Source organism: Cryobacterium sp. Y62, assembly GCF_002929785.1.
In the GTDB taxonomy this organism is placed as follows: Bacteria; Actinomycetota; Actinomycetes; order Actinomycetales; family Microbacteriaceae; genus Cryobacterium.
The window spans coordinates 57672-111959 of the sequence record NZ_PJJK01000113.1 but is presented as its reverse complement, the minus strand read 5'-3'; the positions used below and the strand labels follow the sequence as shown (position 1 = coordinate 111959).

45 protein-coding genes and 3 tRNA genes (1 of these 48 cut by a window edge) are annotated in these 54288 nt (G+C 63.6%); 28 read left to right on the top strand and 20 right to left on the bottom strand.

Going from position 1 to position 54288, the window contains the following annotated elements:
* Positions 1–149: 149 nt before the first annotated feature.
* From CXY71_RS13545 to paaI, 3 genes are read right to left on the bottom strand one after another with little or no spacing between them, the layout of a single operon-like run.
* Positions 150–749, bottom strand: a complete 600-nt coding sequence (locus tag CXY71_RS13545; protein ID WP_104136255.1) for a TetR/AcrR family transcriptional regulator — start codon at positions 747–749, stop codon at positions 150–152.
* A gap of 40 nt (positions 750–789) precedes the next feature.
* Positions 790–2109 carry a phenylacetate--CoA ligase PaaK gene (paaK, locus tag CXY71_RS13540; RefSeq protein WP_104136253.1) on the bottom strand — a complete coding sequence of 440 codons (1320 nt, stop codon included), beginning with the start codon at positions 2107–2109 and terminating at the stop codon, positions 790–792.
* 17 nt (positions 2110–2126) lie between these two features.
* On the bottom strand, positions 2127–2555 hold the full coding sequence (paaI, locus tag CXY71_RS13535) for a hydroxyphenylacetyl-CoA thioesterase PaaI (RefSeq protein ID WP_104136250.1): 429 nt from the start codon (positions 2553–2555) through the stop codon (positions 2127–2129).
* A gap of 192 nt (positions 2556–2747) precedes the next feature.
* Here paaI and paaA point away from each other — a divergent pair, with 192 nt between their 5' ends.
* From paaA to pip, 17 genes are all read left to right on the top strand, one after another.
* Positions 2748–3737, top strand: coding sequence for a 1,2-phenylacetyl-CoA epoxidase subunit PaaA (gene paaA / locus CXY71_RS13530; protein WP_104136248.1), 990 nt, complete (start codon positions 2748–2750; stop codon positions 3735–3737).
* Positions 3734–4039, top strand: a complete 306-nt coding sequence (paaB, locus tag CXY71_RS13525; RefSeq protein WP_092106867.1) for a 1,2-phenylacetyl-CoA epoxidase subunit PaaB — start codon at positions 3734–3736, stop codon at positions 4037–4039. Before paaA ends, paaB begins: the two co-directional genes overlap by 4 nt.
* Positions 4036–4884 (top strand): 1,2-phenylacetyl-CoA epoxidase subunit PaaC, encoded by an 849-nt coding sequence (gene paaC / locus CXY71_RS13520; RefSeq protein ID WP_233204636.1) that lies wholly within the window; start codon positions 4036–4038, stop codon positions 4882–4884. The genes paaB and paaC overlap by 4 nt, the downstream gene beginning before the upstream one ends.
* 2 nt (positions 4885–4886) lie before the next feature.
* Entirely contained in the window at positions 4887–5423 is a 537-nt protein-coding gene (gene paaD / locus CXY71_RS13515) for a 1,2-phenylacetyl-CoA epoxidase subunit PaaD (RefSeq protein WP_233198310.1), read from the top strand.
* A complete protein-coding gene (gene paaE, locus CXY71_RS13510; RefSeq protein ID WP_104136243.1) occupies positions 5423–6568 on the top strand; it encodes a 1,2-phenylacetyl-CoA epoxidase subunit PaaE in 1146 nt (381 codons plus the stop codon). Before paaD ends, paaE begins: the two co-directional genes overlap by 1 nt.
* 27 nt (positions 6569–6595) lie before the next feature.
* A complete protein-coding gene (locus tag CXY71_RS13505; RefSeq protein ID WP_104136242.1) occupies positions 6596–7369 on the top strand; it encodes an enoyl-CoA hydratase/isomerase family protein in 774 nt (257 codons plus the stop codon).
* A 445-nt stretch (positions 7370–7814) separates the two neighbouring features.
* Positions 7815–8012: an Ig-like domain-containing protein gene (locus tag CXY71_RS21145; protein WP_104136239.1), complete on the top strand. Its 198-nt coding sequence runs from the start codon at positions 7815–7817 to the stop codon at positions 8010–8012.
* A gap of 96 nt (positions 8013–8108) precedes the next feature.
* Positions 8109–8735, top strand: a complete 627-nt coding sequence (locus CXY71_RS13495; protein ID WP_104136237.1) for a hypothetical protein — start codon at positions 8109–8111, stop codon at positions 8733–8735.
* A 100-nt stretch (positions 8736–8835) separates the two neighbouring features.
* Complete coding sequence (locus tag CXY71_RS13490) at positions 8836–9564, top strand: YcnI family protein (protein WP_104136234.1); 729 nt, start codon at positions 8836–8838, stop codon at positions 9562–9564.
* Positions 9565–9568: 4 nt separating this feature from the next.
* Positions 9569–10249 (top strand): copper resistance CopC family protein, encoded by a 681-nt coding sequence (locus CXY71_RS13485; protein ID WP_104136232.1) that lies wholly within the window; start codon positions 9569–9571, stop codon positions 10247–10249.
* Between the two features lie 395 nt (positions 10250–10644).
* The gene (gene recQ / locus CXY71_RS13480) at positions 10645–12486 is read left to right on the top strand and encodes a DNA helicase RecQ (RefSeq protein WP_233198311.1); all 1842 of its coding nucleotides are present in this window, start codon (positions 10645–10647) and stop codon (positions 12484–12486) included.
* A 172-nt stretch (positions 12487–12658) separates the two neighbouring features.
* On the top strand, positions 12659–14770 hold the full coding sequence (locus tag CXY71_RS13475; RefSeq protein ID WP_233204635.1) for an acyl-CoA dehydrogenase: 2112 nt from the start codon (positions 12659–12661) through the stop codon (positions 14768–14770).
* 149 nt (positions 14771–14919) lie between these two features.
* Positions 14920–15858 carry an ABC transporter ATP-binding protein gene (locus CXY71_RS13470; protein WP_104136230.1) on the top strand — a complete coding sequence of 313 codons (939 nt, stop codon included), beginning with the start codon at positions 14920–14922 and terminating at the stop codon, positions 15856–15858.
* Positions 15855–16706: an ABC transporter permease gene (locus tag CXY71_RS13465; protein WP_104136227.1), complete on the top strand. Its 852-nt coding sequence runs from the start codon at positions 15855–15857 to the stop codon at positions 16704–16706. Before CXY71_RS13470 ends, CXY71_RS13465 begins: the two co-directional genes overlap by 4 nt.
* Before the next feature lie 26 nt (positions 16707–16732).
* Entirely contained in the window at positions 16733–17974 is a 1242-nt protein-coding gene (locus CXY71_RS13460) for a sensor histidine kinase (RefSeq protein WP_104136225.1), read from the top strand.
* Positions 17971–18651 carry a response regulator transcription factor gene (locus CXY71_RS13455; RefSeq protein ID WP_104136222.1) on the top strand — a complete coding sequence of 227 codons (681 nt, stop codon included), beginning with the start codon at positions 17971–17973 and terminating at the stop codon, positions 18649–18651. The genes CXY71_RS13460 and CXY71_RS13455 overlap by 4 nt, the downstream gene beginning before the upstream one ends.
* Before the next feature lie 37 nt (positions 18652–18688).
* Entirely contained in the window at positions 18689–19645 is a 957-nt protein-coding gene (pip, locus tag CXY71_RS13450) for a prolyl aminopeptidase (RefSeq protein ID WP_104136219.1), read from the top strand.
* Between the two features lie 632 nt (positions 19646–20277).
* Here pip and CXY71_RS13445 read toward each other — a convergent pair.
* A complete protein-coding gene (locus tag CXY71_RS13445; RefSeq protein WP_158253095.1) occupies positions 20278–21555 on the bottom strand; it encodes an oligosaccharide flippase family protein in 1278 nt (425 codons plus the stop codon).
* A 316-nt stretch (positions 21556–21871) separates the two neighbouring features.
* On the opposite strand from CXY71_RS13445, the gene CXY71_RS13440 reads away from it, so the two are divergent.
* Positions 21872–23260 carry a hypothetical protein gene (locus CXY71_RS13440; protein ID WP_146072827.1) on the top strand — a complete coding sequence of 463 codons (1389 nt, stop codon included), beginning with the start codon at positions 21872–21874 and terminating at the stop codon, positions 23258–23260.
* The gene (locus tag CXY71_RS13435) at positions 23253–24317 is read left to right on the top strand and encodes an acyltransferase family protein (protein WP_158253094.1); all 1065 of its coding nucleotides are present in this window, start codon (positions 23253–23255) and stop codon (positions 24315–24317) included. Before CXY71_RS13440 ends, CXY71_RS13435 begins: the two co-directional genes overlap by 8 nt.
* A gap of 99 nt (positions 24318–24416) precedes the next feature.
* Here the strand turns inward: CXY71_RS13435 and CXY71_RS13430 are convergent, their stop codons facing one another.
* Positions 24417–24875, bottom strand: coding sequence for an adenylyltransferase/cytidyltransferase family protein (locus tag CXY71_RS13430; protein ID WP_104136273.1), 459 nt, complete (start codon positions 24873–24875; stop codon positions 24417–24419).
* A 436-nt stretch (positions 24876–25311) separates the two neighbouring features.
* Here CXY71_RS13430 and CXY71_RS13425 point away from each other — a divergent pair, with 436 nt between their 5' ends.
* Positions 25312–27039, top strand: coding sequence for a hypothetical protein (locus tag CXY71_RS13425; RefSeq protein ID WP_146072826.1), 1728 nt, complete (start codon positions 25312–25314; stop codon positions 27037–27039).
* Positions 27040–27067: 28 nt separating this feature from the next.
* Here CXY71_RS13425 and CXY71_RS13420 read toward each other — a convergent pair whose 3' ends face one another.
* Entirely contained in the window at positions 27068–28195 is a 1128-nt protein-coding gene (locus CXY71_RS13420; protein WP_104136205.1) for a glycosyltransferase family 4 protein, read from the bottom strand.
* Between the two features lie 173 nt (positions 28196–28368).
* Between CXY71_RS13420 and CXY71_RS13415 the strand changes: the two genes are divergently transcribed.
* The 5 genes from CXY71_RS13415 (at position 28369) to CXY71_RS13395 (ending at position 39102) form a co-directional block, all read left to right on the top strand.
* Positions 28369–29094: a hypothetical protein gene (locus CXY71_RS13415; protein ID WP_104136202.1), complete on the top strand. Its 726-nt coding sequence runs from the start codon at positions 28369–28371 to the stop codon at positions 29092–29094.
* A 122-nt stretch (positions 29095–29216) separates the two neighbouring features.
* Positions 29217–32513 (top strand): LamG-like jellyroll fold domain-containing protein, encoded by a 3297-nt coding sequence (locus CXY71_RS13410; protein ID WP_233204634.1) that lies wholly within the window; start codon positions 29217–29219, stop codon positions 32511–32513.
* A 99-nt stretch (positions 32514–32612) separates the two neighbouring features.
* Entirely contained in the window at positions 32613–33560 is a 948-nt protein-coding gene (locus tag CXY71_RS13405; RefSeq protein WP_233198299.1) for a glycosyltransferase family 2 protein, read from the top strand.
* Positions 33561–33676: 116 nt separating this feature from the next.
* A complete protein-coding gene (locus tag CXY71_RS13400) occupies positions 33677–37957 on the top strand; it encodes a LamG-like jellyroll fold domain-containing protein (RefSeq protein WP_233204633.1) in 4281 nt (1426 codons plus the stop codon).
* A gap of 59 nt (positions 37958–38016) precedes the next feature.
* On the top strand, positions 38017–39102 hold the full coding sequence (locus tag CXY71_RS13395) for a glycosyltransferase (RefSeq protein ID WP_104136196.1): 1086 nt from the start codon (positions 38017–38019) through the stop codon (positions 39100–39102).
* A gap of 25 nt (positions 39103–39127) precedes the next feature.
* Here CXY71_RS13395 and CXY71_RS13390 read toward each other — a convergent pair whose 3' ends face one another.
* The 5 genes from CXY71_RS13390 to CXY71_RS13370 form a co-directional block, all read right to left on the bottom strand.
* Positions 39128–40132, bottom strand: a complete 1005-nt coding sequence (locus CXY71_RS13390; protein ID WP_104136193.1) for a hypothetical protein — start codon at positions 40130–40132, stop codon at positions 39128–39130.
* Positions 40132–41589 carry a polysaccharide biosynthesis tyrosine autokinase gene (locus CXY71_RS13385; protein ID WP_104136190.1) on the bottom strand — a complete coding sequence of 486 codons (1458 nt, stop codon included), beginning with the start codon at positions 41587–41589 and terminating at the stop codon, positions 40132–40134. The genes CXY71_RS13390 and CXY71_RS13385 overlap by 1 nt, the downstream gene beginning before the upstream one ends.
* A 150-nt stretch (positions 41590–41739) precedes the next feature.
* Positions 41740–42513 carry a CDP-alcohol phosphatidyltransferase family protein gene (locus tag CXY71_RS13380; RefSeq protein WP_104136188.1) on the bottom strand — a complete coding sequence of 258 codons (774 nt, stop codon included), beginning with the start codon at positions 42511–42513 and terminating at the stop codon, positions 41740–41742.
* Positions 42510–43763: a DUF1972 domain-containing protein gene (locus tag CXY71_RS13375; protein ID WP_233204632.1), complete on the bottom strand. Its 1254-nt coding sequence runs from the start codon at positions 43761–43763 to the stop codon at positions 42510–42512. Before CXY71_RS13375 ends, CXY71_RS13380 begins: the two co-directional genes overlap by 4 nt.
* Position 43764: 1 nt before the next feature.
* A complete protein-coding gene (locus CXY71_RS13370) occupies positions 43765–45312 on the bottom strand; it encodes a sugar transferase (protein WP_104136186.1) in 1548 nt (515 codons plus the stop codon).
* A gap of 464 nt (positions 45313–45776) precedes the next feature.
* Here CXY71_RS13370 and CXY71_RS13365 point away from each other — a divergent pair, with 464 nt between their 5' ends.
* Together CXY71_RS13365 and CXY71_RS22115 are read left to right on the top strand one after the other, a co-directional pair.
* Positions 45777–46826: a dipeptidase gene (locus tag CXY71_RS13365; protein ID WP_104136184.1), complete on the top strand. Its 1050-nt coding sequence runs from the start codon at positions 45777–45779 to the stop codon at positions 46824–46826.
* Between the two features lie 140 nt (positions 46827–46966).
* Positions 46967–47191 (top strand): hypothetical protein, encoded by a 225-nt coding sequence (locus tag CXY71_RS22115; protein WP_104136181.1) that lies wholly within the window; start codon positions 46967–46969, stop codon positions 47189–47191.
* Here the strand turns inward: CXY71_RS22115 and CXY71_RS13355 are convergent.
* The 9 genes from CXY71_RS13355 to CXY71_RS13315 form a co-directional block, all read right to left on the bottom strand.
* Positions 47153–49051, bottom strand: coding sequence for a Na+/H+ antiporter (locus tag CXY71_RS13355; RefSeq protein WP_104136178.1), 1899 nt, complete (start codon positions 49049–49051; stop codon positions 47153–47155). The two genes, CXY71_RS22115 and CXY71_RS13355, sit on opposite strands and share 39 nt — an antisense overlap.
* A 30-nt stretch (positions 49052–49081) precedes the next feature.
* Positions 49082–50011, bottom strand: a complete 930-nt coding sequence (locus CXY71_RS13350) for an aldo/keto reductase family oxidoreductase (protein ID WP_104136176.1) — start codon at positions 50009–50011, stop codon at positions 49082–49084.
* Between the two features lie 57 nt (positions 50012–50068).
* A complete protein-coding gene (locus CXY71_RS13345) occupies positions 50069–50740 on the bottom strand; it encodes a haloacid dehalogenase type II (RefSeq protein WP_104136173.1) in 672 nt (223 codons plus the stop codon).
* Positions 50737–51246 (bottom strand): HAD domain-containing protein, encoded by a 510-nt coding sequence (locus tag CXY71_RS13340; RefSeq protein WP_104136169.1) that lies wholly within the window; start codon positions 51244–51246, stop codon positions 50737–50739. Before CXY71_RS13340 ends, CXY71_RS13345 begins: the two co-directional genes overlap by 4 nt.
* A 391-nt stretch (positions 51247–51637) precedes the next feature.
* Positions 51638–52258, bottom strand: coding sequence for a peroxiredoxin (locus tag CXY71_RS13335; protein WP_199184306.1), 621 nt, complete (start codon positions 52256–52258; stop codon positions 51638–51640).
* A gap of 46 nt (positions 52259–52304) precedes the next feature.
* Positions 52305–52919 (bottom strand): GNAT family N-acetyltransferase, encoded by a 615-nt coding sequence (locus CXY71_RS13330; protein WP_233204631.1) that lies wholly within the window; start codon positions 52917–52919, stop codon positions 52305–52307.
* A gap of 334 nt (positions 52920–53253) precedes the next feature.
* Positions 53254–53329: transfer RNA gene (locus CXY71_RS13325), tRNA-Phe, on the bottom strand.
* Positions 53330–53400: 71 nt separating this feature from the next.
* Positions 53401–53474: transfer RNA gene (locus CXY71_RS13320), tRNA-Asp, on the bottom strand.
* 95 nt (positions 53475–53569) lie between these two features.
* Positions 53570–53642 (bottom strand) — tRNA-Glu (locus CXY71_RS13315).
* Positions 53643–53897: 255 nt separating this feature from the next.
* Between CXY71_RS13315 and CXY71_RS13310 the strand changes: the two genes are divergently transcribed.
* On the top strand, positions 53898–54288 hold the 5' end (the start) of the coding sequence (locus CXY71_RS13310; protein WP_104136160.1) for a M23 family metallopeptidase. The gene runs 971 nt beyond the window's last position; 391 of the gene's 1362 nt are visible here — the first part of the coding sequence; it begins with the start codon at positions 53898–53900; its stop codon lies off the right edge, out of view.

Genomic DNA, 54288 nt, shown 5'->3' with positions numbered 1-54288 from the left:
CACCGCCGGACTTAACTTAGAAACACCAGAAAGGCCACCCTCGGGTGGCCTTTCTGCGTTAACACACCACCCACGGGTGGCTTTTTCTGTTAACCAGATAGAGCGCGAGAGGCCATGCACAATGTGCATGGCCTCTCGTCGTCAGAGAGCTAGCGGCGGCGCAGGCCGTCCAAGGCTACGGCTAGCACGTCGTCCGCGAGGTGGCCGGCGTCTTCGGGGCCTTCGGGGCGGTACCACTCGGCGATCGAATTGACCATGCCGAAGAGTAGGCGCGTGACGACGCGCGGGTCGATGTCGCTGCGCAATGAGCCCTCATCACGCGCTTCGATGACCAGCGCAGAGACCGCTCGGTCGAAGGCACGGCGACGGGTGAGCGCCAGGCGCTCGACCTCCGTATTGCCACGCACACGCAGCAGCAGGGTTACATACGGCAGCCGAGACGTTAAAATGTGCACGGCACCGCGTAGCACATGGGCCAGGCGGTCGATCGCGCTGCCGGTCAGTGCACCGGACTCCAGCAGAACGCCCTCGAGGCCGTTGAGCGCCTCGTCGAGGGCAAGTTGCAGCACTTCATCCTTCGAGGAGAAATGGTGGTAAATGGCTGCTTTCGATAGGGCCAGGCGTGTCGCGAGCACCCCCATCGAGGTGGCGTCGTAGCCAAATTCATTGAATGCGGTAACGGCGATCTCGAGGATGGCGCGCTGGTCGTAGCCGGGGCGCCCGCGCTTGGGGGTGTGTAGGTCAGACATAGGTCTTGAGTCTCTCACGCAGGGGGCCGGCTACGACAAACTAGCGCAGGTCGTATACGCGCTTGTGCTTTCCGGTGCTGCGCTCGAGGGTTCCGGGTTCAACGATGAGCACATTGACGCTCGACCCGATCCGGTCCTTGATTAGGGCAATAAGCAGGACGCGGGCGACCGCGGAGGCGGCATCGTCGGCGTGTTCGTGCCGTTCGATGCGCACGGTGAGCTCGTCCATGCGGGACGGTCGGGTCAGTTCCAGCACGAAGTGCGGCGAGAGGTGTTCGATGCCGAGCACGATCTCCTCGATCTGGGTAGGAAACAGGTTGACCCCGCGCAGAATGATCATGTCGTCGTTTCGACCGGTGATCTTCTCCATGCGGCGCATACCTGGCCGAGCGCTACCGGGAAGCAATCGGGTCAGGTCCTTGGTGCGATAACGGATGACCGGAAACGCCTCCTTGGTCAGCGACGTGAATACGAGTTCGCCCGTTTCGCCGTCTGGCAGGCTGTGTCCGCTGTCACCATTGATGATCTCCGGCAGAAAGTGATCTTCCCAGAGATGCGGGCCGTCTTTGGACTCGATGCACTCATTACCGACCCCGGGGCCCATAACCTCGCTGAGGCCGTAGATGTCGAGTGCATCGAAGTCGAGTCGGTCTTCCAGCTCGAGTCGCATCTGGTTGGTCCACGGTTCGGCACCGAGCACGCCGGCCTTGAGACTGGAACGGCGCGGATCGAGACCGGCGGCCACCATGGCGTCGGTGATCGTGAGCAGGTAGCTCGGTGTTGACATGATGACGTCCGGTTCGAAGTCCGTGATCATCTGCACCTGCTTATTGGTCTGTCCGCCCGAGATGGGAATGGCGCAGGCACCGAGTGCTTCGATGCCGGCGTGGGCGCCCAGTCCCCCGGTGAACAGGCCGTAGCCGTAAGCGTTGTGCACTTTCATTCCGGGGCGAACACCCGAGGCGCGCAGGCTGCGGGCGACCAGCCCCGCCCACATCGTGAGGTCATTCTTGGTGTAACCGACTACGGTCGGCAGGCCGGTCGTGCCCGACGACGTGTGAATGCGTGCGACCTGGTCCATCGGTACTGCGAACATGCCGAACGGGTGAGAGACGCGCAGATCTTCCTTGGTTGTGAAGGGCAGCAGCGTCACGTCTTCGAGGGTGCGGATATCGTCGGGGTGTACGCCGACAGCATCAAATTTGCGTGTATATAGAGGTACGTTCTCGTATGCATGCCGCACGGTGTGCTTGAGGCGAATCAGTTGCAGCGCGCGGATCTCGTCGCGGGACATCCGTTCTGCCGCGTCGAGCTCCGCTAGTGCCGGTGCGTGCAGACGGGTCTTGGTCAGCGTTGACATGGTGCCTTCCGGAAGGGTTAGAGGTGGTTGCGAGCGGGAACGGGCAAGTTGGTGGTGCGGCTTCGGCCGCGAAATTCGGCGACCGTGACGTCGTCGTCGATGGTCACCCGCACGTCGTAGATGCCGCTTCGGCCGCTCTTGACCCGCAACAGCGCGGTTGCGGTCAGGTTCTGGCCGCTCGTGGTCGGCTTTAGAAAGGTGATGTCGGCGCCGGCCGCGAGCGTCACGTGATGCGAGTCATTGCAGGCAATGGCGAAGGCCGTGTCGGCGAGAGCGAAGATGAAACCGCCGTGGGTGACATCGAAACCATTGAGCATGTCGTCGCGCACCATCATCGAGACCACCGCGTGGCCCGGCTCGTTACGGCGCACGATCATTCCGAGAGAAGCGGATGCCCGGTCGCGCTGCATCATGGCCTGGCTGCCGGCGGGCGGTGCTTCCGTCATTCGGATCTCCTCGTTGAGTTGCCGTTCAAGCGGGGGTTGCCCGCCCAATAATGAGACTATATACTAACTGAACGATCGGTTGGTAATAGAAGGCCGTTCAGTGCGCGAAATTCTCGACGTGCATTACCTTAGCGTCGCCAGCTTGCACACGACAAAGATCCGACCACCGCAGTCAACGCAGACCAGGAGCCGATGATGACAAGCACCATCACGCCCGATACGAGCGCATCCGTTGCAATCAGTGTCGAAGAACAGCAGTTCAACGACTTGATTGAAGCCGATTCGCGCATTGAGCCGCGCGACTGGATGCCCGAGGGGTACCGCAAGGCGCTCGTGCGCCAGATCTCGCAGCACGCGCACTCCGAGATCATCGGTATGCAGCCCGAGTCGAACTGGATCACTCGCGCCCCGAGCCTCAAGCGCAAAGCCATCCTGATGGCCAAGGTGCAGGACGAGGCGGGTCACGGCCTCTATCTTTATTCCGCCGCGCAGACCCTCGGCGCTACCCGCGATGACATGACGGATGCCCTCATCGCCGGCAAGGCGCGCTACTCCTCGATCTTCAACTACCCAACCCCGAGCTGGGCTGACATGGGCTCGATCGGCTGGCTCGTCGATGGCGCTGCCATCTGCAATCAAGTACCGCTATGCCGGGCCAGTTATGGCCCGTACGGCCGTGCCATGGTGCGTATTTGTAAGGAAGAATCTTTCCACCAGCGTCAGGGCTTCGAAATACTGCTCGAGCTCATGCAGGGCACCGATGAGCAGCGCCAAATGGCGCAAGATTCGGTCGATCGTTGGTACTGGCCCGCGCTGATGATGTTCGGCCCACCCGACGATGACTCACCCAACTCAGCGCAGTCGATGGCCTGGAAGATCAAGCGTCACTCCAATGATGAGCTGCGTCAGCGGTTCGTGAACATGCTTGTTCCGCAGGCGGCCGTGCTCGGCATTACATTGCCGGACCCCGACCTGCACTTCAACGAGGAAACCCAGCAGTGGGATCTCGGCGTGATCGACTGGACCGAGTTCCACGAGGTGCTCGCCGGCCGCGGCCCGAACAACGCCCAGCGCCTGCAGCGTCGTCGCGACGCCCACGACGAGGGCAAGTGGGTGCGCGAAGCAGCCGCGGCTTATGCACGTAAACAGTCCGCACGAACTGAAGAAATGGCAGCCTCATGACCACTCCTGGCGACTCAGCAGCAGAAATCTGGCCCCTCTGGGAGGTTTTCGTGCGCTCCAACCGTGGGCTCAGTCACGTGCACGTCGGCTCGTTGCACGCCCCCGACGAGACCCTCGCCGTGCGCAATGCCCGCGACCTGTACACCCGCCGCAGTGAGGGCGTCTCGGTCTGGGTCGTTCCCGCCGCCGCCATCACCACGAGTGACCCAGACGCCAAGGGCGCGTTCTTCGAATCGCCCGCCGGTAAGAACTACCGCCACGCGAGCTACTACTCCAAGAGCGAGGGCGTGAAGCACCTATGACGAGCCAACCTATGAGTGGTGACGACAGTAAAGCGGATGTTCACGGCCACGTCGCCGTCGACGTTACCACCCTCGACGCCGAGTTGATCGAGGGCCCGTCCGTCGCTACCCCCGACGTCGCGGAATATGCCCTGTGGCTTGGCGATGACTCGCTTATCCTGTCCCAGCAACTCGGCGCCTGGATATCCCGCGCTCCCGAGCTTGAAGAAGACGTTGCCCTCGGCAATGTCGCCCTGGACCTGATCGGGCACGCCCGGTCGCTGCTTCACTACGCCGGCACCGCCACGAACCGCACCGAAGACGACCTCGCTTACTGGCGCACCGAGCCGGATTTTCGCTCCCTGCACATCGTCGAGCAGCCCAACGGCGACTTCGCTCACACGATCGCGCGCCAATTCGTCGTGTCCCACTACCTATTCGAGCTGTACAGTCGGCTGCGGGCATCCGCTGACGCGACCCTCGCCGCAATCGCCGCCAAAGCGGTGAAGGAGGTCGATTATCACCGCGACCACTCCACCCAGTGGGTACTGCGCCTCGCGCAGGGCACCGACGAATCCCGCCGCCGCATGATCACCGCCCTGAGCGATCTTTGGCCATACGTCGAAGAGATCTTTCGCGACGACCCACTCATCGACAGCCTCGAAGGAATCGCGGTTCGCCCGTCGACCCTGCGCCCCGCGTTCGACTCCGCCATCGCGCCGGTGCTCGCCGAAGCCGAACTTGAAATTCCGCGCGGATTTGTCGCCTCCGGCGGTGGCCGCATCGGCCGGCACTCCGAACACCTGGCCTTTCTGCTGGCCGAAATGCAGGTACTCACCCGCGCCCACCCCGGAGCGTCCTGGTGACCATCGACGCGCACGAATCCCTGGCGCGCCCGCGTCCCTTCGATGCGGCCTCGCTGGCTGCCTGGGCGATTGCCGCCCAGGTCGTCGACCCCGAGATTCCGGTGCTCACCATCGAGGATCTTGGCGTGCTGCGCTCGGTCAACGTCACCAGCGACGCGGTTGCCGTCACCCTGACCCCGACCTACAGCGGATGCCCCGCGATGGACGCCATGCGCGACGACGTTCTCACGGCGCTCACGAGCGCCGGGTACGAGAACGTCTCGGTTCGCTTGGTGCTCAGCCCGGCATGGACCACCGACTGGATGAGCGAGGTCGGCCAGAACAAGCTCCGTGAGTATGGCATCGCGGCTCCGACCGGGCATGCGACCGTACGCGGCTCAGGTCCGACCGGCCCGATCCGCCTGAAAATGGCTGTGAAATGCCCGCGCTGTTCCTCGCTGAACACTCGCGAGCTCGCTCACTTTGGCTCCACCTCCTGCAAGTCCCTCTACGAATGCCGAGATTGCCTCGAGCCGTTCGACTACTTCAAGGTGCTCTAATGGCTGCAACACGTCTCGAATCCACGAACCAGAGCGCCACTACCCGGGCGCCGGTCAAGCACCGCGCGCGCTTCCACACCCTGACCGTGGCCGAAGTGCGACCGCTCACCGCGGACAGCGTCGAGGTCACTTTCACCGTTCCGCCCAAATTCCAAGGAGCTTTTGGCTACCTGCCCGGCCAGCATCTCGCCTTGCGCGCAATGATCGACGGCCAGGAACTGCGCCGCAGCTATTCGATCTGCCGGCCGGAAACAGCAGGTGAAATCAGCGTTGCGATCAAACGTGACCTCGGTGGTCTTTTCTCGACCTGGGCCAACAGCGAACTGCACGCCGGCGACGAAATCGACGTAATGAGCCCGCAGGGTAGCTTCACTACAACGCTGAAAGACCTCGATTACAAGCACGTCGTCGGCGTGGCCGCTGGCTCGGGAATCACCCCGCTCATGGCGCTCGCTCACACAGTGCTCGCCGCCTCCGCGACGTCGATGTTCACCCTCGTATACACCAACCGCACCGCGCTTGACGTGATGTTTCTCGACGAACTGGCCGAGCTGAAGGACCGCTACCCGGCCCGCCTCGCGCTCTATCACGTGCTCTCCCGCGAGCAGCGCTCTTCAACACTGTTGTCTGGCCGCATCGACGAGAAGAAGTTTCGACGTATGCTCGACACCATTCTGCGTCCGGCCACGGTCGATGAATGGTTTCTGTGCGGCCCCTTCGAACTCGTGCAGCTCTGCCGCGACACCCTCGAAAGCACCGGCGTCGATCGCTCGCATGTGCGCTTCGAACTGTTCACCACCGGCGAGCCCTCGGCGGCCCGTGGTGATCGAGGCCGGCCGGTCATCATCGGCGCGGGTGACAAGACGTTCCAGATCGAGTTCACGCTCGACGGCCAGAGCAACACGGTCACCACCCCGGTCAACGCGAACGAGAGCATCCTGAACGCTGCCCTTCGCGTGCGTCCCGACGTGCCGTTCGCCTGCGCCGGCGGAGTCTGTGGTACCTGCCGCGCCAAACTGGTCGGCGGAGACGTCACCATGACCGAGAACTACGCGCTCGAGCCCGAAGAACTCGCTCGCGGCTACGTCCTGACCTGCCAGTCGCACCCGACCACAGACACCGTCGTGGTCGACTATGACGTCTAACGCGCTAACACCAAGAAAGCGGATGCCGTGATTGACCTCTCGATAGACAACGACGTCGCCCACGTGGTGCTGAACGCACCCGACAAGCTCAACGCCCTCGATGAAGCCGCGATCGTTGAACTCGACGCGGCCTACCAGACCGCCGAGCGGGCCGGCGTGCGGGCACTCGTGCTGCGCGGTGAGGGGCGGGCGTTCTGCGCCGGGCGGGATATTGCAGGCGTCGATCCGCGCACCGACGACGTGCTCGGCTACCTTGGCGATCTCGTCACCCCGCTGTTGCAGCGCATGAGCCAGTTTCCGGCACCGACCTACGCGGCCGCCCACGGTGCCTGCCTTGGAGTCGGACTCGGCCTGCTCATCGCCACCGACGTCGTCTACGTTGCCGACACCGCCAAGATCGGCTCACCGTTCGCGAATCTCGGCGCCACCCTCGACTCCGGCGGGCACGCCCTGTTTCTGGAACGCCTCGGCGCACACCGCACCCTCGACCTGATCTATAGCGGACGCCTCATGTCTGGGGCTGAAGCCGTCGCCGGCGGCCTGTTCAGCCAGGTCTTTCCAGCTGCGGAGCTGACCGAGGCGACCGTGCAGGCGGCGACGCGCACGGCAGCTGGTGCTACCCAGGCATTTCTGGCAAGCAAGGCGCTCGTGCAGTCGCTGCGCGACGAGCGCCTCGGACTCTGGCAGAGCCTGAGCGACGAGACAGCGGCCCAGGCCGCGCTGTGCGCCACCAGCGACTATCGCGAGGGCTTTGCTGCCTTTCAGGAGAAGCGCAAACCCGCCTTCACGGGCCGTGCCTGACCCTCATTGATCGCGCAAGCGGGTGCTGCGTCATCCGCTTGCGAAAAGGTGCTTGCCCTGGGCCACGTGCCGTGTTGCCCCTATATTCACTGTGGCCGTAGCAGAGTCATTCTCAACAAGGAGCGCGATCTTGACCCGAGCACAACGTACCTCGATCGATTAGTCCACCCCGCAATCTCCCCAGCGACCACACGACGTCGTCATCGAGCCGTCGCAAGTTTCACCCTGCTGTTCTTCGGATTTTTACTGATCTTCACGACGGCGATGCCGCCAACGGTGAAGCGGATGTCGTCATCCTGTTCCTGCACGAGGGCGCCGCCACAGGAAAGGTCGAATCCGCCACGAACGAGATCATGTTCGATGTGAGCGGTTTGGGAACGCAGTTCTCGATCCCGATCCTTATCAGCGGTGGGCCGGTCGTCCTGGGCATCACAACGACGGCACCGTGCCGACCGGAACCATCCAGGTGCACGACCGGGGTGAGCTCGTCAAGACCAGGCTGTTCACATCGCAGCATGACGGAGTCGTGACGACGGGCATCACCGGGCTGAGCCGCGGCGTGCACAAATTGACCGCGCATTATGGCGATAGCGACGCCCTGGGCGCATCGATATCGCGCCCGATCGGGGTGCTCGTCTACTAGCCCGCGCACTTCGGCCCCCACCCCAAGGGTGGCGCCCGAGCCAGTATTTTTGCAGGGTCGGTCGGCTACTCTGGAAACAAGCGGAGAGGGGTCGAGATGCACACACGCTGGGCCCGCTTTGCGCGCGGCTGGATCGTCGCCGTGTTTTCTACCTTTGTCGCCGCGCTGTCGCACACCCTCGGTGGTGGTCTCGCGCCCGGACTACTCGCCGTCGTCGTGTCACTCGCCTTCACCGGCATGGTCTGCGTCGCGCTGGCCGGCCGCACGCTGTCTTTCTGGCGGGGTGCTGCATCTGTTTTGATCAGCCAGGTCGTTTTTCACGGACTGTTTTCGCTCGGAGCACCGAATGGTGCTCTCGGGGCTGATGCCCTTGCCGCATCGGGCACCCATCAGCATGCGGCGTTACCCGGTCTGATCGACCCCACGATTTTGGGCGCGAGCGCGCACGACTTACACGATGGCGGGGCCATGGGGTTCGCTCACGTCGGTGCGGCGATCGTCACGATTCTCGCGCTGCGATTCGCCGAGCGAGCGTTCTGGGGTCTGGTCGAAAACGTTCGCCTGGGCATCCGTACCCTGTTCGCGCCGGCTCAACTGGCCGTGCCGGTCGTTGCCCCGCAGCGCATCGGGAACGTGGCCCCGGTGGTCGCACCGCGATATCTGCTTCTGGTGTTGTCGGCCATGCGGCATCGTGGCCCGCCGGCCTTCGCGCTCGCCGCCTGACGAACACACCAGACCATTTTTCCCACCGCACCGAACGATTAGCAGAGGCTTCGTCGGCCCCGTTCGGTTTGCTCCGGGCACCCCACGTTGAAGGATAATCATGAAGCACACGACCCCCATTCTCACCGTCACCGCTTTGACTGCTGGAGCCCTGCTTGCGCTCGCGTCCCCGCTCGCGGCGAGTGCCCACGTCAGTGCGACGCCGACCAGCACGGCCGCCGGTTCGTCGATCGTGCTCACGTTCTCGACCGCGCACGGTTGCGAGGGCTCGTCGACCACACAGATGACGATCGATATCCCCGAGAGCATCCTCAGCGTGTCACCGACCATTAATCCGGGCTGGACGGTCGAGAAAATCAATGTCGACCTGGCCACCCCGATCGATGACGGTCACGGCAACGAAATCACGACGCGCGTCGGCCAGGTCAGCTACACGGCCACGACGCCGCTGCCGGACGGTTTTCGCGACACCTTCGCGCTGAGCCTGCAACTGCCCGCCGAGGCCGAAGGTGAAACCCTCGAATTCCCCGTGCTGCAGACGTGCGAGGTGGGCGAAACCAACTGGAGTGAGTCCACCATCGACGGCGGAGACGAACCCGCCCTGCCGGCGCCGTTCATCACCTTGACCGCGGCGACCGGTGACGAGCACGGGCACAGCAACACCGACGCTGAAACAGTCGCCACGCACGACGACACGACGGCGATCGCGACCGACACAACGACCGCATCCGATGATGTGCTCGCCCGTGTGCTGGGGGCTGGCGGACTCGTCGTCGGAGCGATCAGCATCGTGCTAGCCATCACGGCCCGCCGCAAGCAGACGGTCTAGCAGCGTGCGCGGCAACACAACGCCCAGCGGCGCGACAACCGCGAATGTTCGCACCTGGGACGGTCGGGCGAGTCGGTCGCTGCTTCGCGGCGCGACGCGTGCAGCATTCGCGGGCGTCGTCGTTGTCGTAGCGCTCGGCGGGGCTGCGGCCCCGGCCTCCGCGCACAACTACGTCGTCGGATCCTCGCCGGCAGCCGACGCGGTCGTGACCGAGCAGCCCGGCGTGTTCTCGGTCACCACGAACGATCTGCTCCTCGATCTCGGCGGATCCGGCGCAGGCAGCGCCTTGGTCATCACCGGCCCGGCCGACGCGCCACTCTTCTATGGCGACGGGTGCGGAACAGTCTCCGGCGCCACCGTCGAGACTTCGGCGCAGCTCGGCGCCGCCGGAGAGTACACGGTCATCTGGCAGACAGTCTCGACCGACGGCCACGCGATCTCCGACGAGTTCACCTTCGACTGGCAGCCAGCGGCCGATCAGGCGCTCGCCGAGGGCGTCGCCACCGCACCGACCTGCGGCACCGAAACGGATGCTGCCAAATCGGATGTCGGCACCTCACTGCCCTCAGATCCCGGCACCGACGGCTCCCCGTCGACGGTCGCCTGGATCGGCGGCACCCTCGGCGCCGTGCTCCTCGCGGTCACCGCGACCCTACTCGTCCTGCGCCGCAAGCCCCGCACCTAAACTTCCGTCCTCAGGCTTCTCGCGAGAGCGAGAAAATCGTTGCTTCAGCACCCCGAAGCAACACATTTCCCGCTCTCGCGGAGAGGGGGTGCTGCGGAGGGAACGTGTCAGAGGGGCCGGGTACAGTTAGGCAGGTGAGTTGGAACGCTGAGCTGCCCTGGAATCCTGACGACGCTGAATCACCCCGCGACGTTGATGCACCGAGTGATTTCGACGGCCCCAGCGACTTCGACGGCCCCAGCGACTTCGACGCCCCTGACGACTACGACGCGCCGCCGCCCGAGGCCGACCGGCAGTTCGGCGACCAGCAGTTCCAGCGGCAGCCGGCCAACTCAGGCGCAGCATCCGCTTCGAACCAAGCCAGTGGCCACGCGGCCACCCGTCCCGCAGCACCCGTGCGCGCCGCGACTCGCAAGTTCAAGACCGCGGCCGAAGCCCTGCACACCGTGTTCGGCTACGACTCCTTCCGCGGCGACCAGGCCGAGATTATCGCACAGGTCATCGACGGCAAGGACGCCGTCGTGCTCATGCCCACCGGCGGTGGCAAGAGTTTGTGCTACCAAATTCCTGCGCTCGTGCGCTCCGGCACCGGCATCGTCGTCTCGCCGCTCATCGCCCTGATGCAGGACCAGGTCGACGCGCTCACCGCCGTCGGTGTGCGCGCCGAATTCCTCAACTCCAGCCAGGATTCCGTTACTCGAGGCCAGGTCGAGCGAGACTACCTCAACGGCGACCTGGACCTGCTTTACGTCGCCCCCGAGCGCCTCTCGAACGAGGCCACCAAACGGCTGCTCGACCGCGGTACCATCTCCCTGTTCGCCATCGATGAGGCCCACTGCGTGTCGCAGTGGGGACACGATTTTCGGCCGGACTACCTCGCGCTCAGCGAACTTGCCGACCGCTGGCCCGACGTGCCGCGCATCGCCCTCACTGCCACCGCGACGGACGCCACGCACCAGGAGATCACCACCCGTCTGCAGATGGGTGACGCGAAGCACTTCGTGGCGAGCTTCGACCGGCCCAACATTCAGTACCGCATCGTCGGCAAGTCCGAGGTGCGCAAGCAACTGCTGTCCTTCCTGAAGACCGAGCACCCTGGTGATGCGGGCATCGTCTACGCGCTCAGCCGCAAGACCGTCGACCAGACCGCCGAGTTTCTGCGTCAGAACGGCGTGAACGCCTTGCCTTACCACGCCGGACTCGACGCGGGTTTGCGCGCCCGCACCCAGTCCCGGTTCCTCCGTGAGGAGGGCGTTGTCATCGTCGCGACGATCGCGTTCGGCATGGGAATCGACAAGCCCGACGTGCGCTTCGTCGCCCACATCGACCTGCCCAAATCGGTCGAGGGCTACTACCAGGAGACCGGTCGTGCGGGCCGCGATGGGGCTCCGGCCACGGCTTGGCTCGCCTACGGCCTGCAAGACGTGGTGCAGCAGCGCCGCATGATTGACGAGTCGCCCGGCGACCTTAGCCATCGGCGCAAACTGTCCGCCCACCTCGACGCCATGCTCGCCCTGTGCGAAACAGTGCACTGCCGCCGCGTCAACCTGCTGCGCTACTTCGGGCAGACCAGTGAACCCTGCGGTAACTGCGACACCTGCCTTGAGCCCCCCGAAGCTTGGGACGGCACCATCCCCGCCCAAAAGCTGCTCTCCACTATCGTGCGGCTGCACCGCGAACGCAACCAAAAGTTCGGCGCCGGCCACCTCATCGATATTCTCCGCGGCAAGGAAACGCCTCGGGCAACGCAGTACCGGCACACGGAACTGAGCACCTGGGGCGTCGGCGCCGACCTCAGCGACCAGGCCTGGCGCGGTGTCGTTCGCCAGATGCTGGCGCAGGGCCTGCTCGCCACCTCCGGCGAATACGGCACCCTAATTCTTACGGATGCCGCCGCGGAGGTTCTGGGTGGGCATCGCGACGTGCAGTTGCGGCGCGAACCCGACCGCCCCGTGCGCTCCAGCGCGGCCCGCCGCCCGAGCGCAGGCAAGGTCGCTGCCGCCGACCTCAGTACCGCGCAGGAGACCTTGTTCGAAGCGCTGCGCGTCTGGCGCTCGGCCGAGTCGAAGGAGCAGGGCGTGCCCGCCTATATCGTCTTCGGTGACGCCACGCTGATTGCCGTCGCCGCAGCCGGCCCGACCACCCTTGCCGGGCTCGACGGCATCACCGGAATCGGAGCCAAGAAGCTCGAAGCCTACGGCGAGGCCCTGCTCGAGGTCATCGCCGCCCGCGCCTGACCACCTTATTTGTGGGGGAGCGCAGGTTGGAGGCGTCTGAAGTTGTACTGATCCTACAAAACCAATGCCGTGGACGGCATATATCGTTGTGGCCTCCGCACCGCGCATTTCGCGGCCACACGATGTGGTTCTAACGTGGCAATCACCACTTTCACGCGAACAGTTAGGACCAATGATGGTTGACACGGCCCAGCGCTCCAACGTCCGATCGACGACGATCGAGCCCCGCCTTTCCGGCACCACTGACACCGGCCCCATCAAGACCATCGGTGACGAGACCGCGCTCAAGGTCAATGTCGAGCAGCTCGGACGCCAGCTGCTCGGCACCTGGGCTGACGTGCGCCTTGTCGCCCGAGAAGTGACTGCACGTCCCGAAATGCAGCGCATCGAAGGCCTCTCCATGGCCGACCACCGCTTGCGCGTACTTGAGCAGCTCAAGGTGCTTGCTGCCAACGGCCACGTGCTGCGCGCCTTCCCCAAACACCTTGGCGGACAGGACGACCACGGCGGAAACATAGCCGGTTTCGAAGAACTCGTCATTGCCGACCCGAGTCTGCAGATCAAGGGCGGCGTTCAGTGGGGCCTGTTCGGCGCCGCCGTGCTGCACCTTGGCACCAAACCACACCACGATAAGTACCTTCCCGGCATCATGGACCTCTCCGTTCCCGGTGCGTTCGCCATGACCGAGATCGGCCACGGTTCCGATGTCGCGAGCATCGGCACCACCGCAACCTTCGATGCCGCGAACGGCGAGTTCGTCATCAACACTCCGTTCCGCGCCGCCTGGAAGGACTACCTCGGCAACGCCGCGAAAGATGGCATCGCCGCAGTGCTGTTCGCGCAGCTCATCACCCGGGGAACCAACCACGGTGTGCACGCCTTCTACCTGCCCATCCGGGGCGCCGATGGCGAATTCCTCCCCGGTATCGGAGGCGAGGATGACGGCCTGAAAGGTGGCCTCAACGGCATTGACAATGGCCGATTGCACTTCATCAACGTGCGCATCCCGCGCGAAAACCTGCTTAACCGGTACGGCGACGTCGCCGAGGACGGCACGTACTCCAGCCCGATATCAAGCCCGGGTCGGCGCTTCTTCACGATGCTCGGTACGCTCGTGCAGGGTCGCGTGTCGCTCGACGGTGCCGCCACCGCGGCATCCGCTTTGGCGCTGACCATCGCGATCACCTATGGGAGCCAGCGTCGTCAATTCACCGCGGGCAGCGACACCGATGAAGAGGTCATCCTCGACTACCAGCGGCACCAGCGCCGCCTGTTTCCGCGCCTCGCCACGACCTACGCCCAGACGTTCGCGCACGATGAGCTCCTGGTGAAGTTCGACGAAGTGTTCAGCGGCAAGGCCGACACCGACGACGACCGGCAAGACCTCGAAACCCTCGCCGCCGCGCTCAAGCCGCTTTCCACCTGGCATGCACTCGACACCCTGCAGGAAGCTCGCGAGGCCTGCGGCGGCGCCGGCTTCATGGCCGAGAACCGCCTCGTGGGGCTGCGCGCCGACCTCGACGTCTTCGCGACCTTCGAGGGCGATAACAACGTGCTGCTGCAGCTCGTCGCCAAGCGTCTGCTCACCGATTACAGCCGTAAATTCGCCACAGCGGATGCCGGCGCCCTCGCCCGCTACGTAGTGCAGCACGCCGCTGGCCGCGCCTACCACGGCACAGGCCTCCGTACCCTGGGCCAGTCCGTTGCCGACCGCGGATCAACGGCCCGCTCGGTCGGTGCCCTCCGCGAGGCTGATGTTCAGCGCGAGCTGCTCACCGATCGGGTCGAGAGCATGATCGGTGAGATTGCCGGCAAGCTGCGGGGCGCCACCAAACTGCCAAAGAAGCAGGCCGCCGACCTGTTCAACGCACACCAGAACGAGCTCATCGAAGCGACCCGTGCCCACGGCGAACTGCTGCAGTGGGAGTCGTTCACCCGGGCGCTGGACGCTCCGATGGATGCCGGCACCAGGCAGGTACTGACGTGGCTGCGCGACCTGTTCGGCCTCGGCTTGGTGGAGAAAAACCTCGCCTGGTACCTCATCCACGGTCGGCTCTCGGCCCAGCGGGCCCAGGCCGTCACGGCCTACATCGACCGGCTGATCGCGCGCATCCGTCCGCATGCTCTCGATCTCGTCGATGCGTTCGGCTACTCGCAGGACCACCTCCGAGCCACGATCGCGAGCGGCATCGAGCGTGAGCGCCAGACCGAGGCCCGGGATTACTATGCCGACCAGCGTGCGTCCGGAACTGCACCCCGGGAAGAGAAAACCGTCCGCAAGTAGGCGGCATCCCTGTCGTACTCAGGTACGACACGGATTCCGCATAACCATCCGCAAGATTGATGCGCCACAGGGCAACTAACCATACCGTTTGGTATGGGGGCTTCAGCGCAGTGGATCGGGGCCTCACCCACCAACGAATTGAGGCAGTCGTGATCCAGGCACAGTCCCTGACCAAGCACTACGGAAGGAAGACCGCGGTCGACGCGGTCGACTTCACGGTGCAGCCCGGCAAGGTCACCGGTTTTCTCGGGCCGAACGGCGCGGGCAAGTCCACCACAATGCGCATGATCGTGGGTTTGGACCGGCCCAGCGCCGGATCGGTCATCGTCAACGGTAAGCCGTACCACGAGCACAAGGCGCCGCTGCGTGAGGTCGGAGTGTTGCTCGATGCCAAGGCCGTGCACACCGGCCGCAGCGCGTACAACCACCTGCGCGCCATGGCGGCAACCCACAGCATCCCCACCAGCCGGGTGCACGAGGTCATCAACCTCACCGGACTCGAGTCCGTAGCCCGTAAGCGGGTCGGCGGATTCTCCCTCGGTATGGGCCAGCGCCTCGGCATCGCCGCCGCGCTGCTCGGCGACCCGGCCACCCTCATTCTCGACGAGCCGGTCAACGGTCTCGACCCCGAGGGCGTGCAATGGGTACGCAAGCTCACCAAGCAGCTCGCCGCCGAGGGCCGCACAGTGCTGCTCTCCTCGCACCTCATGAGTGAGATGGCCCTCACGGCCGACCACATCATCGTGCTCGGTCGCGGCCGAGTGATAGCGGATGCCTCGGTTGCCGACATTATCGCCTCGGCCGCGCAGAACACGGTTCGGGTGCGCACCCCGCACACCGCGGCCCTCGCTACCCTGCTGGCCCAGCCGGATGTGACCATTATCAACATCGAGCAGGGCGTGATCGAGATCAGCGGACTGACCGTGAATGAGATCGGCGACCGCGCCGCCGCTGCCCAGATCTCCCTGCACGAACTCACTGCAGTGAGTGCCTCGCTCGAGGACGCGTATATGAAACTCACGCAGAACGAAGTGGAGTATCGCACCGGCGATGCGTCCTCCCACACCGAAGCGGAGGTCACGCGATGAGCACCGTAACCCCCAGCCAGCCGTCCGCGGCCCGCACCTCCTTCGTGCCAACCGGATCCGGGCTCAGCATCACCGGCTTGCTCCGCTCCGAAACGATCAAGCTGTGGAGCCTGCGCTCCACCTACTGGACGCTCTCCCTCGTTGTCGTGGTCTCGCTCGGCATAGCCGTGCTGATGTCGTTCGCCATGTCGGCGTCAACGGCCGGGTTCGATCCGACCACCGGCGCCCCCATAGCGTTGGAGAGTGCGCAAATGTTCGTGCTCGTCTCCACGACCGGTCTCGGACTTGGCCAGTTGATTGTCGCCGTCCTCGGCGTGCTCTCGATCAGCGGTGAGTACTCAAGCGGCATGATCAAGTCGACGCTGACCGCAGTGCCCAATCGTCTGCCCGCACTCTGGGCCAAGGTTGTCGTGCTGTTCGGTTTCACCTTCCTGGTCGGCCTGATCAGCGTGGTCGGATCGTTCCTCGCGGTCCTCCCCATCCTGGGCGCCAAGGACCTGACCGCGAGCCTGTTCGACACCGAGGTGATTTTGCCGCTGCTCGGTAACGCGCTGTTCCTTGCGATCATCGCCGTGTTTGCCCTCGGCATCGGCACAATTCTGCGCAGCAGCGCCGGCGGTATTGCGACGGTGCTCGGAATCACCCTGCTGCTGCCGACGGTGTTGGCCGTGCTGTCGATCTTCATTGAGTGGATCGCCGACATCATGCCTTACCTCTTCACCGTGGCCGGTACGACGATGATCACACCGAACACCATGGAGTCCTGGCAGGGCTTCCTGATCGTGCTCGTCTGGGTGGTCGTGAGCCTCGGCGTTGCCGCGCTGCTGCTCAAGCGCCGGGACGCCTGACCCACCACGACCCGTAGAGTCGATAGATGAGCACCAACAGTTCTCCCCCCGGGCGCGCTCTGGCGCCGGGGGGAGAACTGCTCCTGCCCACCCCGCCCGGAGTAGTGCGGCGGTTTTGGACCAGACATCCCTACCTGGCCGACGGCCTCGTCGCGGCGATTTACGTCGTGCCGATGGTGCTCACCCTAGTGCTCAACTTGCTCGACGATGCCCCCGCTCCGGTCCCGGATGTGTTGCTCAATGCCGGCATCATGCTGCTGCTGGCCGTCGCCCTGTTCTTTCGCCGACGGATGCCGCGGCTCGTCCTGGTTCTGACCTGGATCGGCCTGCTCACCTTCGCCGACTACGGCGAAGTGCACCTCATCGCCCAGCTCCTGGCGCTCTACGCGGTCGCGGTCTATTCGGACGTGCGCAGCGCCTGGAGCGGTTTCAGCGCATCCGTTCTGCTGGCCGGACTGGCCGCCTGGCTCACCGACAATCCCGACGAAGTTCCATGGATTCCGGTCGCCGTCCAGGTGGCGATCATGCTGCTCGCCGCGACCCTGGTCGGCGTCAATATGGGCAACAGCAAGCGCTACGTCTCGTCGCTGCTGGACCTGGCCGCGCAGCTCACCCGCGAACGCGACCAGCAGGCGCAGCTCTCCCGCGTCTCCGAGCGTGCCCGAATCGCCGGCGAAATGCACGATGTCGTCGCCCATAGCCTCTCGGTCATGGTGGCGCTCGCCGACGGTGCCCACGCCATCGCCCCCAAAGACGTGGAGCGATCCCGCGCGGCGATGCTCGACGTCGCAGCCACTGGGCGCCGGTCCATGTCCGAGATGCGCCGGCTGCTCGGAGTGCTCGAGGTGGACACGGACCCGGCCCCGCGTGCTCCGCAGCCAGGCATTGACCAGCTCGCCGACCTCGTGGAATCGTTTCGGTCGACCGGTCTTCCCGTTGTGTTGGAGCGCAGCGGGCGTGAGCCGAGCAATGCGAGCGTGCAGCTGACCATTTTTCGGCTCATCCAGGAGTCGCTGACCAACGTGCTGCGCTATGCAGACACTCCGACCCGGGTGGTCGTGCGCCTGCAGTGTTCGCCCGGTGCTGCCCAGGTCACGATTAGCGACAATGGGCGACATATGGCAGTGGCGAGCGAACGCGGCTTCGGGCGCGGCCTGATCGGAATGCAGGAACGTGTGGCGATCTACGGCGGAACCTTTGAGGCGGCGCCGGGATTCCGTGACGGCTGGCGCGTAGACGCGACCCTGAACTTTGAGGACGAACAATGACCCCCCGTTCCGCACTGATTAGCATCCTGCTGGTCGACGATCAGGCTTTGTTGCGGGTGGGTTTTCGCATGGTGCTGGAGGCGGAAGACGACTTCACCGTCGTCGGCGAAGCGAGCGACGGCGCGCAGGCGATCGCCCTCGCCGCCAGGCTGAATCCCGACGTGGTTTTGATGGACGTGCGCATGCCCGGCGTCGACGGCATCGAGGCGACCCGGCAGATCATGGCCGCCCAGCCGGAGACCCGCATCATCATCCTCACCACCTTCGACCTCGACGAGTACGCGTTCGGTGGTCTGCGCGCTGGTGCCAGCGGCTTCCTGCTGAAAAACGCCGAACCCGGGGAGCTGATCGCCGCGATACGCACGGTGGTCTCGGGTGAGGCATCCGTTTCACCGCGGGTGACCCGACGCCTGCTCGACCTGTTCGGCACCAAATTGCCGCAGCCCGAGACGGGAGTGGCCTCCAGTGCAACGGCGCTCGCGGCGCTCACCGACCGTGAAACCGAGGTTTTCCTGGCCATCGCCGAGGGGCTCTCCAACACCGAACTGGCCGAACGCTTCTTTCTCTCCGAATCGACGGTGAAAACTCACGTCGGGCGAATCCTGCACAAGCTCGGGCTGCGCGACCGGGTGCAGGCGGTCATTCTGGCCTACGAAGTGGGACTCGTCGGCAGCTGACCCGGGGCAGCGCACACGAGGGGCATAGGCTCGAAGCATGCGAACCTTCTACCCCGAGCTTGAACCCTACGAAACCGGCATGCTCGATGTCGGTGACAACCAGACCATCTACTGGGAGGCCTCGGGCAACCCCGACGGCAAGCCCGCGGTGTATCTGCACGGCGGCCCGGGTGGCGCGTCAGGCCCGGACCAGCGTCGGGTATTCGATCCCGCGAAGTACCGCATCATTCTGTTCGACCAGCGTGGCTGCGGCCTCAGCACGCCGCACGCGAGCGAGCCCGACATTGACCTGAGCGTGAACACCACCTGGACTCTCGTCGCCGACCTGGAAAAACTGCGCGAGCACCTCGGTATCGACCGCTGGCTGGTCTGCGGCGGATCATGGGGCAGTACCCTCGCCCTCGCCTACGCCGAGACCCACCCCGCTCAAGTCACTGAACTCGTCGTCCGCGGCATCTTCACCCTGCGCCCGGTCGAACTCGACTGGTTCTACGAGGGCGGCGCCGCCGCGATCTACCCCGACCTGTGGGAGTCCTTTCTCGCTCCCGTTCCCGAAAACGAACGCGGTCACTTGATCGAGGCCTATGGCCGGCTGCTGCACGCCCCGGACCAGTCCGTGCGCGAACGCGCCGGCGTGGCCTGGGCCACCTGGGAATCTTCGACGATCACCCTGCTGCAGGAGCCAAACAAGATCGCGCATTTCTCTGACCCAGCGTTCGCTGTAGCCTTTGCCCGCATCGAGAACCATTTCTTCGCCAATAAGGGCTGGTTCACGCCGAACCAGCTGATCGACAACGCCTCCAGGCTCGCCGAGATCCCCGGTGTCATCGTGCAGGGCCGGTACGACATGTGCACGCCGGCCTTCACCGCCTGGGACCTGCACAAGAACTGGCCGGAGGCTGAATTCAAGCTGATCCCCGACGCTGGCCATGCCTTCGACCAACCCGGCATCCTGGACGCCATCATCGAGGCCACCGACCGCTTCGCCAGCTAACGCTGAGCAATGGTCATGTCGGCCCCAGGCGACTACCTCTGCTGGCGCCGCCCCAGCCTGGATGCGGCCTGAGAAGTAGTCACCCGCGGCGGTCGCCGCCAGTTGCTCACATCACTGCTGCCATTCCTGGCTGCGGCTCAGGGGCTCCGCGACGGCTCCGCGACGGCTTCGCCTACCGCCCGGCTCCCGACCAGGCCTCGTCGTCGTGCAGACTCGTTCGGTGCACTCCACATGGTTGTTGCCTTGTTGCCTTGTTGCCTTGTTGCCTTGTTGCCTTGTTCCAGGGTCACACCGCTCGAAATCACTGAACCGCTCATGCTGTCGAGTGTGTGTGATCGCCCTCTCGATCAGTGCGCTTTGTCTTTGGACGCTCCTGGGTGGGCGCCGAGCGCTCATTGTGAGCTACGCCTTGAAAAACGACAGCGCGTTCGAACGCAAGCTGGGCGTGAAAGCACGACTGCGCCGAGCCAGTACCGGTATCGCTGCCCGATTTGTCTGGCGGCAGACCTGCCAACCGTCGGCGGCCACCTCGCCACTGGCGCCTGGTTATTTGGCGGGGCCTAGAACGCTGGCGAATTTCGCCGGATCAGGCGCCGCAGTGAATGCACCGGCCAGGTCGAAGCGGATGCCGGTCAGCGCGTCTTGCGCCGCAGTATCCGCTTGCCGTAGCGGCTGATGGTGGCGATGTCTGAACGGCGCAGACCATAGAACTGCAGCATGCCGATTCCAAACACCCTCGACAGGAACAGCAGGTTGAGGTTGCTCGTGATGATGTTGCCGGCGAGCGTCGTGAGCGCCGCACCCATGGCTCCCAGCAGCGGCGCGAGGATGATGAGCAGCACAATGTTGATGATGCACGAAATAGTTAACGCGATGCTGCGCAGCCCGGGGCGGCCGCGCGCGCTCAGCCCGGCGCCGGCAATGGAACCCGGTGTGAGAAGTACAACGGCTACGAGGAGTACCGCGGCTATCGGAATCGATTCGCGAAAGCCTTCCCCGAACAGAAACGGCAGCCACCACAGCATGGACACTCCGAGTGCCAGTGCGGCCAGTGCCGATAGTGCCGTCGAGATTCGGGCAGACGAGCTCAGACGTTCATCTTCAGACTTGGCCGCTTCGTTGACGAACGAGACGTCACGAACCGCATGGTGAATGATCAACGGCAACTCGCTGATGCTCACCGCCACAACGTAGAGTCCGAGCTGGTAGGTGCCGGAGAGCGGCGTCAGCAGTACCTGATCGAGACGCGTCAGGAGCACGCCCGACAGCGAACCCACCCACATCCGGCTGCCATAGCTGAGGAGCCCGAGCATGCGTGCTTCGGGCGGAACTTCAAGCGCGCGCGGGTCGAGGCTTCGCATGCGCCCGATGTAGACGAACGCGCCGACCACGGGCATGGCAGCGACCGTGATCGTGGCCACGAGAGGGGTGAGCGTTCCCGTCAGCCAGAACGGGATGAGGACCGCGAGGCGCAGGACCGACGAGATGCTGCGTTCCATGGATACGAGCCGCCAGCTGCTCGTGGCCGAGGCGACACCGCGGAGTATTCCCACGAGAAGGTTGGGCACAATGGCCAGGCTGGCGAACACGATCAGGAGCTGAACGCTCGGGTCACCACCACTCAACAAAGGTGGTGAAAAGACAATGGCGGCCATCGCGAATAATCCGGCGAAGCCCAGAATCAGCATGCCCCGACTCGCTGCATTTCGCGCCAACGCGGGCTTTTTCGCGATAATCCACGTGACGGCTTCGGGAATTCCAAAAGTGGCTATGGTGACAACCAGTGCCAATGGTGCTGTTGCCGCTGCCACTGCGCCACGCCCGTCAACCCCCAGGGCCTGCGCCAGGATGGGGCCGGAGAAAAGTGCGACGAGCGGGGGAAACGCGTTGCCCAGCAATGCGACCGTCATATTGCGCGAAACTGTGCCCGTCCGATTAGGCAGTAGATCGGGCTTACGTTTCGTTGGAGCTGCGGGTGAAGCGTCCTCGGGCAAGGCGGTGGCTCCCATTGGCTCAGGGCGTGGATCAAGCTGAAAACGCCACTGTACACGTAGCCTGCCAGCAGGGTGCGACCCCCGATCGGGGGGGAGTCGCAGGAGGAATTCACTCGGTCTCGGCCTTGATCCCCTGCCCACATGGACCTACTGTTATGCCGATGCGGTCGCGCGGCAGGAACGATACCCGAATTGTTTCGGGCGCGGCCCGGTGCGGGGCCGAACGACCTACATGCGTGAGACGACAAAACAGGCCGTGACAAAGCAGCGCTCGAGCGCACGCCAGACGCGCGAGCGGCCCGTACCGCTCGCCGTGAATTCCGGCCGTGATCGGGTTCCCTCGACCGAGGTAGCGGTTCCGCGCTCGACCAAGATCATTGCCGTGCTGGTGCTGGTGCTGATCGGTCTGCGACTCGACCTGCCGCTCGGCATTACCGTCGGCTACCTGGCGGCCGCCGCGCTGATTCCGCTCTGGCTGCCGACGCTCGGCCGCTATCCGGGCGCGCTCACCCTCGTGCTGGTCGGCTTCGTCGCCGTCGGTTCCGGCATCTGGCTGTCCGTACTCGCTGCGCCCACCCACGTCATCGTGACGAGTGAACTGGCCGGCAACTCCATCGGACTGGCTGGCCTGTTGTGCTCCTTCGGCTTTGTGCTTTGGACCCGCAGCGTCCTGCCCGACTCGTGGGTGGCCCTGTGGTTTGGGCTCGGTCTGCTCGGGAGCGTAACCACCGACAACGCCCGGTTCTTCGACAATCCCTGGCGCTTCGGATTCTCCTTTGCACTGACGGTGGTCATCCTCGCCATCGCTCATATTCTTGATCGTCGCTGGTTCGACCTGTTCGCGGTGCTCGGGCTGACAGTCTTGTCAATGATCACCGATGCGCGCTCGTCCTTCGCGATCTTGCTTCTGACCCTCATTCTCGTGGCTTGGCAGATGCGCCTGACCAGCCGCCTCCGCTCCCTGCGCGTGAGGTCGGGCGCCGGGGTCGTCGTCGCCATCGGGGTGCTCTCCATCGTCGTATACAACCTGGGGCAGGCGGCCATCGTCGCGGGGCTGTTGGGCGAGGCGACGCGGGCTCGCACCATCGACCAGCTTAACACTGCCGGGTCGCTCATTCTGGGCGGGCGACCGGAACTGGCCGCGACGGCGTCCCTGATGGCACACCAGTCATACGGGTTCGGGGCCGGCACGCTGCTGAATCCGACCGATCTGCTCGCGGCGAAGACGGGAATGGCATCGATCAGCTACGACCCCGACAACGGGTACGTCGAAAACTACATGTTCGGCGGCAATATCGAACTGCACTCGGTGCTCGGCGACCTCTGGGCACGGTTCGGCATTCCCGGTTTCCTGCTGGCCGTCGTCATTCTTTTTCTGGTTCTGCGCGGGGTTGGAGCTGCGGTTGCCGCGAACCGCGCCAGTGGAATTCTGCTGTTTTTGGTTGTGAACACCGTGTGGGTGTTCTTCTTCGGCCCGCTGTACACCGCGGCGCGACTGCTCATCCTGGTGCTCGCACTGACTCTGATTCGCAAGGGTCCGGTTCTGCCTAGACCCGCCCATCGCCGGGTGGCAGCACTGTTCCCCTTCGGCAAGTCTCCCAAGACCGCGACCCGTGACTGACACCGCGTCGTTCGTCATTCGCGGCACGCCACGCGAGGCCTGGATCGACGTGGCAAAGGGCATCGCGATCACCCTCGTTGTGCTCTATCACTCGGTTATGTATCTCGACCGGGTAGGCCTGGCCGGTACCATGGCGCCGCTCAACCCTCTGCTCGACACCTTCCGTTTGCCGCTATTCTTTTTCATGTCTGGAATCCTTGCGGCCAAGGCCATCCGGTTGCCGTACTGGCAGCTGTTTCGTCAGCGGATGTCCCTGCTGCTGTATCTCTATACCGCCTGGGTTGCCGTCCAAACCCTGTTCCTGCTGGCCCTGCCGCCGATCGGCCCAGACGGGCCCGTCGCCAGGTGGTCCGACCTGGTTACCCTGTTCATCCGGCCGAATATAAATCTCTGGTTCATCTACGCCCTGCCCATTTTTCTCACCGTGGCCTGGCTGACTCGGCGCTGGCATCCGCTCATTGCCGTGTCTGTAACGGGGGCGCTCGCCGTGCTGTTCGGCGCGCAGATTCTGCACACCGCCACACCGTGGGACAAGATGGGGCGCTACCTGGTCTTCTTTTTGGCGGCGATCTGGCTGGGCCCGCGTGTGCGACACCTGATTCCGCGGGTGCGGTGGTGGCACATGGCCGGGCTGTGTGGCGTGTACGCCGGCGTTGTGCTCATCATGGTGAAGCTGTCGTTGACAAAGGTACCGTTCGTGCTCCTCGCCGTGAGCGTCCTGGCAGTTCTGGTGGGCATCAGCGCAGCTGTCGTGCTGTCGCACGCTCCGGTATTTGATTTCATGCGCGTGCTGGGTAGTCGCACGTTGCCCATCTATCTGGTGCATACCTTTCCCATGGCGGCGCTCGCGGCGATCGTCATGGCCAGCGGCGCGACGTTACCGACGAATGCAGCAACGGCGGTTCCGCTGCTGCTGTGCGGCGCGGCAATCGGGCTGGCTCTGGCCACCTATCGACGATTAGCGGCCGTGCCGGGGGTGTTTACCGTGCCCGTTGCCTCTTGGGCAGCACCGCCGCGCAAAGCCGTGCGGGAGGAGCATTCTGAACCATTCGCGTGATTGCGCCCGAAGTACGCGTCAGTTAGGGGAATAACACGAAAAGAACGGGTTTCTTGGCCGAGAAACCCGTTCTTGAGTGGCTTGGCTGCGCGCCAACAGTTAGGGAGTGCTCGTGCGTGGTTGCCTGAGACCGGCCGCATCTGGGCGCGTGAGAGCGTCGAGCGCTCGACGCAAAATCGTGCTGGAGGTATTGACCGTGTAAGGGAAGTACACGACCTCAACGCCGACGGCAGCGAACTCGTTTTCGAGGTGTACCCCGCGGGGGGTGCCTCTCCAGTCGTCGCCCTTGAAGAACAGGTCAAAGCGGAGGTCGCGCCACGTGTCGAGTTTGTCCTCGACGACTTCGGCGACGGCCTCGTCCACGAAGGAAATGTGACGAACAATTTCGAGACGTTCGACCAGTGGCACGACGGGGGTGATGCCCTTGGTGAGTTGGAGCATCTCGTCGGACACAACGCCGGCGATCAGGAAGTCACACTGGCTTTTGGCGTGCTTGAGAATATTGAGGTGTCCAACGTGAAAGAGGTCAAACCCGCCAGCAGCGTAGCCGATGCGCAGCCCGTTTTTCCGGGCAGCAAGGCACCCGGGGGACTCGTCGCCAGCAGGCTTCAGCAGGTTCGCGCGGTTCGGTTTCGTTTCTGGAGGGATCGCTGAGGTCGGGTGCCGGGTGGTCGGGTGCTTGTAGGTCACAGATTGCTCAGATTTCTCTCAGGCTGCAGCGTGAGTTGCAACAGGATTCGGGTAAGAGAGGTAGTGAGGAATCCTAACCTTTATCCTTCAGCCTGACTAGGGGTGAACACTGACCATCGTCGTTCCGCCCGTGCACGCTCCGGCCGACCGACGAGGGTCGGGCACGCAGTTTTTTTCGTGGTGAGAGCTCGAAATTCGTGAAGTCGAGTATGATTCCTGCACCACGGGGCCGCCCGAAGGTCGCCGTCCGATTTGAAGTTGAGGTTTCCTTATGGCGCGGAGCGTTCGGTCTCCGATGGTGGCAATGATTGCTGCGGCAGTTTTGGTGGCGTCGATTTTTTTTGGTACCGGCGGCGCGCAAGCGGACACGGCACCGCCAAGTTCTTCCACCCCCAAAACTGTCGCAGCCGATGCGCTGCCGACCGCCCAAATCAACGGAGTGGTGTGGACCCAGGCGATCGTCGGAAACACCGTCTACGTCGGTGGCCAGTTCACTCGCGCACGCCCCGCTGGAGCCTCGGCCGGAACGAGCGAGGTGACGCGCAACAATCTCATGGCGTACAATCTGTCGACTGGTGTCATGACGTCATTCAACCCCAACCTCAATGGTGCAGTGCGGGCGATTACCGCCTCGCCAGACGGATCACGCATCTATGTCGGCGGAGCTTTCACCACAGTCGGGTCCGTGACGCGAACTCGGCTGGCGTCCTTCAGTACGGCCACCGGGGCGCTCGATTCCACCTGGAAGCCCACGGCAAACAACACCGTTCGGGCGCTCAGCGCGTTTGGGAGCACCGTCTTCGCGGGGGGAAGCTTCACCTCGGCTAACTCTCAAGGACGACAGCGGATCGCGTCGTTCACCGGTTCCGCCGGATCGCTCGGTACCTGGAAGGGCATGGTGCCCGACGGAGCAGTGAACGCACTAACAGTTTCGCCGACCGGTGACCGGGTCGTCATCGGCGGTTCGTTCACCTCGTACAACGGCGCGACGACTCCTGGCTATGGAATGGCGGCAACGGATTCCAGCTCTGGCGCCGGAATGACCTGGAACATTGGCAAGCTCATCAAGAATGCGGGCCCTAACGGTTCTATTCTGTCGCTCACCTCGGATTCCGGCGGCGTCTACGGCACTGGCTACGACTATGGCCCCGGGGCAATGTTCGAGGGAACGTTCCGGGCCAGCTGGAGCAGCGGCAACACCGTCTGGATCGAGGACTGCCATGGTGACACCTACTCGGCAGTTCCGGTCGGCGACGTCGTGTATACGACCGCGCACGCCCACTTTTGTGGAAACATCGGTGGTTTCTCGGAAACCAGTCCGCGAACCTTTCATCGGACTCTGGCCTTTACGAAGAATGCAACAGGCACCATCACTCGGAACCGCACGGGTGGTAGCTACTTCAACTTTGAAGGGAGCCCCCGGCCGTCGCTGCTGACCTTCTACCCCGACATCAATGCCGGTAACTTTACCGGTCAAAATCAGGGACCGTGGAATGTAGCCGCCAACTCCCATTACGTGCTCTACGGCGGCGAGTTCACGCTCGTCAACAACAAAAGGCAGCAGGGACTAGTGCGCTTCGCGGTGTCGTCTATCGCGCCAAACAAAGAAGGGCCGCGCGTGACCGGTGCCAGTTTCAAGCCAACGCTCACCACACCAAGCGCCGGAACGGTCAGTGTCACGTGGAAGTCGAACCACGACCGCGACAACGAATTGCTCACTTATCAGATCTTGCGAAACGGCGCTGTCGTGCGCACGCAAACCGGGCTCTCCGTAGATTGGAGCCGCCCCACGATCAGCTGGACAGACGCCGGCCGTACGTCCGAAACGACGTACTCCTACCAAATTCGGGTGAGTGACCCGTTCGGCAATGCCGTCACCGGTGATGCCGTCAGCGTGAGAGCTGCCAGCGCCGCTACCCTCACGCAGACACCGGATCCGACTGCACCCACCGAGCCGAAAACCGCACCCGACGTGAATTTGTTGCCGGCACCTGAGGTGGTTCCCGACCCGAAGGTGGTGCCTGAGCCGTAGGGGCAAGATTAGCCGGGCAGGATTAGCGCTAGCGGACAGCGCCGCGGGCTGGCTTGGCAATGGCCCGGCTGAGAACCTGGGTCAGCGCCCTCAGTCGGCGTTCCTCCGTAAAATGCGGGTTGACCGTCGACGGTTCGGGCAAGGCTTCCCGTGCTCGGATGGACCGCTCCAGAGTGCGGAGTGCCGACGAAATATCAGCGAGGGGTGCACCGGTGCGTGCCACGCCGATACCGCCGACGAGGGGCAACACCTCGCCGGCCCCTCCGTCGGCGAATCCCGCAGCCCGAACCCCCGCCCGCCATGCTTCAACGGGTACGAGACCAAACGACTCGGGCAGGGAGGGAAAGCAGGCAACAGCATCGATCTCGCTGGCGATGGCTTCCACGGATTTTGTCTCCCCGCGGTATTCGATACGTGGATCGCCCTCGATCAGGTGCAACACCGCGGCGAGAGCGGACTCCTGGCCGGGGAATGGCGCACCGAACAGAAGCAGTCGCCAGGAAAAGCCGGTCGCCGGAAGATGGGAGCTCGTTACCGGCCACAGGGATTGGAGCGCGTGAGCCACCTCGAGGTGTCCCCGGCGACCATTGACGCGGCCGATGACGGCGAGGGTGAACGGGTCGTGGAGCGTCGGTGCGCTGACCATCAGGACCGGGTCGAACACGGGCGACGTCACGGTCAACCGCGTGCGGGAGACCCCGTTGCGCTCCAGCCACGCTGCCGTGGCTTCGCTGCAGGCGCAGATCGGAAAGCGGCCGGGGGCCAGGAGCGCCCGAACCAAGAGGTTTCCCAAGCGGTTGGGGAGAAGTTCGTGCACCGACAGGTAAAAACTCTTGCGTTTTAGGCGCAGGAGCGGAATGTATGCGGCGAGGGCGAGCGTCCACAAGACCACGACGTCAGCATCGGTAATTTCTGGCCGAAGACGAATTGGATGCAGTAGGTCTGAGATTTTGCTGAGCCTCAGGACCGACAGCCCTGGGTCAACGATGACGGTTGCAGAGAGGCCGGACTGAGCCAGCTCTTCTGCCAGTGGTCCGGGGTTGGGCACGATGACGGCCACGGTGTGGCCGAGGCTGAGGAGACAGGAAATTTCCTGAATGAGCACACGAGAGGCACCGTAGACGTCATTGTTCCCGTGCAAGATTGCGATGCGCATGTGTTGGCCTCATCAGTGGTCGGCAGCTTTTCACACACTGTACAGTGTGGGCGTGTACCCCCAAAGTGGGCTCAGGTGCCCCCTTGGAAAGAAAACCCCACGCGTGTATTAATAACTCAACGACGTTCTCACCCGATTCATTTTTGAGCGGGTCCTCAGCCTGGAGTTTGATCATGGCCGTGCACCATTCCGCCGATACCGGCCTCGACACCGCGGGAGGAAGGCGTCGGCTATGGTGGATTGCCGGGGCTGGACTCTTGGTCCTGCTCGTGGTTATCCTGCTCGTGACAAACGTTTGGGCGTCGCAGCGTGCCGGTTCGGCCGATGTCGCCGCGACGCAGTCCGTGACGAGCCCGTCCCCGACTCCCACCCGGTCGCCCGGCCGTTCGCCGTCCCCGTCGCCCAGCCCCGGGTCGGCCGAACCGGCGCCGCCTGTGCCAATTATCCCTGACCCGAACGCTGGAGTCGGCGTTCCATCGAGCGAGGTCGCTCCACCACAGGTTCAGGAACCGGTTCCACTGACGGACCCCGCCGTGGCCGTGCCCGGGGTCGTGTTCCGTATCAGCGAACTCGAGGCGGTCGAGGGTGTGGCGCGGGGACCGGGCGAGATTGCCGGTCCGTCGCTCCGGTTCGCCGTTTCCGTTCGCAACGACACTGCGGCGCCCGTCTCGTTGACGTCAACCGTCGTCAACTTCTTTTTTGGGGCTGTTCAGTCGCCGGCCACCGAACTTGCCGCGCCGGGCGGAGTCCCATTTCCCGATGAGGTCGCCGTTGGCGCGACCGCGCAGGGCGTGTTCGTTTTCACTGTCCCCGCTGATGAGCGAGACGAAGTGCAGATCGCCGTCGACTACTCGGCCGGCGTGCCGATCGTGCTCTTTGAGGGTGCGGCGCCACGCTGACCAGGCCTTGCACGTGACTGCCCCCCCATAGAGGGTATTCTATAATGAGAAAACCTCACTAGACTCCGTTGAATGCGACGGCCACCCGACGGCCTCGCTCCTCCTCCGAGTAAGGAAGCACCGTGGGATCTCTCTACGCGTCTCGACTGAACCGCGCACGCCTGACTTCGTTTCATAATCGGTCAGCACGCGCCGGTGCGTTCGGGTTGATGACCGCTCTCGCGGTAGTCGCCGCCGCCATCACGGTTCCACTCCAGGCCGTAGCCGACACAGCTCCTACCGATCCAGCCACGCCGGTGACGATGGCCGCGGATTCCCTTCCCACCGCTCAGATCAACGGTGTGGTGTGGGCCCAGTTGATTGTTGGCAATACCGTCTATGTGGGGGGCGAATTCACCAGAGCCCGCCCGGCTGGTTCCGGCGTCGGTGTGAATGAGGTGGTGCGCACCAATCTGCTCGCCTACAACCTGACGACCGGTGTGTTGATCCCGACGTTCAGCCCCAACCCCAACGGTGCAGTTCGAGCACTCGTCGCCTCTGCTGATGGCAGCAGAATCTATGCCGGCGGCTCGTTCACCTCCGTGAGCGGAGCGAATCGGTACCGCCTGGCGGCCTTTGACACCGGCACGGGCGCGCTCGTCGCGTCGTTTGCTCCAGTCCTGAACGCGCAGGTCAAAGCGCTCGGATTTTCGGGTGGCACGTTGTTTGCTGGTGGGAGCTTTAGTACTGCCGGTGGTCAGCCGCGCCCCCAAATTGCGTCGTTTGACGCCTCCAACGGTGCGTTGAAGGCCTGGTCAGGAACCCCGAGTGGCGGTGCCGTCAACGCCCTCACCGTCTCGCCCGATGGTGCCAAAGTCATTATCGGCGGCGCCTTCACCTCGTACAACGGCGCCAGCACCCCCGGCTACGGGATGGCGGCCGTCGACGCCGTCACCGGTGCATCCCTGCCCTGGGCGGTCAACTCGCTGCTCCGCAACGGCGGAATCAACGGCGGAATCACAAGCCTGACCTCCTCGCTCGATGGTGTCTTCGGCACGGGATACGACTACGGCGCTGGCGCCAACTTCGAGGGCACCTTCCGCGCCAGCTGGTCGGACGGTTCAATCATCTGGATGGAAGACTGCCACGGAGACACCTACTCCGCGGCCCCGACCCAGAACGTCGTATACACCACCGGTCACGCCCACTACTGCGGCAATATCGGCGGACCGGTCGAGACGGCGCCGCGCTCCTACCACCGAACCCTGTCGTTCACGATGGCTACCACCGGATTCATTACGCCGAACGCCGTGGGCAACTACGACAACTTCGTCGGCAAACCTCGCCCGAGCCTGTTGAGCTTCTACCCGGACATCAACACGGGCATCTATACCGGGCAAGGGCAGGGGCCCTGGAACGTCGTGACCAACGGTCAATACCTGCTGTACGCCGGCGAGTTCACCAACGTCAACAACAAGGGGCAGCAGGGGCTGGCTCGATTCGCCAGCTCCACGACCGCAACCCATAAGGAAGGGCCCCGCGTGGCTAACGCAGCCTTCGTGGCGTCTGCTTTCGTTCCTGACCTGCAATCGCTCTCGAACGGCACGGTGCGCATTGGCTGGAAGTCGGCCTACGATCGTGACAACGAGCGACTCAAATACGAAGTTCTGCGTGATGGAGTGTCGGTCGGTACCGTATCGGGCCTGTCCGTCGACTGGTCCCGACCCAGCATGGGTTGGACGGACAGCGGGCTGACCCCCGGTCAAATGTATTCCTATCAAGTCAGGGTGAGCGATCCATTTGGCAACGTGAAGACCGGAAGTCCGGCATCCGTTAACGTCGCAAGTGTCGGGAGCTACAGCGCATACGCGTTGGCGGTTCGTGCAGACTCGCCGACGTCCTACTGGCCGCTCGGCGAAGCCAGCGGAACGACGGCCTTCGACTGGGTCGCCGCCGCCAATGCACAAACCGCCTCTGGCGTGACCAGGGACGTCGCGGGTGCCCTCACCGGTGACAGCGGCTCTGCTTCGCGGTTCAGCGGCACCACGACCGGGTTCGCCGCGTCCAGCGCGTTTGAAACACCGCGCGGCGCCTTCAGCGTCGAGTCCTGGGTCAAGACCACGACCAAGCGTGGCGGAAAAATTATCGGCCTCGGCAACAGCACCACCGCCAACTCCACTGCCTACGACCGTCACGTTTATATGGACAATGCCGGCCGAATCTGGTTCGGAGTCAAGCCGGGTGTTCTCCGCACGATCAATACGACGGGGTCCTACAATGATGGACAGTGGCACCACGTCGTTGCCACTGTCGGCGCAAACGGTATGTCGCTGTACATTGACGGAGTACTCGCCGTCCAACGCACCGACACGACCTCCGCGGCCCCGATTCAAGGCTACTGGCGCATCGGCGGCGACAATCTGAGTGGCTGGACCAGCCGGCCCCTGAGCGACTATATCGCCGCTGACATCGATGACGTCGCCGTGTATCCAAACGCGCTCGGGGCGGAATCCATCGCGAACCACTACTTTATAGGCAGCGCCGGTCCTCAGGCCAATGTGCCGCCGACCGCGGCTTTTAGCTACCAGACGTCACCATTCGCCGTTTCGGTGGACGCATCCGCTTCGACGGATGCTGATGGCACCGTTGCTGGCTACGCCTGGTCGTGGGGTGACGGGACAAATTCGACCGGCAAGACAGCCACGCACAGCTACACCGCCGCCGGCAGTTATCCCGTCTCCCTCACGGTTACCGATAATTCTGCCGCAACGGCCGGGACGTCGCAGAACGTGCTCGTGCCGGCCGCTGATCCCAATCTCCCCATGGCAACCGACACGTTTTCCCGCGTCTTGAGCAGCGGGCTCGGCACGGCCGATAGCGGAGGCGCGTGGACCACGACCGGATCGTCGGTGAATTACTCGGTCAGCGACGGTGCCGGGTGGTTCAAAGCCGCGGCCGGGGCCACAGTCAACGGATATCTGTCGGGTGTGTCCGCGGCTGACAGTGACGTGAGTGTGACGTTAGCACTTCAGCAGGCGGCCACTGGCTCGGGAGCGTATGCGTCGGTCATCGGCCGGCGAGTCGGCACCGATGATTACCGGGCCAGGGTCAAGTTCCTGGCCACGGGTGTCGTACAGCTGCAACTCATGCACGGTGCGACAACTTTGATGGTGCAAAACATCGCCGGGCTGACCTACACGACAGGAACCCAGCTTCGCGTCCGGCTGCAGGTTTTCGGCACCGTGCCGACGACCATCCGGGCTAAGGTCTGGAGCGCCGGTGGCACTGAGCCGGCGGCCTGGCAGCTCAGCACGACGGATGCCACACCCGCCATGCAGGCGCCTGGCTCTGTCGGACTGGCCCTCTACCTCGGGTCAACGGCTACTGTGACTCCGGTCACGACGATCTTCGACGATTTCGTCGCTACGCACGCAAATTGACCGATTCCGGCAGCGGCCGATCAGCGTGGCTGACCGGATGTCAGCAGCGCCGCTGCTTGTGCAGAATTTGTGATGGAGCAATGCCAAAGAGGGGGAGTCGTGACCAACGAATATCCGCGTGGTGAGGCCAGCGTCGTGATCGCGGTCCTCACCTATTGTCGCGCCCATGACCTGGCGGAGTTGCTGCCAGAGCTCCTTGGCCAGGCCGCCACAGTCTCTCGGTCGATCGAGATTCTCGTCGTGGACAACGATCCGCACGGCGGTGCACGTGACCAGGTGGCTGCGGTCGCCGCGTCGAGTAGCTTCGTTCCAGTGCGGTACGTGCATGAACCGATTCCTGGGATTGCGGCCGGTCGCAATCGGGCCTTGACGGAAGCAGATCATGCCCACGTGCTGATCTTCATCGACGATGATGAGCGGCCTACTGCCCAGTGGCTCATGCAGCTTCTCGACACCTACGCGACTTTTCGACCGGCCGCCGTTGTCGGTCCGGTGCTCTCGCGATACGCCACGGAACCCGAACCGTGGATTCGGGCTGGCGGCTTCTTTGAACGTCGCCGATTCGCCACGGGGACGCCGGTTTCGCTCGCCGCCACCAACAACCTCCTCCTTGATCTCGTTCAGGTGCGCCGCCTCGGCCTGAACTTTGACGAACGGTTCGGCATCTCCGGTGGTTCGGATTCGCTGTTCACCCGGCAGCTGCATCGCCTCGGTGGGCAAATGATCTGGTGCGACGAGGCCATCGTCATCGACGTGGTCCCGGCCAGCCGACTCACTCGAGAATGGGTGCTGCAGCGCGCTTTCCGCATGGGAAATACCTGGAGTCGAATCAACCTCGACGATACTGCGCACGGCGAGCGGATGCTCGTGCGAGCCACAATGGTCGCCCGCGGCACCGCACGGGTACTGGGCGGCCTCGCCCGCTACCTGACCGGATTGATCATCGGACAATTGCCCCATCGGGCCCGGGGACTGCGCACCGCCGCCCGCGGTGCCGGCATGCTGAGCGGCTCCGTGGGGTCGATTTATCACGAGTACAAGCGCTAGCCCAGCACCAATACCCCGTATGGGGGGCATTGATAACTGACAAAGACTCAATATACTGCGAACTAGTGCGGTGGCTACTCGAAGGCTACGGTCCAAACCCTAAGTGAGGCCTTCTGGTGGCTGTTCCTCTGCTCGTCGCTTCGCGCAGTCTTGTCGCTCCAACACCCAGCGGAACCCCGCGCCTGGCCAAATTGGCACGGGCAGGCTGGCTCGCTCTGGCGACGGCGGTCGCCGTGATCGCCGGAGTGCTGAGCGCCCCAGCCGTGGCGCTGGCGGATTCCGCGCCGGTCGATGTCAGCACTCCGGTCACGGTCGCCGCGGATTCGCTGCCGACGACACAGATCAACGGTGTCGTCTGGACTCAGCTGATCGTGGGGAACACGGTGTACGTGGGAGGGGAATTCACCCGCGCCCGCCCGGCCGGCTCGGCCCGCGGTGTCAACGAGGAGGTGCGCAACAACCTGCTCGCCTACAACCTCACCACCGGACAACTCATGTCCGCGTTCAACCCCAACCTCAACGGAGCCGTTCGTGCTCTGGTCGCCTCGGCCGACGGTACCCGGGTCTACGCCGGCGGGTCTTTCACCAAGGTCGGTTCGGACACTCGGTACCGCCTGGCGGCCTTTGACACGGGTACGGGCGCCCTAGTCTCCACCTGGAAGCCGGTCGTGAACGCCTCCGTGAAGGCGCTGGGAATCTTCGGCAACACGGTCTATGCCGGAGGAACCTTTTCCACCGCCGGCGGACAGGCTCGCACCATGACGGCTTCATTCGCTGCGTCCAACGGCGCCCTCGGCACCTGGACCGGTGAACCTGCGGGCGGCGGGGTCAACGCACTGACCATCTCCCCTGACGGGGGCAGAGTCATCATCGGCGGCGCGTTCACCTCGTACAACGGCAGCTCCAACCCCGGCTACGGCATGGCTGCAACGGATGCCGCCACCGGCGCATCCCTGCCGTGGAAGATCAACTCGATCATTCGCAACGGAGGCAAAGACGCCGCCATCCTGAGCCTGACCTCGTCGGAACAGGGCGTCATCGGAACCGGCTATGTTTTCGGAACCGGCGGAACTCTCGAGGGTGCTTTTCGCGCCAGCTGGGACGAGGGTGCACTGATCTGGGTCGAGGACTGCCACGGCGATACCTACTCCGCAGTGCCAGTCGGCGACGTCGTCTACACCACTTCGCACGCTCACTTTTGTGGCAACATTGCCGGCCCGCCACAGACCGACCCATGGACCTTCCACCGCACCCTGACGTTCACGTCGGAGGCGAAAGGAATCATCACCAGAAACCGCACGGGCGGTTCGTATTACAACTTTGAGGGAACCCCCCGGCCTGACCTGCTGACCTTCTACCCCGATATAAATTCCGGCACGTACACCGGCCAGGGTCAGGGACCGTGGAACATTGCCGCGAATGAGGACTATCTGCTCTACGGCGGCGAGTTCACGATCGTCAACAACAAGGGGCAGCAGGGGCTGGCGCGGTTCGCGGCTCGCACCATCGCCCCAAATAAGGAAGGCCCGCGGGTCACAAATACCTCCTTTGTGGCCGCAGACTTCGTGCCGTCCGTCGCGTCCTTTGTGCCGGGGGGAACCCGGCTGAGCTGGATGAGTGCCTACGACCGTGACAACGAAAATCTCAGCTACGAGGTGCTCAGGGACGGTGCGAGCGTCGCGACAATCCTGGCCGACTCTACCGATTGGAACCGGCCGATGCTCAGTTGGAGTGACGCTGGGCTGACGCCGGGACAAAGCTACGACTATCGCATCCGCGTGACCGACCCATTCGGCAACAGTCGCACCGGCGCCGTGGCGTCGGTCACAGTAGCCGAGGGGGCGGGGCTGAGTGACTACGCGGCATCCGTTTTGGGTGACTCACCGCGGTCCTACTGGCCGCTCGGTGAGCAGGAAGGCACAACGGCCTTCGACTGGTCCGGCGGAGCCGACCTGGCCGTGCGGTCGGGCGTGACCAGAGATGTCTCGAGCGCCATCGCTGAGCAGGCCGCCTCGCGCTTCGACGGCACGGCAAACGGGCTGGCCTCGACTGCAACGGCGGAAGGATCGTCGAACAACTTCAGCGTCGAGGCGTGGGTGAAAACCACCACCACCCGAGGCGGCAAAATCGTCGGATTCGGCGACAAAGACACCGGCAACTCGACCGGATACGACCGCCACGTTTATATGGACAACAGCGGCAAGATCTGGTTCGGCGCCTACCCCAGCGCGATTCGCACCATTAACACGAGCGACAGCTATAACGATGGGCAATGGCACCACATTGTGGCCAGCCTCAGTCCGGCGGGCATGACGCTGTACATCGACGGCAAGCGCGCGGCGCATCGCTCCGACGTGACGACCGGGCAGGTTTACCAGGGGTTCTGGCGAATCGGTGGAGATACACTCAGCAGCTGGACCAGCCAGCCGACGAGTGGGTACATTGCGGCCGATATCGACGAGGTCGCGCTGTACAGCGGGCCGCTGAGCCGCCAGCAGGTGCTCGACCACTACGTCGCGTCCGGTCGCACCTCACCGGTACCGGCCGCGCCCGCCGATTCCTACGGTGCCGCCGTGTACGGCGCCGAACCCGACCTGTATTGGCGCCTGGGCGAAGCCGCCGGCACGACAGCCCTCGATGCTGGTCAGTTGGGCAATTCCGGAACATACTCCGGCGCCGTCACGAAGGGTGCGGACGCGCTGATCACCGGGACGAACAGTACCGCGGTGACCTTCAACGACGGAACTGTCAGCAGCGACACGCAATTCGTGAATCCGACCACCTACTCGCTCGAGGCCTGGTTCAACACGACCACGACCCAGGGCGGAAAAATCATCGGCTTCGGCAACCGTCAGACCGGGCTGTCGACCAACTATGACCGTCACGTCTACCTGCAGGATGACGGGCGTCTCGTCTTCGGAACCTGGACCGGCAAAGCAAACCTGGTGACCTCGGCCGCGTCCTACAACGATGGCGTGAGTCACCACGTGGTGGCCGTGCAGTCTCCCGCCGGCATGCAGCTCTACGTCGATGGCGCACTGGTGGGCACGAATCCGCAACCGGCAGCGCAGGCCTACTCGGGGTACTGGCGCATTGGCAGCGACTCCACCTGGGGCTCGAGCAGCCCGGCGCTAGCTGGCACCCTCGATGAGGTTGCGGTCTATCCCACAGCCTTGGAAGCCGCGGTCATCGTCCAGCACTTCGCGCTCGGATCGGGAGGAAGCGCGGCCAATCTGCCACCGACGGCAGCTTTCGTCTCCTCGGTCGACGGCCTGGCCCTGCAGGTTGACGCGTCGTCGTCGTCGGATTCCGACGGACAGATTGCAGGCTACGCGTGGACGTTCGGCGACGGCGCCACCGGCACCGCCGTTCAGGCGAGCCACACGTATGCTGAATCGGGAACATATGAGGTCACCTTGATCGTGACCGACGATGCCGGGGCTACCGCGGCAGCCACTGAGTCGGTTACGGTCACCGCCGTTGAGCCGCCAGTTGAGGAGAATGCACCCCCGGTTGCGGCCTTCACAGCGACGGCCACCGATCTTGCGGTCGCCGTCGACGGCGTCGGCTCGAGTGACGCGGACGGTACGATCGCGGGCTACACCTGGACCTGGGGGGACGGCGCGACCGAATCCGCCGCTGTGGCAACGGCAACCCACGGCTACGCTGTGGCCGGAACTTATGAAATCGTGCTCACGGTCACCGACGATGCCGGTGCAACGGCGAGCGCTTCCCAGCGCGTTGTGGTCACCGACCCGGCGCCAGCGCCCGCGACGGCCTTCGCAGCGGATGCCTTCAGTCGAGCCATGAGCACCGGCTTCGGCACAGCCGACCTCGGCGGGTCATGGACCACGACCGGATCAGCGGCCAACTACTCAGTAGGTGACGGCGTGGCCACGCTTCATGCCGTGCCGGGCAGGATGCTCAACGGCTATCTGAGCGCGGTGTTATCCACTGAAACCGACTTGACCGTGACAACGGGCGTACAGCAGGCAGTGACCGGCGGCGGCGTTTACCTCACGGCGATCGGGCGTCGGGTGGGTACGGACGATTATCGGGCACGCGTCAAGTTGTTGGCGTCCGGGGCAGTGCAGGTGCAGCTCCTGCGTTATGCGACGAGTCTCAAGTCCTTGACCATCCCCGGCCTCAGCTACGCGGCGGGGGATCAGCTGCAGCTGCGGGTGCAGGTCACCGGCACCGCACCGACCACGCTCAAGGCGATGGCGTGGAAGCTGGGTGAGCCTGCTCCCGATACGTGGCAGGTCAGCGCGACGGATTCGACGGCCGCCCTGCAGCAGGCCGGTTCGATCGGGGTAGCGTTCTACGTCAGTGGCTCGGCCACGGTGAGCCCGATGACGGCGACCTTTGACGACCTGATCGCAGTGGCGCCCCAGTAATTTGTACATGCAAGGAGCCATCCGATGACAGGCAACGAAGATGAGAGGGACCGCGCCGGATGCGGATCGTAACCACGAGGGCGAGGTTGTACCGAACCCTGCGCAGCGCTTATCTCGAGCGTGCCCACGTGTTGCCGGAGGCGACCATTCTCTATCGAGCGAAACGATACGACTTTCACGAATCCCTGGTTGAGGGGCTTAACGTTGTGCAGGCCGGGCCGGTGCGCGCCGCCTGGCTGCTGGCCCGGTCGAAGGTGATCACGCTCGAAATCAACGAACCGCTCATGCTCTCGAGCGTGTGGGGCAGTGCGCTGGCCATCAGCGGCTTGCGAGTGCGGTTGCTGTTCGGTGGCCCGCGCGCGACGATCGTCAGCTACGCCATGGAAAACTCAAATCCCCTGGTTCGCCCCGTCGGCGAGGAGGGTCGACTGCGGCGCTTCGCCAACAGCCACCTATCGCGGTTTGTCTGGCGGCACACCGATCGCATCGCGTTCGGCACTGATGCCGCGAGAATAACCTACGGCAGTGCCCTGCGTCGGCCATCGGTCGGAACCACGAGCACCGTCATCCCGGCCTTGCCGGCCCCGTGTGCCTGCCCGGTCGATTTCGGCCCTGGTGAGCCGCGCGTGGTCTTTCTCGGAGCCCTCGTGGCCCGGAAGGGTTTTCCTGAATTGCTTGCGGCCTGGCCGAACGTCACCGCTCTCATTCCTGCAGCTCGGCTGACCATCATCGGCAAGGGGACCCTCGAAGGCCGGGCCCGTCAGGCGGCCGAGCAGGACCCGACGATAGAGCTCATCATCGACCCGCCGCGAAGTGAAATTCACGCTCACCTGCGGCGCGCGGGAGTGCTCGCCCTGCCGTCTCAGCCCACGGCAACGTGGCGCGAGCAAATTGGTCTGCCCATAGTTGAGGGCCTGGCCCACGGGTGTAATATCGTCACAACGTCGGAGACCGGCCTCGCGGACTGGCTCACCGAGCACGGCCACGATGTCGTTGCCCCCGGGGCAGGGGTTCCGGCCTTGGCAAACGCGGTCATGCACGCCCTGCAGAAGCGGGTTGGAACCGGCGCGGCAATCGTTGCCGATCTGCCGGCGGTCGACGGGCGCTTAGCCGCCGACGCCTGGATGTTCGTCGGGGCGCGCTAGAACGGCCTGTTCGGTGGGTGGGTGCTCAGCGCGCTCGAACGGCGCGCACCGCGCACTCGTACGCCTCCAAGTGCCCGGCCACGCCGGTCTCCCAAGTGCGGGCCGAAAGATTGGGACGGGCCGTGTGGCACGAGAACCGCGCGGCGGCGAGCGCATCGGTGAGGGCCCGGGGCGAGAGTGCATCGGGGTAGGTCATTACCCAGTCGCCGCCTACCTCGTTCGCTAGCGCCTCGGTTACAGTGTTCCGCGGCACCAAAACGGGGCGGCCGAGAGACAAGGCCAACAGTGCGGCACCGGAATTGTGCATCTCCTGATAAGGGAGGACGACCAGCTCGGCCTCGCCGATCTCGTGGGCAAGCGTCTCGTCGCTGGCATAGCCCAGGCTGCATTCGATGCGCGGGTCTCCGGCCGCCAGAGCTCCCAGCGTTCGGGCCAGCTCTGGAGTGTGGGGCTGACCGACGATTCGCAGCGTTGCGGACGATTCCGTAGCATCCGTTAGTGCGGTGAAGGAGTTGATCAGTGTGTCGATGCCCTTATAGGGGCGAATCAGGCCGAAGTAGAGCAGGCGACCGGGAACTGTCGACGGGCAGGTGCGGCCGGCATACGACTCGCGGTAATCGCCGTGTGCAATCGTGCGTTCGAGCGCACCCACCGGCAGGGGAGTGAATGGATTGAGCCTGATCCACAGGGTGGTCTGGCGGTCGAACGCATGCAGCAAGCGCCGCTCGGTCGGTGACTTCTCTTCGTGGCTGCGCAGGTTGTGCAGCGTACGCACTACGGCCGTGTGGCGGAAACGCAGTCGCGAAAGCAGAAGTGCGAACAGCAGGCGCCGCACCAAAGCTCGCGCCGGGGTGCGCCCTTGCAACAAAATCTCAGGCCAGTGCACATGGAACACATCATATGGTGCCGTCAACGCCCGCCACCAGGAGAATCCGTCAACCTGTAGGTGTTCCCGCAGCCCTCGGTCGAGTTGAACGAGGTAGGGGTTGGTCGTGGCGCGGCCCTCCGGAAACGACTGGAGGACGCGCACTACTTGGTCCGCGCCGGTTCCGAGTCTCGGCGGCCGGAGTCATCGAACGCGGCTTTGGGTGCTCGGGTGGCCGTGACCCGGTTGGCCGGTCCGGTCATTGGTGCAGACACTCCCTTCACGGGTGCGAGCGGTCCGTAATAGACCTCGGCGCGATGTTCGCGCACTTGGTTCAGCACGATGCCGAGAATGCGGGCGTTGACCGCTTCGAGGGACTCGAGAGTGGTCGTGAGCTGCTGGCGGGTGGTCGTTTTGTAGCGAGCTACAACGATGGCACCGTCGGTGAGGTGGGATAATCCGAGGGCGTCGGTCGCCGGAAGCAGGGGAGGGGAGTCGACGACGATGAAGTCATAGTCTTCGAGCAGGCGTTTCATCAGCGTTTTCATCGCCGCCGAACCGAGCAGTCGTCCGGGATTGGGTGGCACGGCGCCGGACGGCAGTACATCGAGCCCATCGGACCAGCGCACGATAGCATCTTCGGGTCCGACGTCGCCGAGCAAAATTGTGGTAAGGCCGACGTCGCCCTCAAGATCGCACAGTTCGGCGATAGACGGGCGTCGCAGGTCGGCATCGATCAGCAGCACCTTCGCGGAGCGCTCGGCCATGGCTAACGCAAGGTTGATGGCGGTCGTGGATTTTCCGTCGCGAGCGACGGCGGAGGTGATAACTGCACTGTGCGGCGGGCTGTCAACGTCGATGAATTCGAGATTGGCGCGCACCCGGCGGTAGGCCTCGGCCAGAGCACTGTGGGGCATTACCCGCATGGCCAGACCCGCGGGGTCGGAGCGCCGTTTACGGCCGACCATGCCGAGCAGTGGGTCCGACGAGACTCGGTCGAGGTCCTTCTGCGTACTCACCCGGGTATCGAGGACCTCCCGGGCCAGAGCATAGAGTACGCCGACCATCAGACCGAGCAGCAGACCGGTCAGCACGATGAGCTTGGTATTCGGAGAAAACGGTGCACCGGGAAGTTGCGCGGGCGACACGGTCTTCACCGAGATCGACGGCAAATTGTCGGGGCCCTTGGGCGCCAGATTCTCGACCGTCGTGGCGAGCGACAGTGAAACAGCGTCGGCCAGATCGACGGCCTGACCCGCCGACCCGCTGAAGGCGGTGATATTGATAAAGACGGTATTGAGCGGTGTGACGGCGGACACCTGGGCGGCGAGGTTCTGGGTGGTCGTATCAAGCCCTAATCGGGTGATCACCGGGCCGAGAACGGTCGGTGTCGTCGCGAGCTGCGCATACGACTGCACGAGATTCTGCGTGAAGGTGGAGGTCTGCAGGAGTTCGCTGGTGGTCTCACCGCGGTCGCTGGTAACAAAAACACTATTGGTGGCCTGGAACTGCGGGGGCTGGCCGGCCGCATAGCCCCACGCTGCCGCACCGCCGAGCAGCCCGACAATAAGGATGATCAGCCATCGCCTCGTGATTGTCCTCAAATAGTCGATCGGTTCCACAGCATTCTCCGTTCAGTTGCGCCCACACTACAATCAAGCTGATCAAAACTCACAATTGTCAGTTTGCAGTACATCCCCCAGTAGGGGGGTACGTCGCCGAATAGTTCAGGGACGTTGGAATATTCCGTCCAGATACGAGCGGATTTCCAGCTACGGCCGGGGCACTCCGACGCCTCCCAGCGCGGTCATGTCTCGAAACCACTTGGTCAAAGCGAGCGCCAGATACAGCGCATTAGCGACAAAGAGCACGGCGTACACCCCGAAGAACAGCTGGGGAGCGCCGAGCAGCACAAAGGCGAGGCAGAGCACGCCGTAATCGGTCGGCGCCCCCAGGAATGAGCGCAGCACCGTGCGGCGAGCGGTCGATGGCGCGGCCAGGGGATCGTGCTTGGCCTTGAGCAGATCGTTCAGGATCATCGCGAAGAAAGACACGGCCGCCACCACCGTAAACCCGATCGGAACCAGCAGCCAGGCCGGATCGTTAAAGGCAAAATGTGTGAACGCAGTGATCAGCACGGCCAGGTGGAGCGTAGAAATCTTGATGGCGTCGATGACATGGTCAAGCCATTCGCCGGAGGCTGAACCGCCTCCACGTAATCGTGCGACCTGGCCATCGGCCGAGTCGAAGGCGTAACCGACGGCTAGCAGCAGCCAGACAGCGATACCGAGGAGCCAACTCGGTTCGCCGATCGCGAGCAGCCCGATCGCGCAGAAAGTGAAGCCGGCGCTGATCGCCGTTACGTTATTGGGGCTGAGCCCTAGCTGATAGGCGCCGGCCGCGAGGTAACGGCCGACTCGTCGGTTCACGTATACCGAGTAGACCGGTGCCCCGCGGGTGGCGGTTTTTTGGGCGCACGACAACCGGCGCACAATGTCGAAATAGCTTTCCGCGGGCTGCGCGGCCGGGGCCGGAGTGCTGGTCATAGTGTGATTCCCCTGGACGGTGCGGTTGACGGTTGCCGGCTCATGGTCTCGGGAAGGCTCCAGGTCGACTCCTCGGCACGGCCGTTGCTTTGGCGGTGTGTGGTGTAGCCGGCGGCCACGCGTCGGGCAAGGCCCTCATAGCTTGCCGTGACGCTGTCCCAGTTGTATAACTTCGCCGCCCGCTCCTGCAGCGCGGTTCCGACCTCGGCGGCGCTATCGGGGCTGAGCTCGGAGTCTTCGATCAGGGCGCCGAGCGATTCCGCCCGGCTGAAGTAGGCACCGTGGGTGCTGAGCACCTCCCGGTTGAAGACGACATCCCAGGCGATGACCTTGGTGCCAGCGCCCATCGCCCGCAGAAGCGAGGGGTTGGTTCCGCCGACCGAGTGGCCGTGCAGGTAGGTGTGTGCGTGCGCGTACAGCTGATCGAGTTGGCCCTGATCCCACACGCTTCCGATCATGCGGATGCGCGAATCGCTGGCGGCGAGGTCGGCAATACGATTGATGTGATCGACCGCGTAGGGCGCAGAGCCGACCACCACGAGCGGCAGCAACGCGCCGCTGGCCCGGTACCCTTCGACGATCACATCGACATGGTTCTCCGGCTCGAACCGCGCGACGACGAGGTGGTAGCCACCGGGTCGGAGTCCGAGTTCGGCGAGCCGGTCGCACGGGGTGTCTCGCAGAATCTTGGTGCCGTAGGAGATCAGCTCGGTGGGCACCTCGAACTCATCCTGGTAGTAATCGACGATTCCCTGCGCGTCGGCGATGAGGGCATCCGCTTCACGAACAGCTACCTCTTCGGCCCACCGATAGTAGCGTCGGCCGGTTGGGCCCCACTTGTCGCGCTTCCACTCGAGTCCGTCCACATGCACCACGCTCGGAATTCCGCGCAGGCGCAACAGGGGGACGAACGGTGCATTGGCGGCGTTGAAGACGAACGCGACATCGGGGCGGTGATGCACGCTCGCGTGCAGCACCGAGAGCCCGGTGTGGCTGAGTGTTTCGAGAATCTTGTGCCGCATGGCTGGCAGCTCAACCAGCGTCATGCCGAGATATTCTTTCGGTGCCGGCTCCACTGTGTGGCGACAGTACACGGTTACGTCGTGGCCGCGGTCGACCATTCGTCGGCCGATTTCCTCGACGGCCGTTTCGAAACCACCGTAGGTGGCGGGTACGCCGCGGGTGCCGATCATTGCGATGTGCAGGCGTCGTTGGCTGGTGGGCGCAGTGTGTTCGGTCCCCGCGGTCATGTCAATATGCCCCTACTGGTTGAATGACGGTCTTGAAGGTGCGCCAGATGATCATCAGATCGCCGGCCAGCGACCAGTTCTCGACGTAGTACAGGTCGAGCCGTACGCTGTCTTCCCAACTCAGGTTGGAACGTCCGTTGACCTGCCACATGCCGGTCAGACCTGGCTTGATGTAAAGGCGTCGGTGCACGTGGGTCTCGTAGCCCCGTACTTCCTCCGGAAGCGGCGGACGGGGGCCGACCAGACTCATTTCACCCACAAAGATGTTCCAGAGCTGGGGCAACTCGTCGAGCGAATACTTGCGCAGCACCCGGCCGATCTTGGTGATGCGGGGGTCATTGCGAATCTTGAACAGCACCCCGGCGGCCTCGTTCTGGTCGAGGAGGCCCGCCAGGTCGTCTTCTGCCGTCTGCACCATAGAACGGAACTTGATCATGCGGAAGGTCTGGCCATTGCGGCCGCAACGCTCCTGGCGAAACAGCACAGGGCCGGGGCTGTCGAGCTTGATTAGCACAGCGATAGCGGCCAGGACGGGCAGCAGAAACACGATGGCGAGTCCGGTCGTCACGATGTCCAGGGTGCGTTTGAGGGCATGACGGCCCCCTTCGAACCGGGGGATTTCGACGTGGATCAGCGGGAGGCCGTCAACGGGACGGAAGTGGATGCGGGGACCAGCGACGTCCGTCAGCCGGCTGGATAGGACGAGCTCGGCAGACGTGCCCTCGAGGTCCCAGCCGAGGTTACGAATGTAGGAACTGCCACCGCTGGGCTGCCCGGCTACGATGACCGTGTCGACGCCCATGGCCGATGCGGCCGCGGCGACATGTTCGAGATCGGACACGATCGGCACAATACGGTCGCCAGCGGCTATCTCAGCGCCATCGCTCTCTTCGAGTGCGGCCCCGACGATGTAGTATGCGGCGCCGGACTTGGTGTCGATCTGGCTGACGACATACTCAACGTCCTCCCGGTTTCCCACCACGATGACCCGGGCGAGATAATGGCCGAACGTGCGTTGGTGCAGCAGCCATTTGCGCCACAACCACCGTTCGAATACGAGAGCGATAACGCCGAGGGGCAGCGCGAGAATGAAAAAGAGGCGCGCGATGTCAACCTGCAGAATGAGAAAGGCGATGGCGAGCATACCGAACGTCACGGCACTCGCGTTGACAACCTGTTTGTACTCGTGCGCTCCCACGCCCACTACGCGCGAATCGCGGGTATGGAACAGCTCGAGAGCGACGAGCCAGGTCACCACGATCAGCAGGGACACCAGCCAATAGTTGGCGCTGAACGATCCGGGAACGGCCGGAATGCCGCGCACGCCGAACTGGAAGACCAGTGCAACAGCCACGGCCAGCACGATGACGGTGACATCGGTCAGGCGCAGCTTCGTGCGGTAGCGGCGCGCCCAGATAAGTCCCGACGACGGGGTGTCGAGGGCAATGTCGAGGGGCGCTGACGTGGCCTGGCCGACGAGACGGAGCTTCGGCACGCGGGGAAGGGAATTGCCTGCCGGAAGTGGCGCGGGGGAGTCTGGCTCAATCATGCGTTCTTCCCGGTGTGATCGAACGCCAGGGTGCTGCCAGATAGGGACACAGGGGTGCGCTCGACACCGGCCTGGCGCAGGCGGCGCTGACGGTGAAGTGGCGGGTCGGGGTGTGTGTCACGTTGCATTCCCTGCAGTCGGGTTTACAGGAACAGGTGGTCTTAGGTGACGATGCTGGCACTTGTCTTTCGGTGGAGCGCGGCAGTGAAACTGATTCTTTCTCAGTAACTTACTGGCAGAGACTACCCCGATTCACGTCGGCCGCGCTGTGACCTCAACGGGGGACACCTTCCGCGTGCTGCGTGCAGCAGTCCGTCGCGGACTGTCCCGGTACCGCCACGGATGGTTCGGAGCCTCATTCATGTCCGATATTGCGGCGCACTTGCGCATTATTGGCGGCCGCGCACTCGCACGGTGCGGGTCGTAGGCTGATCGGAGCCAACGCATTGCCGGGGAGAATTCACATGACTGAAAGATTTACGAGATTTCCCGTCATCGACGGGCACAACGATCTTGCCTGGGCCAGCCGCGCACATCGTGAGTATTCCGTCAGCGGACTCGATTCCGAGCGGGATTCCGGACGCAGCGCGCTTCAAACGGATGTCCCCAAGTTGCGTCGCGGAGGCGTGCACGGCCAGTTCTGGTCGGTCTGGGTGCACACCGATCTGGAGGGGACGGATTCAGTGCAGGCAACCCTCGAGCAGATTGACTTCATTCACCGCCTGATTGCGGCGTATCCCGATGACTTCGAGCGGGCCGTCACGGCCGCCGACGTCGAGCGCGCCCAGTTGAATGGAAGAATCGCGTCGCTGTTGGGAGTCGAAGGTGGCAATCAGATCAACAACTCGCTCGCCGTGCTGCGCGGGTATGCCCGCCTGGGTGTGCGCTATATGACGCTGACCTGGAACTCCTCGACCGAATGGGCTGATGCAGCCGTGGGCGATGTGACCCACGACGGGATAAATGATCGAGGGCGGGCTGTTATCGCGGAGATGAACCGCATCGGCATGATGATCGACCTCTCGCACGTCTCGGCCGCGACCATGCAGGACGCGCTCGACGCGACCGAGTTGCCGCTCATCTTCAGCCACTCGTCGTGCTTTGCCCTCAACCCCCACCCTCGGAACGTGCCGGATGAGATTCTTACCCAGCTCAAGGCCAACGACGGTGTGCAGATGATTACCTTCGTGCCAGCGTTCATCTCGGCAGACTACCGACGCTGGGAAGACGAGGGCTCGGTGGGGGACAAGCCGCTCGTGACGGTCGTGCACGTTGCCGACCACGTTGAGCATGCCCGGCGGGTCGCCGGCGCCGATCACATCGGTCTCGGCGGCGACTTCGACGGTTGCCCCGATATGCCGGTCGGCCTGGCGGACGTGTCGGAATACCCGAACCTGTTCGCGGAGCTGGCCCTTAGGGGCTGGAGCGACGCCGACCTCGCCAAGCTCGGTTACCAGAACGTGCTGCGCGTGCTGCGCGCCAATGACCCCGCTTACCGCGCGTTCGTCGCGTAGCCGCTGGCCGAGGAGGATCAACCATGTCGTGGATTGTTTTGATTGTGGCCGAGCGTCATCTATAGCGGGGCGCTCGTGCTCAGCATGGCTGGCCTTGGGCCATGAGGAAGATTTTGATCTGAACGGCTTATACCGTATGGGTGGGAATCGGTGCCGCGCTGACGGTGACCTGGTCGATGGTCACCGGTGATAACAGCGTTTCCTGGCTGAGAATCACGCTGCTGCTCGGCCTGATCTGTTGCATCGTCGGACTCAAACTCGTCGATACCCCACCCAAAAGCTGCAGCTCTCGGGGATGGTTCTTCGAACGTGTCGACGAGCACGCGCTAACCGAGGAGTTCGTCAATGTAACACCAGCGCCATGATTCCCGCGGCTCAGCGCTGCACATGACGGCGTGGCCGGACTGTTGGAAATGCTTGGTCGCATGCTGACCCACGGATGAATCGCAGCACCCCACATTTCCGCAGACCAGGCACATTCGAAGGTGTACCGGGGCTGTGCCTTCGCGCATGCAGTCGGTACACTCTGGGACCTGCGGCACTGAATGCTCGCCCACGACCCGTAGGTGCTCGCAGCCGCCCGCGCCCAGGCGGGCTTCGCCGTTGTCGCGCCGGTTGGCGGGTCGAGCTGGGGTGCGCGCGTCGATGTCCGCACCCTCGGGCGAGGAATCCAACATGGATTCCTCCACGTCGAGCATCTCCAGCACTTCACTGATCACATCGTGTGCGTAATCGCCGGTGCGGCGCAGCTTCAGAACTCTGGCGCGCTCCGCATCGAGCATGGCCAGCCGCAGTTGCACGTAGCGCTTGCTGGGAGTGCGGAATGCGAGCTCTGAACGTCCGAGGCGTTCCCATGCTGCCCTGTTGCGTTCCTGCGTGCGGCGTTCAAGCATGGCCACCACCTCCGGAGAATCGTCGGGTCGGGTGTGCTGGCGCAGGTTGTCGATTCCCGCGGCGGTGGCTTGGTCCATCAGCGCGGCTTGGCTGAGCGCATCCGCGTGGGTATCTGGGCCATGCACGCCGAGGACCCTTACCAGCCATGGCAAGGTTAGGCCTTGCACAACCAGCGTTCCCGCCACTACTCCCAAAGCTGCGAGAACGAGGACGGGGCGGTGTGCGACGTCTTCTGGCAGGGCGAACACGGCAGCGAGGGTGACCACACCGCGCATACCCGCCCAGGACACGATGGTGGGCAACTGCCAGGGTGGTGCCGGGTCAGTCGCGCGAATTTTGGGTATCAGGCGAGGCAGATAAATCGCCGGAAACACCCAGACCGGGCGCAACAGGAGAACCGCAACCAAAACGACAATACAGGTGCCCCAGATTCGCGCGGCGCCAAGCGAATCGCCGGAGGTCGCCTCAATGCTTGAGCGCACCTGTAACCCGATCAGTAGAAAGACGGAGTTCTCGAGCAAAAACTGGACGGTGGCCCAGTTGCTCCGCTGGCTCAATCGGGACGCGCCGCCGGGCATAGCTGGCGTCTTGGTGCCGATCACGAGGCCGGCCACGACGACAGCCAACACGCCCGATGCGTTGATCTCCTCCGCCGGGATATAGGCCACGAACGGGGCTGCGAGAGACATGGACGTGTTTATGGCGACGTTGCGCACCCGTTTTCGGATCTGCAATAGGAGCCACGCCGCGATCAGTCCGATCACGACACCTCCACCGGCGGCCAAAGCGATGCCAGACGCCACCTGCCAGACGGTGACGCTGCCGCCAATGGCAACGATCGCCGTGCGAAGAAGCACCAGTGCGGTCGCATCGTTGACCAACGACTCGCCCTCCAAAAGACTCACTACCCGGCGCGGTAGCCCAACTCGACGGGCAATCGTGGTCGCCGCTACCGCATCCGGCGGAGCCACCACCGCGCCCAGGGCGAACGCCGCAGCCAGCGGAATCTCCGGGATCAGCCACCAGACGGTGAGGCCGATGGCTACAGTTCCGAAAATAACGTAGCCGACCGACAGCAGAGCGATAGAACGCAGGTTTGTGCGGAACTCGACCAATGAGGTGCGGATGGCGGCCGCGTAGAGCAACGGAGGCAGGATGCCCACCAATACCAGTTCCGGATCCAGCTTGACCGCTGGAATGAACGGCAGGTATGAACCGATAACGCCAACGACCACCAGTAGCAGTGGACCGGACAGGTTCAGGCGCTTAGCAAGAGCGCTGGCCGCGCAGACGACGGCGACGAGAGTGAGCAGAACGAGTGCGACATCCATTTTTTACCGCCACGAGTTGCAGAGGACTGACTACGGCAAGATGTGTCCGGCGGCAGTGAAGAGTCGATACCACTCTTCCCTGGTGAGGGTGATATCAGACCCCGCGGCCGAATCGACGAGGTGCTGAACGTTGGTCGTTCCGAGCACGACCTGCATATGGGCAGGATGACGTGTGATCCAGGCCACGGCAATGGCAGCCGGGGGAGCATCATACGCTCGCGCGAGGTCATCGATGACCTCGTTCAACGCGGCGTAGTTTTCTCGATCGTTCAGAAAAATGCCGTCGAAGAAACCCTTCTGAAAAGGCGACCAGGCCTGGAGCGTGATGTTGTTGAGTCGGCAGTAGTCGAGGATGCCGTTGTCCCGGTCGATTGACTGGTCCAGGCCGGCCATATTAGCCGAAACCCCGGCGGCGATCAGCGGCGCATGCGTGATGCTCAATTGCACCTGGTTGACGATTAGTGGCTGGGTCACTGATCGTTTCAGCAGCTCGACTTGCCCCGGAGTGTGATTGGAGACGCCGAAATTAAGCACTTTTCCCGCATCGTGCAGAATCTCGAAGGCCTCGGCGACCTCATCGGGTTCCACGAGGGCGTCGGGACGGTGCAGCAGCAGCAGGTCGAGGTAATCGGTTCTCAACGCCGCGAGTGATTCGTCGACGGACCGCAGGATGTGCTCCTTGGAGAAGTCCCAGAAGCCCGATCGAATGCCGACCTTGGACTGGATGGCGACGTTGGCCCGTTCCTCGGCGGAAAACGTGACCGCGTCGCCGAAACGCCGCTCGCATTCGTGGGGCTCGCCGCCATACACATCGGCGTGATCGAAGAAATTCATGCCGGCGTCTCGGGCGGCCCCAACCAAAAATCGAATTTCCTGGTCGGCGAGCGGAACAATTCGCATCAGCCCGAGAATGACATCGGAGACCGGGAAGTGTGTATTCGGTAGCGTCATTGTCCTCATGTACCCATTCTGGATGCAGACGGGCACAAACCGCCGTTCAGCGGTCACATTCGTACCTTATTTGAGTTTGGGGACGAGGTCGCTCAAAGCGGTGATCGTGTAGTCCGGTGCCGCAAAGTAGCTCGGGTAGGCTTCGTCGGTGCGGTTCAACCACGCGGTGCCCAGGCCTGCCCTGGCTGCCCCGTGGATGTCCCAGGGGTGCACAGCCACCAGCAGCAGGTCGGCCGCTTTGACCCCGCACGCAGCCACGGCATAGTCGTACGCAGCCTGAACCGGCTTCCACGCCGGTGCATCTTCTACCGTGAGTACGGCCTCGAAGTCGCTCCGCAGCCCGGCCCGGGTCAGCAGGGACTCGGCTACCTGATCCGATCCGTTGGACAATGTCACGAGGCGCATCCCCGCGCTTTTCAGGGCTTGGATTCCGTCAGCGATGTCCGGGTGCAGGGTCAATGATTCGAAGCCGTGCATGATGTGGGTCACGGCATCGTCGAGACTGCGCGTCGGGGCGACGTCGCGGAGCAGTCCGCGCAGAAGCTCCGAACCGATCGCCGAGAATTTGGCAGTTCCACCCGCGGCAGCGAGGGCGAATCCATCCCGCAGAAGCGCCGCGAACCAGATTCGGGCCAGGTCGGCCGGGGCGCCGATCTCTACGAATCGGGCGCTCAGCGGGGACATGTCGGAGAGAGTCTCGTTGACATCGAATACCATCACTGATGGTGTGCTGGTCATGGCTCGCTCCGTGGGTTGGTGGGTGTGTCGGTCGGTTTTAGGCTTCCGATGAAGAGGCGCGCGTCTTCGACCTGGGCCTCCGTGAGACCCTTGTTCCTATCGGGCTGCACCAGAAGTGTGGGCCGCGTCTGCGCCGAGGCCCAGTCGACGGCATCCTGGCGCAGGATATCATCGATCCAGATCACCGCCTCGGGTTCAGGATCCTGCCGGGCCAGCCAGCGGTCGACCCAGTAAAGTTTGGCGGTGGGTGCCGGCGCTGACGGATCAGCGTGCAGTTTGCGCGGAAAGGCGATGCCCTCCGTTTCTGCGGAAAGACCGAGGTCTTTGGTCAGGTGAAAGGTGTGCGTGGGCGACCAGGTGGTCGCCCAGACGATGGATCCGAGCTTGGCGAGCTGACGGATGAGCTCTGTGCGGGGTGGATCCAGCTTAAGTCGCTGGTTGACGACGCGCGGGTTCAGTACTCCATCGACGTCGAGCAGGATAAGAACGGTGCGCGTGATCACCATTTGAGCCTAGATGTTCGTTTCGGATGATGTCGCTACTGCCAGCTTTCACAGCTGTCGCTGCGGCTGGTCGCGGACTGTCGGCGGACGTTGATGATTACCGTCTGAGAGCAGGACTGGGGCTGATCCCGGACGACGCCGGACGAGTTACCGAAGCCAACAGGGTCCAAAACGCCAGCCAGCCTTGGTTCGGACCAGTTGCCAGGTAGAACTCACTGGTGGACCGGGTCGTCAGCATGGCCTCCGCCGCAAGTTGACGCTCGGCATCGTCTTCGGCCATCGTCTTCGGCCATCGCCGTCAGATAGTCGAGGTAGCCCGTCCCCTTCATCGCACCGATCGCACCGATCCTTGCTTGGGAGGCCTGCCCGCGGCCGTCCTCGCGACTTTACTGCGTTATCGAAAATCTAGCTCTGGGTCGATTTGTCCTACGGCGTCCACTTGTCGGAATATCCGATCCGACAGCGATTCGTCTCGGGCCAGCAGTCCCGCGGGATTTGCTCGCAGCCAGTCACGGACTTGGTTCGCATGACCTTCCGCCGGGAATACGGGATAAAACACGTGCCGGATGACATGCCCGTCGACGACGAGAGTCATCCGCTTGAGAAGCGTCAAGCTTGCGACCGTGAAGGTCGGGAGTTTGAGCGCTCCGGCCAATCGCCCATTCTCGTCCGAGAAGAGCGGGTAGGTCAGGTGCAAGCGCCCGACGGCCTCGCGTTGGTAGGCGCTGCTCTGCACGGAGAGCCCGGTCACGCTTTGGGCACCGGACTCATGGAGCTCACCCAAGTTGTCGCGAAAACTGCAGGCTTCGGCGGTGCACCCTTTTGCTCCAGCAATGTCTGTCCATCCGATTGGCTCGGCCTCGCCCGGGACACCCGTTCGTGGATAGATAAACATGATCCACCGCCCGGACGAGACATTCTTGATGCTCACCTCACCACCCGATGTCGATTCAAGGGCGATGTCAGGCAGGTGCAATCCGATCAGGTGATCGGCGGCACCATCGCCGATGGGCATCGGGAGGGCATCCGTCATAAGGCCACTTTTAGTGATGTGGAGACCGTCAAGGAGTCAGTCCGAGGAATTTCCGGAGTGGGCTGGTGCCGTCGACCGTGAACGCATGCCTGGGCCGGTTCAATGTTTCTGCAGTCACAACCAGTTTCTGACTCTGGGCTACTTCGCCGTCGCGCCTTTTGAGGCGGTCGACGCCGTTTTCCCGGTAGCCCACTTTGCGCGATACCGCCAGCGACGCCGGATTGTCGACAAAGGCTGCCGAGGTGACCTCGGCGGCATCGAGATGATCGAACATGAAGGCCGCAATGGCCTGACGCATCAGGGTTCCAATACCTCGCCCCTGATGTTTCGCGCCCAGCCAGGAACCCGTTTCACCCGTTCGAGTGACCAGATAATCCCTGGTGGAGATGCTCTGGCAACCAACAACGTCGCCGTTGAATCGGACCGTGGTCTCCAATGTCCAGGATGCTGGCTGCATTGTCGCTCGCTGCGCCCAGTGATACTGCAGGAGCCTTAGTTTGACCTCCTCGGTGGATCCCAGGGTCCACGGAAAACCGAAGGGCATCTCGGTCGGCGCATGGATCCCGGACTGGGCGAGCGCTACCAGGCTCGGCAGGTCGGAGTCGCGAACGGGCGTCAAGCTCAGCGGGCCACAGGTGATCATGAGCCCAAACGGCGGCCACAAATTTTCGATCGGTTCTGGCATTTCATCAGCCTATTGGTCTGGATCTTCACCGTGCCTGGTGAACGAGCCGGCGGATGCAGACACTCTCATCGACAAACGGCGCGGAGATACCGATTTCGACGCGGCATTTTTAGTCACGCTAGCCGGACCGCGGGCACCCGACGACGACGATTCGACTGAGCTGCAGCTCCTAAACCGTACTGTTGAGGGCCCTTTGACGGTGCTTGCTGGACCAGTTGCCCGAGCCTCGAAATGGGCATAAAAAAAGCCACTCCCCGATTTCCTCACAAATGAGTTTTCTAGGGAGTGGCGATGGTGGCCCCGACCGGCGTCGATCCGGTGACCTTTCAATTTTCAGTCGAACGCTCTACCAACTGAGCTACAGGGCCCCAAAGACACGTCAAAAACGCGTCTTCTAAGGAAAAAAGCCCTTCCTTTCGAAAGAGCTAGATTTCCTTTGCGACCCTGACCGGACTTGAACCGGCGACCTCCGCCGTGACAGGGCGGCGCGCTAACCAACTGCGCTACAGGGCCTCGATGTGAAAATTGTGAATCTGTGTGCGAGGCACTTGGTAAGACTATTCTATTTCTCGTTTTTTATTTACTACCGTGTACACGTGCGGTTTGCGTAGCCCCAACGGGATTCGAACCCGTGTTAACGCCGTGAAAGGGCGCCGTCCTAGGCCGCTAAACGATGGGGCCGTGAGCCATAAGGTTCATGGCTGCCGAAGAGTAAGCATACGGTCTTGTGGGGTGAAGGCCAAATCGACGCGCGCAGCATCCGCTTGAAAGCTGGCCCTTTTGTGACGCCAATTCGCACCGCGCCCACAAATGTGCGGGCCACAGGCCTCTTCGCGAGTTAGATTCGGCGTTGAAACTGGGCGAAACTTGCCCAATTTGTTACTCTAAAGAGTCTGCCGCGGCGCAAGCTGCGACGGTCAAGCCCGTTGGGAAGCAATGATTCGTTCTACAGCCGTGATCGGCCGCACCAGAAACTCTCCGGCCAGCCGTTTTCGAGTGAGTCGTCGGTGGCCGCGGCACGGCCTGGCGCTGACCAGCGTCGTGGCAGCCATGACCCTTCTGGTCACGTTGGTTGCCCCGGTTGCCCCGGCGCGAGCCGTCGACTACCCCTCGTGGCAGGATCTGGAGAACGCCAAGGCGAACACCAACGCCGCCGCCGTGCAGGTGACCGCGATCGAGAATCTCATTGCCGGTCTGCAGGTACAGGTGCAGGAGACGCAGGCCGCCGCCGAGAAGAGCGCCATCGAACTCGAAGACGCGCAGCGAGAATTTGACGATGCCACCCGTCGGGCCGAGGACATCCAGAAGCAGGCCGACGAAAGCAAGA

Coding starts and splice junctions, on each gene's coding strand:
- CXY71_RS13370 (WP_104136186.1), bottom strand. CDS start 45,312: ATGATTGAGCCAGACTCCCCCGCGCCACTTCCGGCAGGCAATTCCCTT.
- paaI (WP_104136250.1), bottom strand. CDS start 2,555: ATGACGGAAGCACCGCCCGCCGGCAGCCAGGCCATGATGCAGCGCGAC.
- CXY71_RS13330 (WP_233204631.1), bottom strand. CDS start 52,919: ATGATCACCTGTGGCCCGCTGAGCTTGACGCCCGTTCGCGACTCCGAC.
- CXY71_RS13425 (WP_146072826.1), top strand. CDS start 25,312: ATGATTGCTGCGGCAGTTTTGGTGGCGTCGATTTTTTTTGGTACCGGC.
- CXY71_RS13415 (WP_104136202.1), top strand. CDS start 28,369: ATGGCCGTGCACCATTCCGCCGATACCGGCCTCGACACCGCGGGAGGA.
- CXY71_RS13365 (WP_104136184.1), top strand. CDS start 45,777: ATGACTGAAAGATTTACGAGATTTCCCGTCATCGACGGGCACAACGAT.
- paaE (WP_104136243.1), top strand. CDS start 5,423: ATGGCTGCAACACGTCTCGAATCCACGAACCAGAGCGCCACTACCCGG.
- CXY71_RS13395 (WP_104136196.1), top strand. CDS start 38,017: ATGCGGATCGTAACCACGAGGGCGAGGTTGTACCGAACCCTGCGCAGC.
- paaK (WP_104136253.1), bottom strand. CDS start 2,109: ATGTCAACGCTGACCAAGACCCGTCTGCACGCACCGGCACTAGCGGAG.
- CXY71_RS13380 (WP_104136188.1), bottom strand. CDS start 42,513: ATGACCAGCACTCCGGCCCCGGCCGCGCAGCCCGCGGAAAGCTATTTC.
- CXY71_RS13475 (WP_233204635.1), top strand. CDS start 12,659: ATGATGGTTGACACGGCCCAGCGCTCCAACGTCCGATCGACGACGATC.
- CXY71_RS13440 (WP_146072827.1), top strand. CDS start 21,872: ATGCGTGAGACGACAAAACAGGCCGTGACAAAGCAGCGCTCGAGCGCA.
- CXY71_RS13335 (WP_199184306.1), bottom strand. CDS start 52,258: ATGCCCATCGGCGATGGTGCCGCCGATCACCTGATCGGATTGCACCTG.
- CXY71_RS13445 (WP_158253095.1), bottom strand. CDS start 21,555: ATGACGGTCGCATTGCTGGGCAACGCGTTTCCCCCGCTCGTCGCACTT.
- CXY71_RS13345 (WP_104136173.1), bottom strand. CDS start 50,740: ATGACCAGCACACCATCAGTGATGGTATTCGATGTCAACGAGACTCTC.
- paaA (WP_104136248.1), top strand. CDS start 2,748: ATGATGACAAGCACCATCACGCCCGATACGAGCGCATCCGTTGCAATC.
- CXY71_RS13355 (WP_104136178.1), bottom strand. CDS start 49,051: ATGGATGTCGCACTCGTTCTGCTCACTCTCGTCGCCGTCGTCTGCGCG.
- CXY71_RS13350 (WP_104136176.1), bottom strand. CDS start 50,011: ATGAGGACAATGACGCTACCGAATACACACTTCCCGGTCTCCGATGTC.
- paaB (WP_092106867.1), top strand. CDS start 3,734: ATGACCACTCCTGGCGACTCAGCAGCAGAAATCTGGCCCCTCTGGGAG.
- CXY71_RS13375 (WP_233204632.1), bottom strand. CDS start 43,763: ATGACCGCGGGGACCGAACACACTGCGCCCACCAGCCAACGACGCCTG.
- CXY71_RS13340 (WP_104136169.1), bottom strand. CDS start 51,246: ATGGTGATCACGCGCACCGTTCTTATCCTGCTCGACGTCGATGGAGTA.
- pip (WP_104136219.1), top strand. CDS start 18,689: ATGCGAACCTTCTACCCCGAGCTTGAACCCTACGAAACCGGCATGCTC.
- CXY71_RS13455 (WP_104136222.1), top strand. CDS start 17,971: ATGACCCCCCGTTCCGCACTGATTAGCATCCTGCTGGTCGACGATCAG.
- CXY71_RS13460 (WP_104136225.1), top strand. CDS start 16,733: ATGAGCACCAACAGTTCTCCCCCCGGGCGCGCTCTGGCGCCGGGGGGA.
- CXY71_RS13465 (WP_104136227.1), top strand. CDS start 15,855: ATGAGCACCGTAACCCCCAGCCAGCCGTCCGCGGCCCGCACCTCCTTC.
- CXY71_RS13490 (WP_104136234.1), top strand. CDS start 8,836: ATGAAGCACACGACCCCCATTCTCACCGTCACCGCTTTGACTGCTGGA.
- CXY71_RS13420 (WP_104136205.1), bottom strand. CDS start 28,195: ATGCGCATCGCAATCTTGCACGGGAACAATGACGTCTACGGTGCCTCT.
- CXY71_RS13545 (WP_104136255.1), bottom strand. CDS start 749: ATGTCTGACCTACACACCCCCAAGCGCGGGCGCCCCGGCTACGACCAG.
- paaC (WP_233204636.1), top strand. CDS start 4,036: ATGACGAGCCAACCTATGAGTGGTGACGACAGTAAAGCGGATGTTCAC.
- CXY71_RS13495 (WP_104136237.1), top strand. CDS start 8,109: ATGCACACACGCTGGGCCCGCTTTGCGCGCGGCTGGATCGTCGCCGTG.